The sequence below is a fragment of the Streptomyces sp. NPDC045022 genome, from assembly GCF_056432605.1.
Map to the genome: position 1 here is coordinate 203,246 of NZ_JBWKIR010000004.1, position 56,651 is coordinate 259,896.

Annotated in this window: 52 protein-coding genes and 1 tRNA gene (1 of these 53 cut by a window edge); 31 read left to right on the forward strand and 22 right to left on the reverse strand. The window is 70.4% G+C overall.

The genetic code is table 11. The features are described from left to right. Positions 1–276: 276 nt before the first annotated feature. On the reverse strand, positions 277–849 hold the full coding sequence (locus tag AC07C1_RS09780) for a hypothetical protein (protein ID WP_478938080.1): 573 nt from the start codon (positions 847–849) through the stop codon (positions 277–279). Between the two features lie 54 nt (positions 850–903). Next, complete coding sequence (locus AC07C1_RS09785) at positions 904–1,569, reverse strand: bifunctional DNA primase/polymerase (protein ID WP_478938082.1); 666 nt, start codon at positions 1,567–1,569, stop codon at positions 904–906. A gap of 611 nt (positions 1,570–2,180) precedes the next feature. On the opposite strand from AC07C1_RS09785, the gene AC07C1_RS09790 reads away from it, so the two are divergent. The 3 genes from AC07C1_RS09790 (at position 2,181) to pdxR (ending at position 6,715) form a co-directional block, all read left to right on the forward strand. Then, the gene (locus AC07C1_RS09790) at positions 2,181–3,593 is read left to right on the forward strand and encodes a PP2C family protein-serine/threonine phosphatase (RefSeq protein ID WP_478938083.1); all 1,413 of its coding nucleotides are present in this window, start codon (positions 2,181–2,183) and stop codon (positions 3,591–3,593) included. Positions 3,594–3,740: 147 nt separating this feature from the next. Continuing rightward, on the forward strand, positions 3,741–5,225 hold the full coding sequence (locus AC07C1_RS09795; RefSeq protein ID WP_478938085.1) for an aminopeptidase P family protein: 1,485 nt from the start codon (positions 3,741–3,743) through the stop codon (positions 5,223–5,225). Positions 5,226–5,344: 119 nt separating this feature from the next. Then, positions 5,345–6,715: a MocR-like pyridoxine biosynthesis transcription factor PdxR gene (pdxR, locus tag AC07C1_RS09800; protein WP_478938086.1), complete on the forward strand. Its 1,371-nt coding sequence runs from the start codon at positions 5,345–5,347 to the stop codon at positions 6,713–6,715. Positions 6,716–6,962: 247 nt separating this feature from the next. Here the strand turns inward: pdxR and AC07C1_RS09805 are convergent, their stop codons facing one another. Together AC07C1_RS09805 and AC07C1_RS09810 are read right to left on the reverse strand one after the other, a co-directional pair. Continuing rightward, on the reverse strand, positions 6,963–7,538 hold the full coding sequence (locus AC07C1_RS09805; protein WP_478938088.1) for a GNAT family N-acetyltransferase: 576 nt from the start codon (positions 7,536–7,538) through the stop codon (positions 6,963–6,965). Positions 7,539–7,578: 40 nt separating this feature from the next. Then, positions 7,579–8,025 carry an ATP-binding protein gene (locus AC07C1_RS09810; protein WP_478938089.1) on the reverse strand — a complete coding sequence of 149 codons (447 nt, stop codon included), beginning with the start codon at positions 8,023–8,025 and terminating at the stop codon, positions 7,579–7,581. Between the two features lie 186 nt (positions 8,026–8,211). On the opposite strand from AC07C1_RS09810, the gene AC07C1_RS09815 reads away from it, so the two are divergent. From AC07C1_RS09815 to AC07C1_RS09855, 9 genes are all read left to right on the forward strand, one after another. Then, positions 8,212–9,051, forward strand: a complete 840-nt coding sequence (locus tag AC07C1_RS09815) for a hypothetical protein (protein WP_478938090.1) — start codon at positions 8,212–8,214, stop codon at positions 9,049–9,051. 146 nt (positions 9,052–9,197) lie between these two features. Then, positions 9,198–9,935, forward strand: coding sequence for a YcnI family copper-binding membrane protein (locus AC07C1_RS09820; RefSeq protein WP_478938092.1), 738 nt, complete (start codon positions 9,198–9,200; stop codon positions 9,933–9,935). Between the two features lie 89 nt (positions 9,936–10,024). Then, positions 10,025–10,678 (forward strand): SCO family protein, encoded by a 654-nt coding sequence (locus AC07C1_RS09825; RefSeq protein ID WP_478938094.1) that lies wholly within the window; start codon positions 10,025–10,027, stop codon positions 10,676–10,678. Next, positions 10,675–11,169 carry a copper chaperone PCu(A)C gene (locus tag AC07C1_RS09830; protein WP_478938096.1) on the forward strand — a complete coding sequence of 165 codons (495 nt, stop codon included), beginning with the start codon at positions 10,675–10,677 and terminating at the stop codon, positions 11,167–11,169. Before AC07C1_RS09825 ends, AC07C1_RS09830 begins: the two co-directional genes overlap by 4 nt. A gap of 12 nt (positions 11,170–11,181) precedes the next feature. Then, positions 11,182–13,155, forward strand: coding sequence for a copper resistance CopC/CopD family protein (locus AC07C1_RS09835; RefSeq protein ID WP_478938097.1), 1,974 nt, complete (start codon positions 11,182–11,184; stop codon positions 13,153–13,155). Positions 13,156–13,163: 8 nt separating this feature from the next. Beyond that, positions 13,164–14,447, forward strand: coding sequence for an iron uptake transporter deferrochelatase/peroxidase subunit (gene efeB / locus AC07C1_RS09840; RefSeq protein ID WP_478938098.1), 1,284 nt, complete (start codon positions 13,164–13,166; stop codon positions 14,445–14,447). A gap of 78 nt (positions 14,448–14,525) precedes the next feature. Then, positions 14,526–15,458, forward strand: a complete 933-nt coding sequence (gene pheA / locus AC07C1_RS09845) for a prephenate dehydratase (RefSeq protein WP_478938099.1) — start codon at positions 14,526–14,528, stop codon at positions 15,456–15,458. A gap of 531 nt (positions 15,459–15,989) precedes the next feature. Beyond that, positions 15,990–17,267 carry a serine--tRNA ligase gene (gene serS / locus AC07C1_RS09850; protein WP_478938100.1) on the forward strand — a complete coding sequence of 426 codons (1,278 nt, stop codon included), beginning with the start codon at positions 15,990–15,992 and terminating at the stop codon, positions 17,265–17,267. Further along, positions 17,264–18,061 (forward strand): HAD family hydrolase, encoded by a 798-nt coding sequence (locus AC07C1_RS09855; protein ID WP_478938101.1) that lies wholly within the window; start codon positions 17,264–17,266, stop codon positions 18,059–18,061. Before serS ends, AC07C1_RS09855 begins: the two co-directional genes overlap by 4 nt. Before the next feature lie 18 nt (positions 18,062–18,079). Here AC07C1_RS09855 and AC07C1_RS09860 read toward each other — a convergent pair. The 5 genes from AC07C1_RS09860 to AC07C1_RS09880 all read right to left on the reverse strand — a co-directional run bounded on the left by AC07C1_RS09860 (position 18,080) and on the right by AC07C1_RS09880 (position 22,140). Then, positions 18,080–18,167 (reverse strand) — tRNA-Ser (locus AC07C1_RS09860). Positions 18,168–18,582: 415 nt separating this feature from the next. Continuing rightward, positions 18,583–19,302 (reverse strand): ABC transporter permease subunit, encoded by a 720-nt coding sequence (locus tag AC07C1_RS09865; protein WP_478938102.1) that lies wholly within the window; start codon positions 19,300–19,302, stop codon positions 18,583–18,585. Positions 19,303–19,312: 10 nt separating this feature from the next. Continuing rightward, positions 19,313–20,224 carry an ABC transporter ATP-binding protein gene (locus AC07C1_RS09870; RefSeq protein WP_478938103.1) on the reverse strand — a complete coding sequence of 304 codons (912 nt, stop codon included), beginning with the start codon at positions 20,222–20,224 and terminating at the stop codon, positions 19,313–19,315. A 52-nt stretch (positions 20,225–20,276) separates the two neighbouring features. Beyond that, entirely contained in the window at positions 20,277–21,185 is a 909-nt protein-coding gene (locus AC07C1_RS09875; protein ID WP_478938104.1) for an ABC transporter permease subunit, read from the reverse strand. After that, complete coding sequence (locus AC07C1_RS09880) at positions 21,175–22,140, reverse strand: ABC transporter ATP-binding protein (protein WP_478938412.1); 966 nt, start codon at positions 22,138–22,140, stop codon at positions 21,175–21,177. The genes AC07C1_RS09875 and AC07C1_RS09880 overlap by 11 nt, the downstream gene beginning before the upstream one ends. A gap of 241 nt (positions 22,141–22,381) precedes the next feature. On the opposite strand from AC07C1_RS09880, the gene AC07C1_RS09885 reads away from it, so the two are divergent. From AC07C1_RS09885 to AC07C1_RS09910, 6 genes are all read left to right on the forward strand, one after another. Next, complete coding sequence (locus tag AC07C1_RS09885; protein WP_478938105.1) at positions 22,382–23,224, forward strand: M24 family metallopeptidase; 843 nt, start codon at positions 22,382–22,384, stop codon at positions 23,222–23,224. Next, the gene (locus AC07C1_RS09890; protein ID WP_478938106.1) at positions 23,221–24,975 is read left to right on the forward strand and encodes an SDR family oxidoreductase; all 1,755 of its coding nucleotides are present in this window, start codon (positions 23,221–23,223) and stop codon (positions 24,973–24,975) included. The genes AC07C1_RS09885 and AC07C1_RS09890 overlap by 4 nt, the downstream gene beginning before the upstream one ends. Before the next feature lie 121 nt (positions 24,976–25,096). Further along, positions 25,097–26,044: a MerR family transcriptional regulator gene (locus AC07C1_RS09895; protein WP_478938107.1), complete on the forward strand. Its 948-nt coding sequence runs from the start codon at positions 25,097–25,099 to the stop codon at positions 26,042–26,044. 121 nt (positions 26,045–26,165) lie between these two features. Further along, positions 26,166–26,714, forward strand: a complete 549-nt coding sequence (locus tag AC07C1_RS09900; RefSeq protein ID WP_478938109.1) for an RNA 2'-phosphotransferase — start codon at positions 26,166–26,168, stop codon at positions 26,712–26,714. Positions 26,715–26,839: 125 nt separating this feature from the next. Further along, complete coding sequence (locus AC07C1_RS09905) at positions 26,840–27,742, forward strand: LLM class flavin-dependent oxidoreductase (protein ID WP_478938111.1); 903 nt, start codon at positions 26,840–26,842, stop codon at positions 27,740–27,742. A 120-nt stretch (positions 27,743–27,862) separates the two neighbouring features. Continuing rightward, positions 27,863–28,750, forward strand: a complete 888-nt coding sequence (locus AC07C1_RS09910; RefSeq protein ID WP_478938112.1) for an HAD-IIB family hydrolase — start codon at positions 27,863–27,865, stop codon at positions 28,748–28,750. Positions 28,751–28,873: 123 nt separating this feature from the next. Here the strand turns inward: AC07C1_RS09910 and cydD are convergent, their stop codons facing one another. Genes cydD through AC07C1_RS09925 form a run of 3 tightly spaced genes read right to left on the reverse strand, consistent with a single transcriptional unit; the run spans position 28,874 to position 35,022 of the window. Beyond that, complete coding sequence (gene cydD / locus AC07C1_RS09915) at positions 28,874–32,419, reverse strand: thiol reductant ABC exporter subunit CydD (protein ID WP_478938113.1); 3,546 nt, start codon at positions 32,417–32,419, stop codon at positions 28,874–28,876. 59 nt (positions 32,420–32,478) lie between these two features. After that, entirely contained in the window at positions 32,479–33,498 is a 1,020-nt protein-coding gene (gene cydB, locus AC07C1_RS09920) for a cytochrome d ubiquinol oxidase subunit II (protein ID WP_478938115.1), read from the reverse strand. Positions 33,499–33,513: 15 nt separating this feature from the next. After that, positions 33,514–35,022 (reverse strand): cytochrome ubiquinol oxidase subunit I, encoded by a 1,509-nt coding sequence (locus AC07C1_RS09925; protein ID WP_478938116.1) that lies wholly within the window; start codon positions 35,020–35,022, stop codon positions 33,514–33,516. Between the two features lie 209 nt (positions 35,023–35,231). Here AC07C1_RS09925 and AC07C1_RS09930 point away from each other — a divergent pair, with 209 nt between their 5' ends. Then, positions 35,232–35,609 (forward strand): cyclophilin-like fold protein, encoded by a 378-nt coding sequence (locus AC07C1_RS09930; RefSeq protein ID WP_478938118.1) that lies wholly within the window; start codon positions 35,232–35,234, stop codon positions 35,607–35,609. A gap of 13 nt (positions 35,610–35,622) precedes the next feature. Here AC07C1_RS09930 and hisC read toward each other — a convergent pair whose 3' ends face one another. After that, complete coding sequence (gene hisC, locus AC07C1_RS09935) at positions 35,623–36,702, reverse strand: histidinol-phosphate transaminase (protein ID WP_478938119.1); 1,080 nt, start codon at positions 36,700–36,702, stop codon at positions 35,623–35,625. Between the two features lie 429 nt (positions 36,703–37,131). Here hisC and AC07C1_RS09940 point away from each other — a divergent pair, with 429 nt between their 5' ends. The 3 genes from AC07C1_RS09940 (at position 37,132) to AC07C1_RS09950 (ending at position 40,704) form a co-directional block, all read left to right on the forward strand. Further along, the gene (locus AC07C1_RS09940; protein WP_478938120.1) at positions 37,132–38,244 is read left to right on the forward strand and encodes a LacI family DNA-binding transcriptional regulator; all 1,113 of its coding nucleotides are present in this window, start codon (positions 37,132–37,134) and stop codon (positions 38,242–38,244) included. 323 nt (positions 38,245–38,567) lie between these two features. After that, positions 38,568–39,647, forward strand: coding sequence for a metallophosphoesterase (locus tag AC07C1_RS09945; RefSeq protein WP_478938122.1), 1,080 nt, complete (start codon positions 38,568–38,570; stop codon positions 39,645–39,647). Positions 39,648–39,828: 181 nt separating this feature from the next. Next, the gene (locus AC07C1_RS09950) at positions 39,829–40,704 is read left to right on the forward strand and encodes a hypothetical protein (protein ID WP_478938124.1); all 876 of its coding nucleotides are present in this window, start codon (positions 39,829–39,831) and stop codon (positions 40,702–40,704) included. 56 nt (positions 40,705–40,760) lie between these two features. Here AC07C1_RS09950 and thiC read toward each other — a convergent pair whose 3' ends face one another. Beyond that, complete coding sequence (gene thiC, locus AC07C1_RS09955) at positions 40,761–42,545, reverse strand: phosphomethylpyrimidine synthase ThiC (RefSeq protein WP_478938126.1); 1,785 nt, start codon at positions 42,543–42,545, stop codon at positions 40,761–40,763. Positions 42,546–42,796: 251 nt separating this feature from the next. Between thiC and AC07C1_RS09960 the strand changes: the two genes are divergently transcribed. Beyond that, positions 42,797–44,251 (forward strand): YibE/F family protein, encoded by a 1,455-nt coding sequence (locus AC07C1_RS09960; RefSeq protein ID WP_478938413.1) that lies wholly within the window; start codon positions 42,797–42,799, stop codon positions 44,249–44,251. Positions 44,252–44,382: 131 nt separating this feature from the next. On the opposite strand, the gene AC07C1_RS09965 is transcribed toward AC07C1_RS09960, so the two are convergent. From AC07C1_RS09965 to AC07C1_RS09980, 4 genes are all read right to left on the reverse strand, one after another. After that, the gene (locus AC07C1_RS09965; protein WP_478938129.1) at positions 44,383–44,820 is read right to left on the reverse strand and encodes an SsgA family sporulation/cell division regulator; all 438 of its coding nucleotides are present in this window, start codon (positions 44,818–44,820) and stop codon (positions 44,383–44,385) included. A gap of 99 nt (positions 44,821–44,919) precedes the next feature. Next, a complete protein-coding gene (locus AC07C1_RS09970) occupies positions 44,920–45,867 on the reverse strand; it encodes an IclR family transcriptional regulator (RefSeq protein ID WP_478938130.1) in 948 nt (315 codons plus the stop codon). Positions 45,868–46,068: 201 nt separating this feature from the next. After that, complete coding sequence (locus AC07C1_RS09975) at positions 46,069–46,281, reverse strand: DUF5326 family protein (RefSeq protein WP_478938131.1); 213 nt, start codon at positions 46,279–46,281, stop codon at positions 46,069–46,071. 135 nt (positions 46,282–46,416) lie between these two features. Continuing rightward, positions 46,417–46,734, reverse strand: coding sequence for a cupin domain-containing protein (locus tag AC07C1_RS09980; protein ID WP_478938132.1), 318 nt, complete (start codon positions 46,732–46,734; stop codon positions 46,417–46,419). 59 nt (positions 46,735–46,793) lie between these two features. Between AC07C1_RS09980 and AC07C1_RS09985 the strand changes: the two genes are divergently transcribed. From AC07C1_RS09985 to AC07C1_RS10005, 5 genes are all read left to right on the forward strand, one after another. After that, positions 46,794–47,171: a phage holin family protein gene (locus AC07C1_RS09985; RefSeq protein ID WP_478938133.1), complete on the forward strand. Its 378-nt coding sequence runs from the start codon at positions 46,794–46,796 to the stop codon at positions 47,169–47,171. A 7-nt stretch (positions 47,172–47,178) separates the two neighbouring features. Continuing rightward, on the forward strand, positions 47,179–47,670 hold the full coding sequence (locus tag AC07C1_RS09990) for a low molecular weight protein-tyrosine-phosphatase (RefSeq protein WP_478938134.1): 492 nt from the start codon (positions 47,179–47,181) through the stop codon (positions 47,668–47,670). Beyond that, a complete protein-coding gene (locus tag AC07C1_RS09995; RefSeq protein WP_478938135.1) occupies positions 47,667–48,815 on the forward strand; it encodes a cystathionine gamma-lyase in 1,149 nt (382 codons plus the stop codon). Before AC07C1_RS09990 ends, AC07C1_RS09995 begins: the two co-directional genes overlap by 4 nt. A 243-nt stretch (positions 48,816–49,058) precedes the next feature. After that, positions 49,059–49,964, forward strand: coding sequence for a LysR family transcriptional regulator (locus tag AC07C1_RS10000; RefSeq protein ID WP_478938137.1), 906 nt, complete (start codon positions 49,059–49,061; stop codon positions 49,962–49,964). Between the two features lie 88 nt (positions 49,965–50,052). Then, positions 50,053–50,535, forward strand: coding sequence for an NUDIX domain-containing protein (locus tag AC07C1_RS10005; protein WP_478938138.1), 483 nt, complete (start codon positions 50,053–50,055; stop codon positions 50,533–50,535). A 179-nt stretch (positions 50,536–50,714) separates the two neighbouring features. On the opposite strand, the gene AC07C1_RS10010 is transcribed toward AC07C1_RS10005, so the two are convergent. Next, complete coding sequence (locus AC07C1_RS10010) at positions 50,715–51,347, reverse strand: HAD family hydrolase (protein WP_478938139.1); 633 nt, start codon at positions 51,345–51,347, stop codon at positions 50,715–50,717. A gap of 150 nt (positions 51,348–51,497) precedes the next feature. Between AC07C1_RS10010 and AC07C1_RS10015 the strand changes: the two genes are divergently transcribed. Beyond that, complete coding sequence (locus tag AC07C1_RS10015; RefSeq protein ID WP_478938140.1) at positions 51,498–52,364, forward strand: GNAT family N-acetyltransferase; 867 nt, start codon at positions 51,498–51,500, stop codon at positions 52,362–52,364. A 73-nt stretch (positions 52,365–52,437) separates the two neighbouring features. Here the strand turns inward: AC07C1_RS10015 and AC07C1_RS10020 are convergent, their stop codons facing one another. Together AC07C1_RS10020 and AC07C1_RS10025 are read right to left on the reverse strand one after the other, a co-directional pair. Further along, positions 52,438–52,857, reverse strand: a complete 420-nt coding sequence (locus AC07C1_RS10020) for a GlcG/HbpS family heme-binding protein (RefSeq protein ID WP_478938142.1) — start codon at positions 52,855–52,857, stop codon at positions 52,438–52,440. 89 nt (positions 52,858–52,946) lie between these two features. Further along, positions 52,947–54,155, reverse strand: coding sequence for an MFS transporter (locus AC07C1_RS10025; protein ID WP_478938143.1), 1,209 nt, complete (start codon positions 54,153–54,155; stop codon positions 52,947–52,949). Positions 54,156–54,297: 142 nt separating this feature from the next. On the opposite strand from AC07C1_RS10025, the gene AC07C1_RS10030 reads away from it, so the two are divergent. Together AC07C1_RS10030 and AC07C1_RS10035 are read left to right on the forward strand one after the other, a co-directional pair. Next, entirely contained in the window at positions 54,298–54,756 is a 459-nt protein-coding gene (locus AC07C1_RS10030; RefSeq protein WP_478938144.1) for a MarR family winged helix-turn-helix transcriptional regulator, read from the forward strand. A 9-nt stretch (positions 54,757–54,765) separates the two neighbouring features. Then, a complete protein-coding gene (locus tag AC07C1_RS10035) occupies positions 54,766–55,218 on the forward strand; it encodes a GNAT family N-acetyltransferase (protein ID WP_478938145.1) in 453 nt (150 codons plus the stop codon). Positions 55,219–55,302: 84 nt separating this feature from the next. On the opposite strand, the gene AC07C1_RS10040 is transcribed toward AC07C1_RS10035, so the two are convergent. Continuing rightward, positions 55,303–56,651, reverse strand: partial view of a serine hydrolase domain-containing protein gene (locus AC07C1_RS10040; protein WP_478938147.1) — the 3' portion only. 37 nt of this gene lie beyond the right edge of the window; the window shows 1,349 of its 1,386 coding nt (coding positions 38–1,386); its start codon lies off the right edge, out of view; its stop codon occupies positions 55,303–55,305.

Consider the following 56,651-nt stretch of genomic DNA (forward strand, 5'->3'; position numbering starts at 1 on the left):
GCCCCGACCTGCGCCGCCCCCCGGGGGGGGCGGCGGGGCGCCCGGGCCGCCCCCCCGCGACGGCAGTCCGCGCAACAGGTGACTCCTGTCACAACTCGCCCTCGTGCCAGGGAAATCGGTGGCCGAATGACCCGCGCCGAATTTGCGAACCGCCGATCTCTTGTTACCGTTCCTGTATCCCGGTTGCTGGTGCATCCCCCGTCGCCAGCAACCGGGTCTTTCCATGTCCGCACCCGGTGTACGCCGGATCACTGTGTGACAACTGCCGTGCGGCTCTCAGGAGTTGCTCCCCGAGCGCAGCAGCAGCGCGCCGTCGGACCCGCGCGCGGCGAACTCGGTGACGGCCGTGTAGGCGTCCGGTCCGCCCCGGCTGTGCTCGCGGGGTGTCTCACAGGTGGCGGGCTCGTCGTCGGCGCCCGTGACGCAGCGCATCTGCAGGGTCCGGCCGCCCGGTCCCATCAGGCTCAGCACGGAGTCCAGCGACTCGCCGGTGGCGTTGCGGTAGTAGGTGCGCGCCCAGGTGTCCGCTCCCTGGATCAGCACGCAGGTCTGCGCCTCGATGCCCTCGGGCGAGGTGACTTCGGGACCGCAGCGGGCGGCGGTGGCGAGGCCCAGGCCGAGGATCAGGGGAGAGCGGCTCGGGGTGACGGAGGGGGCCTCGGCGTCGGCGCGTTTCGCGGGGCCCGCGCCGCGCGGTGGGGTGCCTACGGCCGCCTGTCCCGCGTCGCCCACCTGCCCCGCGGACGCCACGGTCAGCGGCAGCGCGACCGCGGCCGCCGCGACGCCCACGAGGGCGAGGAGACGAAGCTTTCGGGGGTCCGGGGGCCGGCCCCCGGAATGACGCACCATGTGCGGAAGATAACGAGCGCCGGGGCCCGTCCGCCCCGGCCGCGCCCGACACCCTTACAATTCGGGCGCGCTCACACCCGTACGAGTGAGGGCGTCGACCACGGCGTCCACCACGGCCTCCACGTCGGGCACCCAGGGCGAGGCCGAGCCCGGCAGCGGGGCACGCTCCCAGCGGACGGCGCCCTGGCCGGTCTCGGACGGAGGCAGCGCGATATAGCCGCCCTCGCCGTGGAAGCGCAGGGAGCCGGGCACGAAGTCCTTGGCGTACAGCATCTCGCCCAGCTGCTCCAAGGAGTACGACTTCACCAGCAGCGCCCAGCGGGTGGACGAGGCGATCACCGGGCCGAGGCGCATGCCCCGCCGGTCCAGCAGGGCGAGCGCGCGGGAGGCGGCGAGCGCCGGCAGGCTGACGGCGCAGGGCGCCTTGTCGCCCGTGGCCAGGATGATCGGCGCGCTCGGCCGGTTGGTCCACCACCAGCGCACCATGCGTGCGTCGGTGGTGGCCCCGAGCAGGCCGGGGTCGAAGGGATGGGCACCGGGCACCGTGCACTCGGGGTCGGGGCAGGCGCAGCCGGCCCGCCCGCGCGGGTCCGGGGCCACGCCCGGGAGTACGGGCCACTGCCATTCCGTCGCGAAGGTCAGGGCCGCGCTGATCAGCTCAGGCCTCCCGTCGTTCCGCCTGGACAGGAGCCTGCGTCGCCTTCCGAGGATCTCGCGCATGAGCGCTCGTTCCTTTCCGTTGCACCGCTGGCAACACCGTGGATCACATCACACCATGTGTCGATCACTTCACTGGGCGTACCTGTTGGCGCATCACACCCCCGCGTACGGCAGGGGGAACCCCAAGGGGTCGAGCGTTGGCCGCGTCCGCTTCGTAGTGCGTCCATCAAAAGCACGGATGCGGCTCGGGGGTGGCGAAGTATGGCGTTTTGCCGTCGCGCGTGTTTCTCTCCGCCTCCGCCACGGGAGGATGGGGCTCGGCCGTCGGTGGTTATGACGCCCGGGTCCGTCGCCAGGTTCCGGGCGGCCCCCAACCACCCCTGGCCTTCTCCGAGTACGTACCCATCACGACCGCTGTGACGCTCCGTCGAGCAGGGCCAGTCGACCGCAATGAACCGATACCTAAGGCAGTTTTCAGCCAACTTGGCAGTAAGGCAAGGGGTTAGCGAGAAACCCACGTGCGCCCCACGGACACCAGGAATCCTCGCAGGACAATGCTGGACATCCCCTCACGAGTGCGTGTACATGTGGAGACACTGCCAGCGGCGCAGAATGACATGGGGGTTTGCGATGCTTTTGAGCAATACGCACCGGTCTGAAAGCCGGACGCCATGAACGCCCCGCACCCTCCGAAAGTGGCTGGAATCGATCCAACGGTCCCGACGCCCGCACACACTGCGGCGCCCACTCCCCCCGCCCCGGGCACCGGCCCCTGCCCGGACACCCATCTGCCCGTCAAGAACGCCTCCGCCCCGCACACCCCCGCTCCCGGCGCCCTTCTGCAGGACCGGCTGGCCGGCTGGGTCTCCGACCTCACCACTCTTCACGAACTCACCGAGCGGCTCTCCCGCACGAACGCGCTGGACCCCGCCCTCCACGAGCTGCTGCGCGCCGGCGCCGCCCTCGTCGGCGCCCGCCGCGGCCTCGTCGTCCTGGAACCCGGCGACGGACTCGGCCCCCACACCACCACCGGCCTCGGCCTCGGCCGCGCCGACCTCGGCCACATCGAGACCGTCCCGCGCGGCGCACTGCCGTACGACACCGGCCAGAGCGCCGAGAGCGTCCACCCCGACCTCCTCGCCGAGGACGGCCTCGACCCCCGCCACCGCGAGGTGGCCGCCCGCCTGGGCTACGCCGCCAGCTACGCCCTGCCCCTCGCCACCGACTCCGCCGGCCGCCTCGGCGCCGCCGTCTGGCTCTACGACGAACCGGCCGAACCGCACGAGCGGCAACGCCATCTCGCCGGCCTCTACATCCGGCACGCCACGGAGCACCTCGCGCGGCTGCTGGAAGTCGAGCGCACGCGCGCGTGCGTGGCGACCATCTCCGAGGAACTGCTCCCCTCCCGGCTGCCCCGGGTGGCCGGTGTCCAGCTCGCCGCCCGGCACCGCACCGGCCCGCGCGGTGGCGGCGACTGGTACGACGCGCTGCCGTTGCCGGACGCCGGCCTCGGCCTCTCCGTCGGCTCGGTCACCGGTTCCGGGCCCAGCGCGGTGGCCGCCATGGGCCGGCTGCGCGCCTCCCTGCGGGCGTACGCCGTGATGGAGGGCGAGGACCCGGTCGCCGTCCTGTCCGACCTGGAACTGCTGCTGCGGCTGACCGAGCCCGCCCGCTCCGCGACCGCCCTGTTCGCCTACTGCGAGCCCGCTCTGCGCAAGGTCACCCTGGCAGGCGCCGGACACAGCCCGCCGCTGCTGATCGCCGAGCGGCGCACCGAGTTCGCCGAGACCTCCGTCTCCGCGCCGCTCGGCATGCTCGCCTGCTGGGAGGCGCCCAGCGTGGAGATCCAGGCGGAGGCAGGGGAGACGGTCCTGCTCTACACCGACGGGCTGCTGCACCGCACCGGCGACCCGATGGACCGCGCCTTCGCCCGGCTGCACGCGGCCGCCACGAGCATCCCGCGCGCGGTGCGGCACGATCCCGGCGCCGTCGCCGACCACGTCCTGCGCACCGTCCTGCCCGACGGCCTGGACACGGCCGACAGCGAGGAGGACGTGGTCCTGCTGGCGGTGCGCTTCGACTGAGCCCGGCTGCAATGACCGGGCATAACAGGTCATCCGACCCTGGGTCGCCGTCGGTACGACCGTACGATGATGGAGGTCCCCGCTCGGCCACAAGCAGGAGCGACGCGGGCCCCGGGGGAGATCACATGGCGTATCGAGGAGGATCACGTGTCCGACGAGCTCAACCCGGCTGTGCCCGACTCTGCTACCGCAGAGGGCCCGGAAAGCGAGTCCGAGGAGCCCATCAAGCAGCGGAAGAACGGCCTGTACCCGGGCGTCTCCGACGAGCTGGCCGAGAACATGAAGTCCGGCTGGGCCGACACGGAGCTGCGTGACCTGAAGCCCGTCGAGCAGGCCGGGCACACCGCCCGCCGCCGTGCCGCGCTCTCCGCCCGCTTCCCGGGCGAGCGTCTCGTGATCCCGGCGGGCAACCTGAAGACCCGCTCGAACGACACCGAGTACCCCTTCCGCGCCTCCGTCGAGTACGCCTACCTCACCGGCAACCAGACCGAGGACGGCGTCCTCGTGCTGGAGCCCAGGGGCGACGGCCACGAGGCGACGATCTATCTGCTGCCCCGCTCCGACCGGGAGAACGGCGAGTTCTGGCTCTCCGGCCAGGGCGAGCTGTGGGTCGGCCGCCGCCACTCCCTGGCCGAGTCCGAGGCGCTGTACGGCATCCCGGCCGCCGACGTGCGTGAGCTGGCCGCAAAGCTGGGAGAGGCCACCGGCCCGGTGCGGGTCGTGCGCGGCCACGACGCCGGCATCGAGACGGCCCTGACCGACAAGGTCACCGCCGAGCGCGACGAAGAGCTGCGCGTCTTCCTCTCGGAGGCGCGCATGATCAAGGACGAGTTCGAGATCGGCGAGCTGCAGAAGGCCGTCGACTCGACCGTGCGCGGCTTCGAGGACGTCGTGAAGGTCCTCGACAAGGCCGAGGCGACGAGCGAGCGCTACATCGAGGGCACGTTCTTCCTCCGCGCGCGCGTGGAGGGCAACGACGTCGGCTACGGCTCCATCTGCGCGGCCGGCCCGCACGCCTGCACCCTGCACTGGGTCCGCAACGACGGCCCGGTCCGCTCCGGCGACCTGCTGCTGCTGGACGCGGGCGTGGAGACGCACACGCTGTACACGGCCGACGTCACGCGCACGCTGCCGATCGACGGCACGTACAGCGAGATCCAGCGGAAGATCTACGACGCCGTGTACGAGGCCCAGGAGGCCGGTATCGCGGCCGTCCAGCCCGGCGCCAAGTACCGCGACTTCCACGACGCCGCGCAGCGCGTGCTCGCCGAGAAGCTCGTCGAGTGGGGCCTGGTCGAGGGACCCGTCGAGCGCGTCCTGGAACTGGGCCTGCAGCGCCGCTGGACCCTGCACGGCACCGGCCACATGCTCGGCATGGACGTCCACGACTGCGCCGCCGCGCGCGTGGAGACGTACGTCGACGGCACGCTGGAGCCGGGCATGGTGCTCACCGTCGAGCCGGGCCTGTACTTCCAGGCCGACGACCTGACGGTCCCGGAGGAGTACCGGGGCATCGGCGTCCGCATCGAGGACGACATCCTCGTCACGGAGGACGGCAACCGGAATCTCTCCGCGGGGCTGCCCCGGCGGTCGGACGAGGTCGAGGCGTGGATGGCGTCCCTGAAGGGCTGACGTCACACTGAATGGCCGGGTACCGCTGGGTACCCGGCCATTTCGTCTGCCTGTGATCGGTGGCCGGTCGCGCAGTTCACCGGGCCCCTCCGGGGCGCGGGCACTCACGTGGGGGAATCGTGAACGACTTCTGGTCCGGTGTCGGAGTCGACCTGCACATCGAACCCGACGCGGCGGACGGCCGCCGGGTAGGACTGGAACGGGCCCTCAGGGACGCGGTACGGGACGGGCGGCTCGCGCCCGGCACCCGGCTGCCCGCGACCCGGCGGCTCGCGGACGAACTCGGCATCTCGCGGGGCACCGCGAAGGCGGCCTACGACCAGCTCGTCGCCGAGGGCTACCTGACGGCCCGGCAGGGCTCGGGTACCCGGGTCGCCTCGCTGCCCTCCACCGGCGGCGAGGCGCCGCCGACACCCGCGCACCCGCGTACCCCGCGTTTCGATCTGCGCCCCGGCAGCCCGGACGTCGGCGCGTTCCCGGCGGCGGCCTGGCTGCGCGCGCTGCGCCGTGCCATAGCGACGGCGCCCTCGCTGGCGTACGACTACGGTGACCCGCGCGGGCGGCTCGAACTGCGCACCGCGCTCTCCGGCTACCTGGGGCGGGCGCGCGGGGTGCTCGCGCCCCCGGAGCGAATCGTCATCACCTCCGGGTACGTCCAGGGCCTCGCGCTCCTCACGCGCGTGCTGGACGGCGCCGCCATCGCCATGGAGGACCCCGGGCTGCCCTTCCACCGCGAGGTGGTGCGGCGCAACGGCGGGACCGTGCGGCCCGTGCCCGTCGACACACGCGGGATGCGGCCCGGGGCGCTCGGGGAGGCGGCCGCCGTGGTGGTCACCGCGGCCCACCAGTACCCGACCGGGGTGACCCTGCACCCCGAGCGGCGCCGCGCGCTCACCGACTGGGCACGCACGCGTGGCGGTCTGATCATCGAGGACGACTACGACGGCGAGTTCCGCTACGACCGGCAGCCGGTGGGCGCGCTGCAGGGCATGGCGCCCGGCCAGGTGGTCTACCTGGGCACCGCGTCCAAGACGCTCGGCCCGGCACTGCGCCTGGGCTGGATGGTGTTGCCGCCGCACCTGGTCGACGCCGTCACCGACGCCAAACTGCACAGCGACCACCACACCGAGACCATCGGCCAGCTGGCGCTCGCCGAGCTGATCGACAGCCACGCCTACGACCGGCACGTACGCGCGTGCCGCCTGCGGTACCGGCGCCGCCGGGACCTGCTCCTGGACCGGCTGGGGATGCGCCGGAGCGTGCGCGGGATCGCGGCGGGGCTGCACGCGCTGATCGACGTGCCCGACGAGAGCGAGGCGCTGGCCCGCGCCGAGGCGGAGGGCCTGGCGCTCGGCGCCCTCGGCCACCACTGGCACACCCCGGGACCCGACCGGCCGCAAGGCCTGGTCGTCGGCTACGGCACCCCTCGCGAGCGGGCGTACCCGGAGGCGCTGGAGGCACTGGCGAAGGCGCTGGACACGGAGCGCTGACGCGTCCCGGCGGGCCGGGATCCGGGCCACTGGCGGACTCCGGAATGGGCCACTGACACGGTGGCCCATTGGGTCTGCTCAGCGGTCCACCGGGCCCCTACCGTCATCGGTATGACGAACCGACCGCAGCGTCTCCTGGCCCTCGCCCAGCTCGCCAACTCGGTGGGGGACGGCGCCTATTACGTCACCTCGGCGCTGTACTTCACCCCGGAGACCAGTCCTGGCGGATGGTCAGGGCCGGCCGGCCTCACAGCGCGGGATCGCGATCGTGCAGGATCCGCTGGAAGAGCCGGCAGTCCCGCCAGGCACCGTCGATGTGCAGGTAGTCCGGGGCCGTCCCGATCGGCTCGAACCCGCACTTCGCCAGCACCCGCTGCGAACCGGTGTTGTCGAGCAGCGTGGACGCCTCGATCCGGTGCAGCCCAGCGGTGTCACGCGCGATCCGGCACATCCGCCGCACGGCGGCACTCGCCAGCCCGCGGTTCTGCTGGTCGGCGGCCACCCAGTAGCCGAGGCGGGCGCTGCAGAACGGCCCCCGGGAGATCCCCGTCAGGGTGATGGCCCCGGCGATCCGTCCGTCCGCCGCCGCGAGGACCAGGGGCAGCGCGGCACCCCCGGCGAACTCCCGCAGCAGCCCGTGCACGCGCTCGGACTGCCCCGCCACGGTGAAGAACGACTCCGGTCTGACCGGCTCCCAGGGTTCGAGGTGCCCGCGGTTCGCCACGTAGGCCGCGCAGAGCGCATCCGCGTCACCGCGCGCGAGCAGCCGTAGCGTCACGCCGGCCGCTATCTCCTCGGTCATCCCGTCGGTCTCGATACGCATGCGCGCACCCTAGGGGGTGCCGGGCCCGGAGGGACCGGTCTCACACCGCCACGGGCGGCGCGTTCCCCCGCCACTTGAGCATCTTGTCGAAGCTGACCACCGTCCCGCCCCGGCCGGGCTTGACGCCGATGTGCACATGGTCGGCGAGTTCCCGGATGAGACAGAGTCCGCGGCCGTGCTCGGCGTCCGGGCGGACCGGCCGGATGTCCTGGGTACGGGTGAACCCGGGTCCGGAATCGGCCACTTCGATACGGCACTTCTCACCGTCGAGGTACGCGGTCACCCGGTACGCCTCCGAGGCACCGCCGGACACCGGCTCCCCGCCGTGCTCGACGGCGTTGGCGCAGGCCTCGCTCAGGGCGACGGACAGATCGTAGGAGATATCCGGGTCGACGCCCGCCGTCTCCATGGTGCCGATCAGCAGCCGCCGGGCGAGGGGCACGCTCGCGGCCTCGCGGCGCAGATGGAGTGACCACCAGATGCTCATGCTCCAGCCTCCTGGCCGCGGCTCGACATACCGTTACGTATTGCCGCCCGTAGGCGGCCGTAAGCACTCAGTCGACGTGACTCCGCCCATACGGGCGATGCGCCGAGGGAGGAATCGGTGTATGACGGACGCGTCCGGCGACCTGCCGTACGCGTCCGGTAAGAGCAGTGCGATGATGAGCCCGCCATGACTGCCCCCCACCCGCACACGGCGCGTCCCGGAGCCGGGCTCCGGATCACGCGGGCCGCGGTGTTCGCCGCGGTCTGCGTCGTGCTGGCCGCGGCCGGGCACACTCTGGCCTCCTGCACGCGCGTGCCGCTGTGGACGCTCGGCGCGGGCTTCCTCGGCTCCCTGCTGACCGTGGCACCGCTCGCCGGGCGGACCCGCTCGCTGCCGGGCATCGCCGCGCTCCTCGCGCTCGGCCAGACCGTCCTGCACACGCTGTTCGGGCTGGGCCGGCACGGAGCCGCGGCCATGGCCTCCGGCGGAATGCCGATGGATTCGGCGAACGGGTCGCTGAGCGACGTCGCACTCGTCGAGCGGGCCGGCCGGCTCGTATGCGGATCCACCCCGTCGGTACTCACCCCCGGACACGCCTACCGACTCCTGCTCGACGCGCACCTCATCGGCCCCTCGGGCCGGGCGGTGGGCGCCATGCCGGCCATGCACCACATGGCCGATCCCACCGGCTCCTCGACGAGCCTGCTGCCCTCGCTGCCGATGCTGCTCGGCCACGTCCTCGCGGCCGTCGCCACGGGCTGGCTGCTGCGCCGGGGCGACCTCGCCGTACTGCGGCTGGTCGAACTGTCGGCGCACGGAGTCGCCGAGGGGGCGCTCGTGCGGTCCCTGCGCGGGGCGCTCGCGCTGGCGCTGGCATTCGGCGCCGGGCTGCTGCCCGCCATCGAGCCCGGCCCGCGCCACCGTCGTACCGCCCGGGACGAGGCACCCGCCCCGCACACCACCGCACTCCAGCACACGGTGATCCGGCGCGGTCCGCCCGCCGCCGCCTTCCGCCTCGCCGCCTGACGCGACCGGACCACTCCACACCGCCCGGTGGGAGAGGGGCCGCCGTCGCGCGGCACGCGCGCGTGCGCAGCTCACCGAGCGGCACCACCACGCGCACGCGTATCCCTCGTCATCACCGGAACTCACCACAGTGGAGTGCTCCAGCCATGCAGGCTTCTCGCATCGCCTCTCGTGTCGCCGCCGCCACCGCCGTCGCGGGCTCGGCCGTCCTCGCCCTGTCCGTCCCCGCCTTCGCGCACGTCTCCGTGCAGCCCGAGGGCACCGCGCCGAAGGGCGGCTGGGCGGTCGTCGACTTCAAGGTCCCCAACGAGCGCGACAACGCCTCGACCATCAAGCTCGAGGTCAGCTTCCCGGCCGACCACCCGCTCGCCTCGGTGATGCCGGAGCCGATCCCGGGCTGGAAGGCCGAGATCACCAAGACCAAGCTGGACAAGCCGCTGACCATGCACGGCGAGAAGTTCGACGAAGCCGTCAGCAAGGTCACCTGGACCGCCGACGGCAAGGGCGTCCAGCCCGGCTACTTCCAGAAGTTCCCGCTCGCCCTCGGTGCCCTGCCCGAGAACACCGACCAGCTGGTGTTCAAGGCGATCCAGACGTACTCCGACAAGGAGGTCGTGCGCTGGATCGAGGCACCGCAGGAGGGCCAGGCGGAACCCGAGAACCCGGCCCCGGTGCTGGAGCTGTCCGCCGCCACCGACGACCACGGCACGTCGTCCGCCAAGGACGCCTCCGACGGCACCGAGAAGGCCGCCGCCGCCACGGACGCCGGCTCCGACGGCGGCAGTGACACCACCGCACGCGTGCTCGGCGTGGTCGGCATCGTCGTCGGCGCCGCGGGCGTGGCCTACGGCGTCTTCGCCGGGCGCCGCCGGACCGCCGCCTGACCCTCGTTCCGTCCGCGCACCGGGGGCCGTGCGACGCTGTCGTGCGACCCCGGTGCGCGCCGGAATTCACACATCTGGGACATTTTTCTATGCGCAAGAAGACGTTCGCGGCGGCTGCGCTGCTCGCCGCCGCCACCCTGCCCCTCTCCGCCTGCGGCAACGGGAACGACGGCAAGTCGTCCGTCTCCGTGGTCTCGGAGGAGTCCGACTCGGGCAAGGCCGCCACCGTCCTCGACCAGCCGTTCGAGAAGCCGGACCTGGTCCTCACCGACACCCACGGCAAGAAGTACGACCTCCGCAAGGAGACCAAGGGCCATCCGACCCTGCTCTACTTCGGCTACACGCACTGCCCCGACATCTGCCCGACGACGATGAGCAACGTCGCCGTCGCCAAGAAAGCGCTGCCCAAGGCCGAGCAGAACGACCTCAGGGTCGTCTTCGTCACCACCGACCCCGCCCGCGACACCCCCGCCGAGCTGGGCAAGTGGCTCAAGGGCATCGACCCGCGGTTCGTCGGCCTGACCGGTGACTTCTCCACCATCCAGGCCGGTGCCCGCTCCGTCGGCATCTCCATCGAGCCGACGACGAAGGACAAGAACGGCAAGCTCGTCTCGGTGCACGGCACGCAGGTCATCGCGTTCTCCCCGAAGACCGACGGCGGTTACGTCCTCTACGGCGAGGACGCCACGGTCGACGACTACAGCAAGGACCTGCCCAAGCTCGTCGAGGGAGCGAAGCCGTGAGGCGCGCCCTCCTGACCGTGGCCGCCCTCACCGGTGCCCTCGCCCTGGCGGGCTGCTCGGGGCCCGGCGACGGTGACGGCTCCGGCTCCCGCGACGGCTCCGGCTCCGGCTCCGGGAAGGCAGACCTGTCCGTCAGCTCCCCGTACATGCCCCAGCCGGTCTCCACCGACATGGCCGCCGGCTTCCTGACGATCGCCAACAAGGGCGGCACGAAGGACGAGCTGACCTCGGTCGCCAGTGACGTGGCCGGCGAGGTCACCATGCACAGCACCGCCGGCGGCGCCATGACGGAGAAGACCTCCTTCGCCATACCGGCCCACGGTCAACTCGTGTTCAAAAGCGGCGGCAACCATCTGATGTTCGAGAAGCTCAAGCGCAGGCCGAAGCAGGGCCAGACGGTCAGCATGAGGCTGACCTTCGCCAGGTCCGAGCCGCTCACCGTCGAGATGCCGGTGAGGTCAGCCACGTACAACCCGTCGACCGGCCACTGAGGAGGGACCACCTTGACGCGGACCATCACCCCCCGCCTGCGGATCCTGGTGCTGCTGTTCCTCGCCGTCACCGGCGCGCTGCTGGCCGGCGCCGGACCGGCGTCCGCGCACGCGGCACTGACCGGCAGCGACCCCGCGCAGGGGGTGGTGGTCACCAAGGCGCCCACCCAGGTGTCGCTCACCTTCTCCGAGAAGGTGGCGATGAGCGACGACTCCCTGCGCGTGCTCGATCCCAAGGGCAAGCCGGTCCAGACGGGCGCACCCGCCGACGTGAGCGGGACGACGTACGCCGTGCGGCTCAAGAGCGGCCTGGGCAAGGGCACCTACACGGTCACCTACCAGGTCGTCTCGGCCGACAGCCACCCCGTCTCCGGCGCCTACACCTTCTCCATCGGGGCGCCCTCGCAGACCGTCGTCTCCGGTGCCGGACCGGCCGCGGGCGGCGGAGTCGTGGGCGTCCTCTACGCGTTCGGCCGGTACGTGTCCTACGCCGGCTTCATCGTGCTCGCGGGCGGCGCGGCCTTCGTACTCGCCTGCTGGCAGCGCGGCGCGGGTGTACGAGCCCTCCAGCGGCTGGTCGTCGGCGGCTGGCTGGCGCTCACCGCGGCCACCCTGTGGCTGCTGCTCCTGCGCGGCTCGTACACCACCTCGGGCAAGGTCGCCGACGTCTTCGACCTCGATCTGCTCGGCCAGGTGCTGCAGACCAAGACCGGTGCCGCGCTGGTCTCCCGGCTGCTGCTGCTCGCCGCCGCCGCGCTGTTCGTCGCCGTCCTCTTCGGCGCCTACGACCGGCGCGAGGAAGGCGAGGAGAAGCGCGACCTGACCTTCGGGCTCGCCATCGGCGGGGTGGTGGTCGCCGCCGGGCTCGCGTCCAGCTGGGCGATGGCGGAGCACGCCTCGGTCGGGCTCCAGTCGGGCATCGCCATGCCGGTCGACGTCGTCCATCTGCTCGCCGTCGCCACCTGGCTGGGCGGCCTCACCGCCCTCCTGACCGTCCTGTACCGGGCCCCCGCCGAGACCCCCGTCGAGGCCGCCGCCGTCCGCCGCTTCTCCCGGCTGGCCCTGGGCTCGGTCACGACGCTCGTCGCCACCGGCGTCTACCAGTCCTGGCGGCAGCTCGGCTCCTGGTCGGCGTTCACCGAGACGGGGTACGGGCAGCTGCTGCTGATCAAGATCGCCCTGGTGGCGCTGCTGGTCGGCGTCGCCTCGATATCGCGCCGGTGGACGGGACGGCTCGCCGACACGGTCGCGACGGCCGGAGCCGAACGGGCGGAGAAGGAGCGGGTGGCCTCGGGTGTGCCCACGCAGGCGTCCGCCGCGCCCGAGCACACCCCGGCCGCGGGCAAGGAGGCGGAGGCGGCCGAGGCCGCTGACGGCAAGGTCACCGGTACCGGTGGCTCCCAGCGTGCCGCCCAGCTCGCCCGGCAGCGGGCCGCGATCGACGCCGCCCGGCAGAAGCGGCTCCGCGACGCCGACCCGACCCGCTTCGGGCTGCGCCGCTCGGTGTTCGCCGAGGCCGGGGTAGCGATCGTGCTGCTCGCCGTCACCACCGCGCTGACACAGACCGAGCCGGGCCGCACAGAGCAGGAGGCCAGGTCCGTCGCCTCCTCCTCCGCCAGCTCCTCCTCGTCGTCCTCCCCGTCCGGCGCGCTGACCCTGGACATGCCCTTCGACACCGGCGGCACCGACGGCAAGGGCGTCGTCAGCATCGACCTCGACCCCGCGCGCGTGGGCGGCAACGAGATGCACGTGTACGTCCAGCGTCCCAACGGGCGGGCCTTCGACGTCCCCGAGGTGAAGGTCTCCTTCACCCTCGAGGCGAAGAAGATCGGCCCGCTCCCCGTGAACCCCGACCACATCACCACCGGCCACTGGTCGGCGAACGGAGTGCAGATCCCCCTGGCCGGCGACTGGAAGATCGCCGTCACGGTGCGCAGCTCCGACATCGACCAGGTGACCGTCTCCAAGAACGCTCAGATCGGCTGAACGACACCATGCCTGACCAGTCCATCCCGGAGGCCCGTACACCCGAGCCCGCGGTGCGGGTGCCCGTCCCCGACAGCGGCCGGGGCGTCTCCCGGCGCGCGCTGCTCGGCACCGCGGGCGCCACCGGGCTCGTGCTCGGCGCGGCCGGCGGGGCCGCTGGCTACGCCGCGGCGCCCGCCCGGGCCACTCCACTGACCTCGGTGGGCTCCGGCCGGGCGATGTTTCACGGGAAACATCAGCCCGGCATCACAGAGGGACTTCAGGCGTGCGGCCATCTCGTCGCCTTCGACCTGGCGGCGGGCGCGGGCCGCAAGGAGGCGGCGGCCCTGCTGCGTCGCTGGTCAGCGACGGCCGAGCGGCTGATGGCGGGCGAGGCCGCCCCGCACGACGACACCGGCGTGGCCCGGGACGCGGGTCCCTCCTCGCTGACGGTCACCTTCGGCTTCGGGCACAGCTTCTTCGGCAGGACCGGACTGGAGAAGCAGCGGCCGACCGCCCTGGACCCGCTGCCGGACTTCTCCTCCGACCAGCTCGACAAGGCGCGCAGTGACGGCGATCTGTGGGTGCAGATCGGCGCGAACGACGCCCTGGTCGCCTTCCACGCCCTGCGCGCGATCCAGAAGGACGCCGGCTCGGCCGCGCGGGTGCGCTGGCAGATGAACGGCTTCAACCGCACGCCGGGGGCCACCGCCCACCCCATGACGGCCCGCAATCTCATGGGCCAGGTCGACGGCACCCGCAACCCCAGGCCGGCCGACTCCGACTTCGAGAAGCGGATCTTCGTGCCGTCCTCGGGCGAGCCCGCGTGGATGGCGAACGGCTCCTATGCCGTCGTACGCCGCATCCGGATGCTTCTGGACGACTGGGAGAAGCTGTCGCTCGCCGCGCAGGAGCAGGTCATCGGGCGCCGCAAGGCCGACGGGGCGCCGCTGTCCGGGGGCGGCGAGACGACCGCGATGGACCTGGAGAAGACCGACGCCAAGGGCGAGTACGTCGTCCCGGCCAACGCGCACGCCCGGATCACCCGGCCCGACCGGAACGGCGGCGCGGCGATGCTGCGGCGCCCGTTCTCCTACCACGACGGCATCGACGCGGACGGTACGCCCGACGCCGGTCTGCTCTTCATCTGCTGGCAGGCGGATCCGCTGCGCGGCTTCGTACCGGTGCAGCGCAAGCTCGACCGGGGCGACGCGCTGTCGCGGTACATCCGGCACGAGGCGAGCGGACTGTTCGCCGTGCCGGGCGGGGCGGCGAAGGGTGAGTACGTGGGACAGCGGCTGCTGGAGGGCTGATCGGGTTCAAACCACCCGGTCGGGTGGTTGTGATGAGACGGAGGCGCCGGGCCGCCGCGCCGCCACTAGGGTGAGGACATGCCAGCGAGTTATGCGTATCTCGGCCCGGAGGGCACCTTCACCGAAGTCGCCCTGCGGACGCTCCCGGAAGCGGCCACCCGGGAGCTGATCCCGTACGTGTCGGTACAGTCCGCGCTGGACGCGGTACGGGCCGGCGAGGCCGAGGCGGCGTTCGTACCGATCGAGAACTCCGTCGAGGGCGGTATCACCACCACCCTCGACGAACTGGTCGCGGGCGCACCGCTGACGATCTACCGCGAGGTGCTGCTGTCGATCACCTTCGCGCTGCTGGTCCGGCCGGGCACGAAGCTCTCGGACGTCAAGACGGTCTCCGCGCATCCGGCGGCCCAGCCGCAGGTGCGCAACTGGCTGCGCAAGCACCTTCCGGACGCCCTGTGGGAGTCCGCCGCCTCCAACGCGGACGCCGCACGCCTGGTCCAGGAGGGCCGGTACGACGCTGCCTTCGCGGGCGAGTTCGCCGCCGCCCGATACGGCCTCGAGGCCCTGGAGACCGGGATCCACGACGCGGAGAACGCGCAGACGCGGTTCGTGCTGGTCGGCCGTCCGGCCCGGCCCGCCGCACCGACCGGCGCCGACAAGACCTCGGTGGTGCTGTGGCAGCGCGACGACCACCCCGGCGCCCTGCGCGACCTGCTCGGCGAGTTCGCCTCGCGCGGCATCAACCTCATGCTGCTGCAGTCCCGGCCGACGGGTGCCGGCATCGGCAATTACTGCTTCTGCATCGACGCCGAGGGTCACATCTCGGACCGGCGCATGGTGGAGGCGCTGACGGGGCTGAAGCGGATCTGTCTCCAAGTGCGCTTCCTCGGCTCCTACCCGCGCGCCGACATCACGCCGGACGAGGCCCGGCCGACGCTGCCGGGGACGTCGGACGAGGAGTTCATGGCGGCGGCGGACTGGGTGGCGCGCTGCCAGGACGGCCGGTTCTAGCCAGTCGTACCTGCATACCTTCGTTATCCACAGGCGTTATCCACAGGCACCCTTCTCGACCTGGGGACAAGTCGACAAGGAAGCGCCAGTTGGTCGACAAATCGCCCTGCAGCCCCCGTACGGGGTCACCATCACGCGAGTCACCCTTCGTCCACTCGTTTCCTTTGGTTCATCTTTTGGGGCGACTGTTTTCCACCCGAAAGTGGGTGTCGATGGGGTTTGATCCGGGAATTCTTCAGCCCGTCGGACACTTGCGGAGTGATCGATTCCGAAATCCACAGACCTTCCACACAGCCTGTGGATAACTCCCCGAGGGGGTGTGGGCTCCTGTGGACAAGTCGGCCCCCAAGTCCCCTTCCGCGCAAGAGAATCCGGTCAGCCGGCTCCCTGACGCCCAGCCCGTCCCAGGGAATGAGACACTTTCCCTTGACATGATCGGCAATTGGCGCATTACGGAACGTAAGCCGCGAATCAGAACTCCCCGGAATAGTGATTCGTGAGCCGCAACCCCGCACCGGTAGCCTTGGCCCCGTGATTGACCTTCGCCTGCTCCGTGAGGACCCCGACCGTGTGCGCGCTTCCCAGCGCGCCCGTGGAGAGGACGTCGCGCTCGTCGACGCTCTCCTGTCTGCCGACGAGCGGCGCAGGTCCTCCGGCGTCCGCTTCGACGAGCTGCGTGCCGAGCAGAAGCAGCTCGGCAAGCTGATCCCCAAGGCCTCCGGCGACGAGAAGGCCGAGCTGCTGGGGCGCGCCGAGCAGCTGAAGGCCGACGTCAAGGCCGCCGACACCGAGCGCGACGCGGCCGACACCGAGACCCAGCAGCTGGTCCTCCGCCTCGGCAACCTCGTCCACCCCGACGTGCCCGTCGGCGGCGAGGAGGACTTCGTCACGCTGGAGACGCACGGCACGATCCGCGACTTCGGTGCCGAGGGCTTCGAGCCCAAGGACCACCTGGAGCTGGGCCAGCTGCTCGGCGCGATCGACGTCGAGCGCGGCGCCAAGGTCTCCGGCTCCCGCTTCTACTTCCTCACCGGCGTCGGCGCCCTGCTGGAGCTGGCCCTGGTGAACGCGGCCATCGCCCAGGCGACCGCGGCCGGTTTCACCCCGATGCTCACCCCGGCTCTGGTACGCCCGCAGTCCATGGCCGGCACCGGCTTCCTCGGCCAGGCCGCGCAGGACGTCTACCATCTCGACAAGGACGACCTGTACCTGGTCGGCACCTCCGAGGTCCCGCTGGCGGCCTATCACATGGACGAGATCATCGACGCCGACAAGCTGCCGCTGCGGTACGCGGGCTTCTCGCCCTGCTTCCGCCGCGAGGCCGGCTCGCACGGCAAGGACACCAAGGGCATCTTCCGCGTCCACCAGTTCGACAAGGTGGAGATGTTCTCGTACGTCGCTCCCGAGGACTCGCAGGCCGAGCACCAGCGCCTGCTGGCGTGGGAGAAGCAGTGGCTGGAGTCGCTGGAGCTGCCGTTCCGCGTCATCGACGTCGCCACCGGTGACCTCGGCGCCTCGGCCGCCCGCAAGTTCGACTGCGAGGCGTGGATCCCCACCCAGGGCAAGTACCGCGAGCTGACCTCGACCTCGGACTGCACCGAGTTCCAGTCCCGCCGGCTGTCCATCCGGGTCCGCGAGGGCAAGCAGGTCCGGCCGCTGGCCACGCTCAACGGCACGCTGTGCGCCGTACCGCGCACGATCGTGGCGATCCTGGAGAACCATCAGCTGGCCGACGGCTCGGTCCGCGTCCCCGAGGTCCTGCGCCCGTACCTGGGCGGCCGGGAGGTTCTGGAGCCGGTGTCCCGGTGAGCTTCCCGTACGGGCTGATCGCCACCGATCTCGACGGAACGCTCCTGCGCTCCGACGAGTCGGTCTCGCAGCGCACCCGTGACGCGCTCGCCGCGGCCACCGCGGCGGGCGCCGCGCACATCGTCGTCACCGGCCGTGCGGTGCCCTGGACCCGGCACATCCTGGACGACCTCGGCTACGACGGTCTGGCCGTCTGCGGCCAGGGCGCCCAGGTCTACGACGCCGGGGCACACCGCCTGCTGACGTCCGTCACCCTGGACCGGCAGCTGGCGGGAGTGGCCCTGGCCAAGATCGAGGCCGAGGTGGGTCCGCTGCGTCTGGCGGCCAGCCGCGACGGCCTCGACGGAGGCGTGCTGGTGGGTCCGGGGTACGCGGTCACGGGCAGCCTGCCCGCCACCCCCTTCACGGACGCGTCCGACCTCTGGACCGCTCCGCTGAACAAGATCTACATACAGCATCCGGCGCTGGGCGACGACGAGCTGGCGGAGGCCGCCCGGCAGGCGGCCGGGGGCTTCGTCACGGTGGCCATGGCCGGCGAGGGCATCGTGGAACTGCTGCCCCTCGGCCTGTCCAAGGCCACGGGGCTGTCGATAGCCGCCCGTCGGCTGGGCCTGAAGGCCGCCGACACGATCGCCTTCGGTGACATGCCCAACGACATCCCGATGTTCGCCTGGGCATCGCGAGGCGTGGCTATGGCCAACGCCCACGAGGAACTCAGGGCGGTGGCCGACGAGATGACGGCCTCCAACGAGGAGGACGGCATCGCGGTGGTGCTGGAGCAGTTGCTGGGCTGAGCTTTTCGGCTTCTTCTGCGGAGGATGCACGGATCGAACGTGCGCGGGCTTTCCAGGCCCGACCACGGTTTAGCAAACCGGTGCCTTACCACTCGGCCAATCCTCCGGGTGGGCGGCCCACGCGAGAGCGACATCGCGTGCTCGAAGCGGCCGCCCCGGGCAGCTCCCATGGCGTCACGGAGGGGTAGCGATCACTCCGGAGCCGGCCTCGGGCTGCCCTGTCGGGAGCTGGGCGTACTGCCGTGCATGGGCATCGCCCATCTCCTCTCCCAGAACGCGGCGCCGGGACGATCCCGGCGGATGGGGCACAACCACTGTGCCTCGCCACCGAGTTGGGCGCCACCGAATAAAGCGGGCGCTGCTACCGCCGACGCCACCTGCGTCGACGCGCCTTGCTGAAGAACCAGCCGGCCGGGCGGTGTCTTGTCAGCCATCCGCGGCCTCCCGGCCGTGCATCCGCTGTGCCCAGTGTGCCGGGGCCGAGGTGAAGCCCCCGCCAGAGCCCCGGGGGCCATGGCGGCCTACTCCTCGCCCGCCAGCGTCAGCGACCGCAGCTTCTGGCCCGCGTACCAGGTGGCCAGGACGGTGACCGCCACCAGCAGCACGGTGGCCGTCGGCAGGCCCACGTCGGAGGTCACCAGATCCCCGCCCGCCATCTTGTGGGCGACGGCCAGCGACCACTGCTGGACGCTCAGCGTGCGCGCGCCGGGCACCAGGGAGCCGAACAGCGCCTCCCAGACCAGCGCGTAGACGAGCCCGAAGACCACCGCGTGCCGGGACACCGTGCCCAGCAGCAGGAACAGTGCCGAGTAGGCGATGGAGGAGACCAGCGCGGCGACCGTGTAGGCGATGGCGACCTGCTGCCCGTTCCCGTTCAGGATCAGGCCCGCGATCAATGTCGGCACCGCCGAGAAGACCATGGTCACGGCGATGGCGACGATGAGCTTGGTGAAGATGATCGTGGGCCGCTTGAGCGGCTTGGACAGCAGGTAGACGACGGAGCCGTCGTCGATCTCCGGGCCGATCGCGCCCGTGCCCGCGATGACACCGATGATCGGCACCATGGTGGCGAGCGCGAAGCCGCCGAGGACGTCGGAGGCCGTCTGGTCGTCGGCTCCGGTCAGGCCGCGCACGGCCACGGAGATCACGATCAGCAGCAGCGGCAGCGCGCCGAGGATGAGGGCGCGGCGGCGGCCGAGCAGGGCCCGGTAGGTGAGCCGGGCGACGGTGGGGTCGTACATCTTGGGCCTCCTACGCCGCGACGAGGTATGAGAAGACGGACTCCAGGGACTCGTCGGACGGCGAGACCGTGTGCAGCCGGATGCCGTGGTCCCTGGCGACCTTCGGCAGCAGGGCGGTGAAGCGGCGGAAGTCGACGGCCTGGATGCGCAGCGCGCCCTCGGTCTGGTCGACCTCGATGCCGGCCGTGGAGGGGTCGGCGATCAGCGCGGCCGCGAGGGCACGGTCGTCGCTGGAGCGCACGAGGTAGCGGTGCGGGCGGTCGGTCATCAGGCGGCGGATCCTGCGGAAGTCACCACTGGCCGCGTGCCGTCCGGCGACGACCACCTCGATGTGCCGGGCGAGCTGCTCGACCTCCTCGAGGATGTGCGAGGAGAACAGCACCGTGCGGCCCTCGTCGCCCATCGTCCGCAACAGCGCCATGAGCTGCATGCGCTGGCGCGGGTCCATGCCGTTGAACGGCTCGTCGAGCAGCAGCAGGGACGGGTCGTGGACCAGCGCGGATGCCATCTTCACCCGCTGCCGCATGCCCTTGGAGTACGTGGCGATCTTCCGGTCCTGCGCGTACTCCATCTCGACCGTGGCGAGGGCGCGACCGGCCGCCTTGGCGCCGAGACCGTGCAACTCGGCGTTGGCGAGGACGAATTCGCGGCCGGTGAGGAAGTCGTACATCGCCTCCCGCTCGGGGACGATGCCGATGTGCCGGTAGATGGCGTCGTTGCGCCACACCGGCTGCCCGTCGAGGGTGACCGTGCCGGTGGAGGGGGCGAGGAAGCCGCCCATCATGTTGATCAGCGTGGACTTTCCGGCGCCGTTGGGGCCGAGCAGTCCGGTGACCCCGGGGCCGATGGTCATGGTGATGTCGTTGACGGCGACCACGTTGCCGAACCAGCGGGAGACGTGGTCGATGGTGAGAGTGCTCATGGGCGCAGCCCATTCCTTGGACGGGTGGTGGCGGGCGACGGGCTGGGCGTGGTCACAGTCCCACCTTCTGGTAGCGGCGGATCAGGAGGCCGTAGCAGGCCGCGATCAGGCCCAGGACGAACAGGACGTACACCGCGCCCTCGCCGCTGGACGGGCCGACCCCACCGGGGAAGGCGGAGCTGCCGCCGAGGAAGGCGGACTGCACGCCGTCGATCAGCGTGACGGGCGAGAACAGGCCGATCCACGGGACCGCGCTGCCGCTGCCCTGGGCGTCCGCGATGGCCTGGAGGGTGGAGACCGCGCCGTAGGAGATCGTCATCACGGCGATCACGGCGGCGATGCCGAAGCCGCGGCGCGGAGTGACGGCGGCGATGACCAGGCCGATGCCGGCGAAGAGCAGTGAGAGCAGAGCCACGGAGACCAGTCCCTGGGCGAATTCCTTGGTCTGGTGGGCGAAGCCCATCTTGGCGAGCAGCGAACCCGCGTACATCACCAGCAGCGGGACACCGGTGAGCACGAACAGGGCCGAGGTGAGCGCCGCGAACTTCGCACGCACGTAGTCGGCCGTCTCGATGGGCCGCGAGAAGTACAGCGGTACGGTTTTGAAGCGCAGGTCGCGGGAGACGGACTGGGGTGCCTGCGCGGCGACATACAGACTGATCACGGCCTGCATGATGATCGCGTAACGGGTGTAGGACACCGGCAGTTCGTGTGCCTTGGTGGCGACCGCGACGGCCACCATGATGGCGGCGGGCACGCACATCACCGCGAACAGCAGCATCGGCAGCACCTTGGACTTCGCCGAGCGGCCGAGACCGTAGGCGCCGCGCAGGGACTGCGAGTAGAGCGAGAGGCGGGCGTAGGCGCGGCCCAGGCGGGGGCCGTCGTAGCCGCGGTAGCCGATGTCGTGGATGCGGGTCTGGTCGCCGGTGGGCGTCGCCAGGGGATGCTCAACCGCCATGGCCGACGGCCTCCTTCCGCTGCTCGTCGTTGCTGGTGAACACCTCGGAGATGTGGTGCCGGCGCTGCTCCATGCGCACCAGGCCGAGGCCGAGGTCGGCCACCACGTCCCGGACGAGGTCGTACGTCCGGTCGCCGTCGGCGGTCAGCAGCAGGATGTGTCCGGCGCCGGGCAGTCCGCCCGCCTCGGCGTGGGTGTCGACCCCGCGCGCGTGGAGCGCCTCGCGGACCGCGCGGGTGCCGTCGGGATGGGTGTCGCTGTCGGTGACCTCGATCGCGAGGGTGGTCGTGGTCTGCGTGAAGTCGGTGGTGGAGCTGGAGCGCAGCAGCTTGCCGCCGTCGACGACGACGACGTGGTCGCAGGTGCGCTCCAGCTCGCCGAGCAGGTGGGAGGTGACCAGGACCGAGATGCCGAAGTCGGTGTGGATGCGGCGGATCAGGCTCAGCATCTCGTCGCGGCCGACCGGGTCGAGGCCGTTGGTCGGCTCGTCCAGGAAGACCAGCTGCGGGTCGTGCACCAGTGCCTGGGCCAGCTTCACCCGCTGTTTCATGCCGGTCGAGTAGCCGCCGATGGGGCGGTAGCGCTCCTCGTACAGGCCGACGTGGCGCAGGGTGTCCGCGGTGCGCTCGCGCGCGGCGGTGGGCGGCAGGCCGGACATGCGCGCCATGTGGACGACGAACTCGGTGGCCGAGACGTCCGGCGGCAGACAGTCGTGCTCCGGCATGTACCCGACACGCTCACGGATGGCGGCGCCCTTGGTGGCGACGTCGAGGCCGAGCACCTCGGCGCGGCCCTCCGTGGCGGGGGACAGACCCAGCAGGATCTTGATCAGGGTGGACTTGCCGGCGCCGTTGGCTCCGACGAGTCCGGTCACACCGGGTCCGATGTCCACGGACAGCCGGTCGAGCGCGGTCACCCGGGGGAACCGCTTGCTCAGGCTTTCGGTCGCGATCACAGTCACGGCTACGACGGTAGTGATCCGGACCACGCCGGTCGTCAGACCTCAGAGCCGTCTTCGCGTCAGACTCGAGTAGTACGGGGCCCTAAGGGATCCCCTGCCCGAGCGGTACCGGCGGCCCGCTCACCGTGCTTTGTCCACAGCCTTCGCCCTCGTCTATTGACGCCGCCTCTAACAACTGTCACATTCACCAGTGTCAAGTTACGGACACGTACCGCAGTCGACGGGACGGGGCGGCATGACGACGGCAGTGAGCAGCGGACTCTCCCTGGAGCTGCGGGGATTCAGGCGGGTGCAGCGCCTCGCCTATGAGTGCGCGGAGGCGGTCGCGGCACGGCTGGAGCCGGGCGTGACCGAGCGCGAGGCGGCTCGGATGCAGCGGGAGTGGCTGCGCGAGCACGGGGTGCGGGACTGGTTCCACCTGCCCTTCGCCTGGTTCGGGGACCGCACGGCGTTCGTGAACTTCCGCATCCCGCTGCAGTTCTTCCCCACCGACCGCGCACTGGAGCCCGGGATGCCGTTCATCCTGGACATGGCCCCGGTGTACGAGGGATACACGTCGGACATCGGCTACTCGGGCTCGCTCGGCGTGAACCCGGTGCAGGACCGGCTGATGGCCGATCTGGAGGCGCACCGGGAGCTGATCCTGCGCGAGGTGCGCGAGCGGCGCCCGCTGCGGGAGATCTACGAGGACGTGGACCGGCTCATGGTCCGCCAGGGCTACGCCAACCGGCACCGTGCCTACCCCTTCGGGGTGATCGCCCACAAGGTGGACCGGGTGAAGCAGCGCCGCTGGTCACCCCACCTGTTCGGATTCGGCACACAGTCCCTGAAGGGCCTGGCCGCCGACGCGCTGCACGGCCACCGCGAGGGCTGGTCGCCGCTCTGGTCGCCGTACCGCTTCTCCGACCACCCCCCGCGGCCGGGCCTGTGGGCCGTCGAACCGCACCTCGGCTTCCGGGGTACGGGCGCGAAGTTCGAGGAGATCCTCGTGGTCACCGACTCCCGGGACCCCGCGGAGAGCGCGTTCTGGCTGGACGACGATCTGCCGCACGTGCGGCGCTGGGCGGAGGAAAAGTGACGCTGGAAGGTGCGCGGGAGCGCTGGGTGCGGACCGGCGGGGTCGAGTTGTGCGTGGCCGAGCTGGGCGACCCGGAGCAGCCGACGGTAGTACTGGTGCACGGCTACCCGGACAGCAAGGAGGTGTGGTCGGAGGTCGCCGCCCGTCTGGCGAACCGCTTCCACGTGGTCCTCTACGACGTCCGGGGCCACGGCCGCTCCACGGCCCCCCAGCCACTGCGCGGCGGCTTCACGCTCGCCAAGCTGACCGATGACTTCCTGGCGGTCGTGAACGAGGTCAGCCCGGACCGGCCGGTGCACCTGGTCGGACACGACTGGGGCTCGGTGCAGTCGTGGGAGTTCGTCACCGTCGGCCGCACGGAGGGCCGTATCGCGTCGTTCACCTCCATGTCCGGACCCTCCCTGGACCACTTCGGGCACTGGATCAACGCGCGCGTGAAGCGTCCGACGCCCCGCCGGGTCGGGCAACTCCTCGGCCAGGGAGCCAAGTCCTGGTACGTCTACCTGCTGCACACTCCCGTCCTGCCGGAGCTGGCCTGGCGCGGGCCGCTCGGCAAGCGCTGGCCGAAGATCCTGGAGCGGGTCGAGCGGGTTCCCGGTGGGGACTACCCGACGTCCTCACTGCCGTCCGACGCGGCGCACGGCGCCTGGCTGTACCGGGACAACGTCCGCGCACGGCTGCGCAGGCCGCGCCCGGACGCCTACGCACACGTGCCCGTGCAGCTGATCACACCCCAGGGGGACGCGTTCCTCTCCGAGCGGCTCTATGACGATCTGGACCAGTGGGCGCCGCGGCTGATCCGCCGCACCCTCCCGGCCAAGCACTGGATCCCGCGCACCCGGCCCGACCAACTGACGGCCTGGATCGAGGAATTCATCATGGCCGTGGAGGGCGGCCGTCCCGCGCCGAAGGCCACCGGCCGCCATGCCGACCGGTTCGGCGGACAGTTGGTACTGGTCACCGGCGCGGGAAGCGGTATCGGACGGGCGACGGCGTTCGCGTTCGCGGAGGCCGGTGCGCGCGTGGTGGCCGTCGACCGCGACACCGAGGCCGCGACCCGCACCGCCGAGCTGTCCCGGCTGGCCGGTGCTCCCGCGGCCTGGGCCGAGACGGCCGACGTCTCCGACGAGCAGGCCATGGAGAAGCTCGCGGAGAAGGTCCACCGCGAGTACGGCGTACTGGATGTGCTGGTCAACAACGCGGGGATCGGCCTGTCGGGCTCCTTCTTCGCCACGACGGCCGACGACTGGCGCAAGGTCCTGGACGTTAATCTCTGGGGCGTCATCCATGGCTGCCGGCTCTTCGGGGCGCGCATGGCCGGGCGCGGACAGGGCGGCCACATCGTCAACATCGCGTCCGCGGCGGCGTACCAGCCCTCCCGTGCGCTTCCGGCCTACAGCACCTCCAAGGCGGCCGTGCTGATGCTCTCCGAGTGCCTGCGCGCCGAACTCGCCGGCCAGGGCATCGGGGTGAGCGCGATCTGCCCCGGCTTCGTCAACACCAACATCACCTCCACGGCCCGCTTCGCCGGCGTCGACGCGGCCGAGGAGCGGCGTCGCCAGAAGAGCAGTGCCCGCCTGTACGGCATGCGCAACTACCCGCCGGAGAAGGTGGCCGAGGCGATCCTGGACGCGGTGACCCGTAACAGCGCGGTGGTGCCGGTGACCCCCGAAGCGCGCGGCGCCCACCTCATGTCCCGCTTCCTGCCGGGGGTGTTGCGGCGGATGGCGCGGGTGGAGCCGAGGTTGTGAGGGTGCCGCTCGAGCCGTGGGCTGCCGTGCCCGGGTAGCTGGCAAAGCGGCACCCCGCCGGCGCGGGCGGGCGGCCTCCCCCGACGAGCCCCGACCCCTCCACCAGCCAAGGAACCCGGCCATGCCCGACCCCCCGGCCCAGAACGCCTACCGCATCGAAGACCTGGCCCACCAGACCCGCACCACCGTACGAACCATCCGCGCCTACCAGGACCGCGGCCTCCTCCCCCGCCCCGAACGCCAAGGCCGGGCCAACCTCTACTCACCGGCGCACGTCACCCGGCTCCACCAGATCGCCCACCTCCTCGACCGCGGCTACACCCTCGCCTCGATCAGGGAACTCCTGGACGCCTGGGACACCGGCCGCGGCCTGGGCGGTGTCCTGGGCCTGGTGGCCGAGGTGGACGGCCCCTGGACGGACGAGCAGCCCGACCGCATCACCCGTGCCGAACTGAACGCCCGCTTCGGAGGTGAGCCGGACGAGGACGCCGTGACCGAGGCGGTCGAACTCGGCGTACTGGAGCGGGTCGTCGGCGACCCCGACACCTTCCTGGTACCGAGCCCTCAAGAACTGGCGGTGGCGGCGGAGTTGTACGCCGCCGGGGCCCCGCTGACCGCGATCTCGGGTCATTTGCGGGAGTTGAGAGGGCAGGTGGAGCACATCGCCGCCCGTTTCCTGGAGTTCACCGCCGAGTACGTCTTCGCCCGCTACCTCGACGGTCCCGAGCAGCGCACGGACGCACACGCGGCAGAAGCGGCCTCGCTCGTTCGCCGGCTGCGCCCTCTCGCTCAGCAGACCGTTGACGCCGAACTGGCCCGTGCCATGCGTGTGTTCGCCGATCGCCATCTCCGCGCACACCTGGGCGCCGGGGAGCCGGCACAGGCGCGTCCCGACGTCCGTGCCGTCCCGCTTCCCGCAGAGACGATCGATGCCGTGGAAAGCCTCGTTGGCCGCGAACACACTGCCGAGTTCGTCGCACTGGCAACCGAACGCGAGGTGCTGGCAAGGAGCTTGGACGCACTCGCCTCACCCACCGCAGAGTCAGCCGATGTTCGCGAATCACCCTGAAATGAGGCCTGGTTGTCCACAATCTCGTGAACTGGCCTGTGGATAACCGCACTTGCTTGTGGATCAAACCTGCGGACAAAAACAACCTGCGTGATTCACGTCTCTGCCGCACGCTTGACGCATGGATGAAAGACGCACCGTCAAGGTGTCGAAATACCTCTCCAGACATCTGCGACACCAACCGGAGCGCATCGGGCTCACTCTGGACCGGGGCGGCTGGGCGGAGATCGACGCGCTGATCGCCGCGGCCGGTGCCCACGGCTTCCGGTTCACCCGCGAGGAACTGGACCACGTGGTGGCCACCAATGACAAACAGCGCTTCGTGATCGAGGGCACCAGGATCCGCGCCGTCCAGGGCCACAGCCTCGAGGTCGACCTCGGCCTGCCCCCGGCGATCCCGCCGCCGTACCTCTATCACGGGACCGTCGCCCGCAGCGTGGACGCGATCCGGGCCGATGGCCTCAAGCCCATGAACCGGCACGACGTCCATCTCTCGGCCGACCGGGAGACCGCCACCCGTGTCGGCGGCCGCCGTGGCCGGCCCGTCGTGCTCACCGTCGACGCCGGCGCCATGCACCGCGACGGCCACGTGTTCCACGTCAGCACCAACGGAGTCTGGCTGACGAAGGCGGTACCACCCCGCTACCTGCGGTTTCCCGGCCCCCGTTGACCTCGGGGCTCAACACGTGGCCGAGCAGGTCCGGCCTATGGCCGAGCAGCCGCGAGACGTGGCTGAGCAGGTGCGTACGGTGACCGTTTCGCCCGCTGTCGACGAGGCCGCTTACCCTCGGACGCATGAGTCTGCGTCTGAGCACCGTGATCCTGCCGTACCGCCGCTGGAGCGAAGGCGGCCGTTCGGCCTGGGTGCGGGCCGAGCAGCTCGGCTTCCACACCGCGTACAGCTACGACCACCTGTCCTGGCGCAGCTTCCGTGACGGCCCGTGGTTCGGCGCGATCCCGACGCTGACCGCCGCCGCGGCCGTCACCGACCGGCTGCGTCTCGGCACGCTGGTCACCTCGCCGAACTTCCGGCACCCGGTGACGCTCGCCAAGGAGCTGATCTCCCTCGACGACATCTCCGGCGGCCGGGTCACCCTGGGCATCGGCGCGGGCGGCACCGGGTTCGACGCGACCGCCCTCGGTCAGGAGCCGTGGAGCCCCCGAGAGCGTGCCGACCGGTTCGCCGAGTTCGTGCCCCTCCTCGACCGGCTGCTCACCGAGGACGCGGTGTCGCACGAGGGCCGGTTCTACTCGGCGCACGAGGCGCGGAACATCCCGGGTTGTGTGCAGCGGCCCCGGCTGCCGTTCGCGGTGGCGGCCACCGGCCCGCGGGGCCTCAAGCTCGCCGCGCGGTACGGCCAGGCGTGGGTGACCACCGGCGACCCGAAGCTGTACGAGAGCGGTACCCCTGAGCAGTCCGTCGAGGCCCTGCGCGGACAGGTCGGCAAGCTGTCCGAGGCGTGCGCGGCCGCCGGCCGGGACGTGGCGGATCTGGACAAGGTCCTGCTCACCGGCTTCACCCCGGACCGCGGCCGGCCACTCGGGTCCCTGGACGCCTTCGTGGACTTCGCCGGCCGGCACCAGGAGCTGGGCTTCACCGAGATCGTGATCCACTGGCCCATCCCGGACTCCGACTTCGCCGCCGACCAGAAGGTCTTCGAGCAGATCGCCATGGAGACCACCTCCCAACTGGGCTGACGCGCGGCTCCGTCGAGCGGCTCCCACCTGGGCCGGCGCGTATGGGCGTCATCCGTTTCCAGCACATTGAGCGTCATCTGTGTCTCATCTGTGCGGAGTCCCGCACGGTCGTGCGGGCATATGCGCGAGAATGACCGGGTGACTTCAGCGACCAGACAGCCCGGGACCCCTGCCGCCGCCACACCCGCGCGGCTGATCGCCACCGACCTCGACGGCACTCTGCTGCGCGACGACAAGTCGGTCTCCCCCCGGACGGTCGCCGCGCTGGCCGCCGCGGAGGAAGCGGGCATCGAGGTCTTCTTCGTCACCGGCCGCCCGGCCCGCTGGATGGACGTCGTCAGTGACCACGTCCACGGCCACGGTCTGGCGATCTGCGGCAACGGCGCCGCCGTGGTCGACCTGCACGGCGGTCCCGGCACCCACCGCTTCGTGAAGGTGCGCGAGCTGGCCCGGGAGAACGCCCTGGACGCCGTACGGCTGCTGCGCGAGGCGGCACCCGGCACGGTGTTCGCGGTCGAGCAGACGTACGGCTTCCACCAGGAGCCGGACTATCCCAAGCTGCACATGGAGATACCCGACCATCTCCTGCCCGCCGAGAAACTCCTCGGGCCCGACGGGCCGGACGCCGACCAGCCCGTGCTCAAGATCCTCGCCTACCACCCCGCCCTCGACCCCGACGCCTTCCTCACCCTCGCCCGCCTGGCGATCGGCGACCACGCCAACGTCACCCGCTCCAGCCCCAGCGCCCTGCTGGAACTCAGCGGACCCGGCGTCTCCAAGGCCAGCACCCTCGCCCTGTGCTGCGCCGAGCGCGGTATCTCCCACGAGGAGGTCGTGGCCTTCGGGGACATGCCCAACGACGTCGAGATGCTGACCTGGGCCGGCCAGTCGTACGCGATGGGCAACGCCCACCCGGACGCCCTCGCCGCCGCGTCGGGCCGTACGGTCGCCAACAACGAGGACGGCGTGGCGGTCGTGATCGAGCAACTGCTCGCGACCCGCGGCTAGACGCCCGAGGGCTGGAGACCGAACGGCACGGCGGCCTCGTCGATCTCCGGCAGCACCCGCGTGCGCCGCCGCGGCCCCTGCCGGATGCCCCGGTGGCCAGGGGCGGCCGTCAGCCCGGCTGCGTCACCGCACCCCCACGAGTGACTCCGCCTCCGCCTCGCGCCGTGCCATGGTCCGCAGCGGCCCGTCCACCGCGACCAGCTCGGCGTAGCGGCCCCGCTGCACCACTCGGCCCGCATCGAGCACGATCACCTCGTCGACCGCTTCCAGACCGGCGAGCCGATGGGTGATGAGCAACGTCGTACGCCCCTCCGTGGCAGCCAGCAGATCGGCGGTCAGCGCGTCGGCCGTCGCCAGATCCAGGTGCTCGGCGGGCTCGTCGAGCACCAGGACCGGGAAGTCGGCCAGCAGCGCTCGGGCCAACGCCAGCCGCTGCCGCTGACCACCGGACAGCCGGGCACCGTGCTCGCCCACGAGCGTGTCCAGCCCGTCGGGCAGCCCCTCCACCCAGTCCAGCAACCGGGCCCGGGCCAGCGCCCGGCGCAGATCGGCCTCGGTGGCGTCCTTGCGGGCCAGCAGCAGGTTCTCGCGCACCGAGCTGTCGAAGAGATGCGCGTCCTGCGCACACAGTCCGACGAGCCGTCGCACGTCGTCGCCGGCCAGCGCACACGCGTCCACACCGGCGAGCGTGTACGAGCCCGCCCGCGCGTCGAGGAAGCGCAACAGCACCTGCGCCAGCGTCGTCTTGCCGGCACCGGACGCCCCGACCACGGCGATCCGGCGCCCCTGCTCCAGAGTGAGATCCAAGCCGGCCAGCGCTTCGCCCCGCTGCCCCTCGTACCGCGCGGTCAGCTGCTTGACCACCAGCGGGAACGGCGAGGCGGGTGCCTGCCGGGGCCGCTCGGGCTCGCGTACGGGCTCCGGGGCGTCCAGGACCTCGCACACACGCTCCGCGCTCCGCCGCACCCGCTGCCGGTACCGCACGGCGAGCGGCAGCCCCAGTACGGCCTCGAAGGTGGCCAGCGGTGTGAGGACGACCACCGCCATCGCCACGCCGTCGAGCCGGCCGGCCGCCACCGCCTGGGTGCCGAGCAAGGCGCCGGCCGTGACGGTCAGGCCGGAGACCAGCGCGGTGAGCCCGTCTCCGAGCGCGGTGACGGCAGCGGCGCGCGAGGCGATGCGGGTGAGGGTGCCATCAGCCCGCCGGGCCGCGTCCGTGCGGGCGGGCAGCGCACCGGCGACGGTCAGTTCGGCGGTGCCGGTGAGCAGGTCGGTCACGCGGGTCGCGAGCACTCCTCGTGCGGGTGCCAGACGCCGCTCGGACCGCCGGGCGGCGGTCGCGGTCACCAGCGGGACGCCGACGCCCGCCGCCAGGAGGCCGGCCGCCAGGGCGGCCCCGGCCTCGGGCAGCAGCCAGGCCGTGAAGCCGACGGAGGCGGCGGAGACGAGCACGGCGACACCGGCGGGCAGCAGCCAGCGCAGCCAGTAGTCCTGCAGCGCGTCCACGTCCGCGACCAGTCGGGTGAGCAGGTCCCCGCGGCGGGCGGTGCGCAGTCCGGCGGGTGCGAGGCGTTCCAGGCGGCGGTAGACCGCGACCCGGGTGTCGGCCAGCATCCGCAGCACGGCGTCGTGCGACACGAGCCGTTCGGCGTACCGGAAGACGGCCCGCCCGATCCCGAAAGCCCGTGTCGCCGTCACGGCCACCATCAGATACAGCACCGGCGGCTGCTGCGAGGCGCGCGAGATGAGCCAGCCGGAGGTGGCCATCAGCCCGACGGCACTGCCGAGCGCCAGACCGCCGAGGATGAGCGCGAGAACGAGCCGTCCACGCCGGGCCCCGGCAAGCCCCCGGACCCGGGCCAGTACGCCCCGGCCCCGCACCGGGATCCGCACCGCCGTCTCACTCCCAGGCCGACGGGCCTCAACCCCTTCCGGTCCACTTTCCGGCGGACCGAGCCGGGGGGCGGATGGGCGAGGGCGGGCGTCCAGGGTGCGCAGCCCCTCGGTGGGCCGGGCATCCCGCCGGTGCGTGACGCCCTCCGCGCTTCCCAGCCGCACCACCCGGTCCGCCACCTCCAGCAGGGCCGGCCGATGCACCACCAGCAGCACCGTGCGGCCCACCGCCAGCCGCCGCACCGCCGCCACGACCTCCGCCTCCGTCGCCCCGTCCAGGGCGGCCGTCGGCTCGTCGAGCAGCAGCACCGGCCGGTCCGCCAGAAAGGCCCGGGCGAGGGCGAGCCGCTGCCGCTGTCCGGCCGACAGACCCGCCCCGTCCTCCCCGAGCACCGTGTCGGCGCCCTCGGGCAGCGCGTCCACGAACTCCAGCGCACCCGCGTCCCGCAGTGCCCGGCGTACCGCGCCCTCGTCCGCGCCGGGCCGGGCCAACCGCACGTTCGCCGCGATGGTCCCGGCGTACAGGTGCGGCCACTGCGGCACCCATGCGATCCGCGACCGCCACTCCTCCAGGTCGACGCCGGCGAGATCGGCTCCTCCGATCCGTACCCGGCCCTCGGCGGGCCGTACGAACCCCAGCAGCACGTTGAGCAGCGTCGACTTGCCCACACCGCTCGGCCCGATCAGCGCTACGGTCTCGCCGGGCTCGACACGGAAGGTCACATCGGTCACCGCGTCCCCCGAGCGGCCGGGGTAGCGCACGGTAACTTCTTCGAAGGCCACCGCACCCTCGGGTACCGCGCCGGAACCGGACGCCGGAACCGGCGTCTCCAGCACGGTGAAGATCTCCTCCGCGGCGGCGAGCCCCTCGGCCGCCGCGTGGTACTGCGCGCCCACCTGCCGCAGCGGCAGATAGGCCTCGGGCGCCAGCACCAGGATCACCAGGGCGATGGAGAGGTCCATGTCGCCGTGCACGAGCCGCATGCCGATCGTCACGGCGACCAGCGCGACCGACAGCGTGGCAAGCAGTTCCAGCGCGAAGGAGGAGAGGAAGGCGATCCGCAAGGTACGCAGGGTTGCCTGGCGGTACTCACCGGTGATCCGGCGGATGGATTCGGCCTGCGCCTTGGCCCGGCCGAACACCTTCAGCGTGGGCAGGCCCGCGACGACATCCAGAAAGTGACCGGACAGCCGGGACAGCAACCGCCACTGACGGTCCATCCGGGACTGGGTCGCCCAGCCGATCAGCATCATGAAGAGCGGGATGAGCGGCAGGGTGCCGACGATGATCACCGCCGATACCCAGTCCTCGGTGACGATCCGCGCCAGCACCGCCACCGGGACGACCATCGCCAGCCCCAACTGCGGGAGGTAGCGCGAGAAATAGTCGTCCAGCGCGTCCACGCCGCGTGTGGCCAGGGTGACCAGCGAGCCGGTCCGCTGCCCACTCAGCCAGCCGGGACCGAGCGCAGCCGCACGATCGAGGAGCCGCCCCCGTAGTTCCGACTTCACCGCCGCGCTCGCCCGGTGGGCGGCGAGTTCGGTGAGCCACGCGACAACCGACCGCCCCACGGCCACGGCCGCCAGCATCAGCAGCGGATCGCGCAGTTCAGTGACCGACTGCCCCTGCTGGAACGCTCCGACGACGACCTCGGCGATGAGCATCGCCTGGGCGATGACAAGCCCAGCACCGACGGCACCCAGACCGATGACCGCCACGAGGAAGAGGCGGGTGGCGCGGGCATACCGCAGAAGGCGTGGATCGATTGGTTTCACGTGGAACATGCCCTTCGGTCCAGAGGGGGTGTTTCACGTGAAACACCCCCTCGGCGGACTCAGTGCGAGGCGCCGACGGCAGGGTCGGGCGAGATGTGCTGCGTGCCGATCCGCTTGCGGAACACCCAGTAGGTCCAGCCCTGGTAGAGCAGGACGATCGGTGTGGCGATCGCCGCGCACCAGGTCATGATCTTCAGGGTGTACGGGCTCGACGACGCGTTGGTGACCGTCAGGCTCCAGTCCCCGTTGAGCGTGGACGGCATGACGTTCGGGAAGAGCGACAGGAAGAGCGTTGCCACAGCGGCCACGATGGTGACGCCGGACAGCGCGAACGCCCATCCCTCCCGCCCGATCTGGTTGGCCATGAGGGCGGCGACCAGGGCGGCGACCGCCACGATCAGAGCCACCAGGCTCTTGCCGTCGCCGCTGTGAGCCTGCGTCCACAGCAGGAAGGCGAGCGCCACGACGGCCGCGACGAGGCCGACCCACCGGGCCAGCTTCCGTGCCCGGACCCTGATGTCCCCGACGGTCTTGAGTGCGGTGAACACCGCTCCGTGGAAGGTGAACAGTGTGAGCGTCACCAGGCCGCCGAGCAGGGCGTAGGGGTTGAGCAGGTCCCAGACGTTGCCGACGTACTCGAAGTCCCGGTCGATCTTCACGCCCTGCACGATGTTCCCGAAGGCCACGCCCCACAGGAACGCCGGGAGCAGCGAGGTCCAGAAGATCGCCGTCTCCCAGTTGCGCTGCCAGTTCTCCTCGGGCCGCTTCGCCCGATATTCGAAGGCGACGCCCCGGACGATCAGGCAGACCAGGATGAGGAGCAGGGGCAGGTAGAAGCCGGAGAAGAGCGTGGCGTACCACTCCGGGAAGGCGGCGAAGGTCGCACCGCCCGCCGTGAGCAGCCACACTTCGTTGCCGTCCCAGACGGGTCCGATGGTGTTGATCAGCACCCGGCGCTCGGGCCGGTTGCGGGCCAGCAGCTTGGTGAGGATGCCGACTCCGAAGTCGAAGCCTTCCAGGAAGAAGTAGCCGGTCCACAGGACGGCGATCAGGACGAACCAGACGTCGTGAAGTTCCATGACTGTTCCCTCGGCCTAGTACGAGAAGGCCATCGGCTTGTCGGCGTCACGGGTGTCGCCGCCGATCTTCGTGGGCGGATTGAGGTCGGCCTCGGTCAGCTCGGGCGGGCCGGCCTTGACGTACTTGGTGAGCAGCTTGACCTCGACCACGGCGAGGATCGCGTACAGCGCGGTGAAGACGATCATCGAGGTGACGACCTCACCCTGCGAGACACCGGGGGAGACCGCGTCCCGGGTCTGCAGGACGCCGTAGACGACCCACGGCTGCCGGCCCATCTCGGTGAAGATCCAGCCCCAGGAGTTGGCGATCAAGGGGAAGGCCAGGGTCCATACAGCGACGCGCCAGTACCAGGTGGTGAGCTTGGGGCTGAGCGCCTTGCTCTTGAACAGCACCAGGTGCGGCACCTCGTCGTCGCCGACCCTCAGGTGCCGCGGCAACATGAACCTCTTGCGGGTCAGCCAGAGTCCGGCCAGGCCGATCCCGAAGGAGGCCATGCCGAAGCCGATCATCCAGCGGAAGCCCCAGAAGGCGACCGGGATGTTCGGCCGGTAGTCGCCCGGACCGAACTTGTGCTGCTCGGCCTTGTTGACGTCGTTGATGCCAGGAACGTACGAGGTGAAGTTGTCGTCGGCGAGGAAGGACAGCAGGCCCGGGATCTCGATGGCCACGGAGTTGTGGCCCTTCTCCACGTCGCCATAGGCGAAGATCGAGAACGGTGCCGGCTTCTGGCCGTCCCACAGCGCCTCGGCGGCCGCCATCTTCATCGGCTGCTGCTTGAACATGACCTTGCCGAGTACGTCACCGCTGACCGCGGTGAGCAGACCGGCGATGACCACGGTGACCAGACCGAGTCGCAGCGAGGTCTTCATCTCACGGATGTGCTTCTTGCGAGCCAGGTGGTAGGCGGCGATGCCCACCATGAAGGCGCCGCCGGTCAGGAAGGCCGCGGACAGGGTGTGGAAGGCCTGGCTGAGCGCGGTGTTCTGGGTCAGCACGGCCCAGAAGTCGGTCAGCTCGGCACGCCCCCTCGCCTTGTCGATCTTGTAGCCGACCGGGTGCTGCATCCAGGAGTTGGCCGCGAGGATGAAGTAGGCCGACAGGATCGTGCCGATCGACACCATCCAGATGCAGGCCAGATGGATCTTCTTGGGCAGCTTGTCCCAGCCGAAGATCCACAGACCGATGAACGTGGACTCGAAGAAGAACGCGATCAGGGCCTCGAAGGCGAGGGGGGCACCGAAGATGTCCCCGACGAAGCGTGAGTAGTCGGACCAGTTCATGCCGAACTGGAACTCCTGCACGATGCCGGTGACGACGCCCATCGCGATGTTGATCAGGAAGAGCTTGCCCCAGAACTTCGTCGCCCTGAGGTACTTCTCCCTCTCCGTACGAACCCAGGCCGTCTGCAGCCCGGCCGTGAGGGCGGCCAGGGAGATCGTCAGCGGGACGAACAGGAAGTGGTACACGGTGGTGATGCCGAACTGCCAGCGCGCCAGCGTCTCCGGCGCCAGAGCCAGGTCCACCTCGTCACTCTCCTAACTACGCCGTGATACAGCGGCGGTTTGCCCCTTTTGCTGCGCGCATACGGGAGCAATCGGGACGCGCTTGTGAACGCGTTCACATTCACAAGCCATTATGACGCACTGATTCTCGACAATCGAAGGGGGGTGCCCCCTTCGCCTTCGCGTCGGGGCCTTGGCAGCGACTTCAACGTCTTGTTGAATTGCGCGCCATGCAGATACGTATTTCCTGGCCTGCGGGCAACATCACCGCGACCCTCGACGGGGACACACCGACCACGCAGGCCCTCGTCAAGGCGCTGCCACTGACCTCCACCGCGCACACATGGGGCGAGGAGGTGTATTTCGACACAGGTGTGGCTGTTTCACGTGAAACGGATGCCCGGCAGGTCGTGGAGCCCGGGACGGTGGCCTTCTGGACGGACGGCGACGCGCTCGCCCTCCCGTACGGCCCCACGCCGATCTCACGGGGCGAGGAGTGCCGTCTGGCGAGCCCGTGCAACATCCTCGGAAGCCTGGATGGGGACGCCGCCACGCTGGCGACCGTACGGGACGGCGACCCCATCCGTGTGGAACTGATCGACGAGTAGAGCTACCGCTGGGCTAGAACTCCTTGCGGAACGCCTCCGCCACCTTCAGGAAGATGTCGTTCGCCTCGTTCTCCCCGACCGTCACCCGCACACCCTCGCCCGGGAACGGCCGGACCACCACACCGTGCGCCTCACAGGCCTGCGCGAACGCGACCGTACGCTCCCCCAGCCGCAGCCATACGAAGTTGGCCTGCGTCTCCGGCACCGTCCATCCCTGAGCACGCAGCGCGTCGACCACGCGCGTGCGCTCGCACACCAGCGAGCCGACCCGGCCCAGCAGCTCGTCCTCGGCCTGGAGCGAGGCGACCGCCGCGTCCTGCGCGAGCTGGCTCACCCCGAACGGAACCGCCGTCTTGCGCAGCGCCGCCGCCACCGGCTCATGGGCGATCGCGAACCCGATGCGCAGCCCCGCGAGCCCGTACGCCTTGGAGAAGGTCCGCAGCACGCAGACGTTGGGCCGCTCCCGGTACAGCTCGACGCCGTCGGGCACCTCGGGGTCGCGGATGAACTCCCGATAGGCCTCGTCCAGTACCACCAGCACATCACGGGGCACACGGTCGAGGAAGCGTTCCAGCTCGGCCCGCCGTACCACCGTGCCCGTCGGGTTGTTGGGGTTGCAGACGAAAATCAGACGCGTCCGGTCGGTGATCGCCTCCGCCATGGCGTCGAGGTCGTGCACATCGCCCGGCGTGAGCGGGACCTGCACCGACCGGGCGCCACTGATCTGCGTGATGATCGGGTACGCCTCGAAGGACCGCCAGGCGTAGATCACCTCGTCACCGGGGCCGCTGGTGGCCTGGATCAGCTGCTGCGCGACACCCACCGAGCCGGTACCGGTGGCCAGGTGGGAGAGCGGGACGCCGAAGCGCTCCGACAGCTCCTCCATGAGCCCACTGCATGCCATGTCCGGGTAACGGTTGAAGTTGCAGGCCGCCGCGGTCACGGTCTCCATCACACTGGGCAGCGGCGGATACGGGTTCTCGTTGGAGGACAGCTTGTAGGCGACCGGACCTCCGCCCGCGGCGGGCTTGCCCGGCTTGTAGGTGGGGATACCCTCCAGCTCGGTGCGCAGCTTGGGGCTCGTCTCGCTCACCGCAGTCCTCCTCGCGACCACCGGCGGACCGTCCACGCCGCCGGCTTCCAATACTGCTCACCTTATGAGGATTCGGCGCCGCTGAGTACAGGTGCGGGACGGGCAAGAGGTAAACCTCGTCAACCCCACTGGCATCAAGGGCATCACCACACGAAGGCGTGCGTTTCGGGGGCGCGCCGTACATATATCTATGCGCCGGTGGCTTGCGCCGTGGCGCGCATCCCCCATGCAGGTGAGTTGAGACCTCTTCGAGACATCGGGCACTTGGCAGGTCCATACGCGTTGACAAGTCACGTCTCGACATTCGACTGACCAACTGCCTTTGTTTCCAAGGTAGTTGAGGTGCTCTGACCATGCAGAAACGTGCCTGTCAACGCGTGCATATGCGTCCGCACTACCCCACCGCATGAGCCCTACTATCGGCTCGCCATGACAGCAGCAGGGAAGCACCAGGTGAGCCGCGCGGAAACCTCACGGCGAAGCAGCCGGCCGGGCCGGGCGGGCATCAGAGACGTGGCCGCCGCCGCCGGGGTCTCCATCACGACCGTCTCCGACGCCCTCAACGGCAAGGGCCGGCTCCCGGATGCCACCAGACGCCATGTCCGCGAGGTCGCCGACCGGCTGGGGTACCGCCCCTCGGCCGCCGCCCGCACCCTCCGTACCGGCAAGTCGGGGCTGATCGGCCTGACCGTGACGACGTACGGGGATGAACCTTTCACCTTCACCGAGTTCGCGTACTTCGCCGAGATGGCCCGGGCCGCCACCTCGGCCGCGCTCGCCCGCGGCTACGCCCTCGTCATCCTGCCCGCGACCTCCCGGCACGACGTGTGGTCCAACGTCGCCCTGGACGGCACGGTCGTCATCGACCCGTCCGACCACGACCCGGTCGTCAGCGAACTCGTCCGGCAGGGTCTGCCGGTCGTCTCCGACGGCCGCCCGGCCGGCTCGCTCCCGGTCACCGCCTGGGTCGACAACGACCACGAGGCCGCCGTACTCGGCATCCTCGACCATCTCGCCGAGGCCGGCGCCCGCCGCATCGGCCTGCTCACCGGCACGACGACGGACACGTACACGCATCTGTCGACCACCGCCTACCTGCGCTGGTGTGAGCGGGTCGGCCAGGACCCGGTCTACGAGGCCTACCCGGCGCACGATCCTTGCGCGGGCGCCGTCGCCGCAGACCGGCTGCTCGCCCGCCCCGACCGGCCCGACGCCGTCTACGGCCTGTTCGACCCGAACGGCACCGACCTGCTCGCCGCCGCCCGCCGCTACGGGCTCCGCGTCCCCGACGACCTGCTGCTGGTGTGCTGCAGCGAGTCCACGGTGTATGCCAGCACCGAGCCACCCATCACCACGCTCTCCCTGAAGCCGCGCCGCATCGGCACCGCCGTCGTCCAGCTGCTCATCGACGCCATCGAAGGCGTCGAGTCGGACCAGCCGGTCGAGCAAGTGATACCGACCGAGCTGATCGTGCGCACCTCCTCGCAGCGGCGTCCCCCGCGCACGACGGTCAGCCCGCCGCGGTCATCGGACGAGAAGTAACGCCCGGGGCAGTGCTCCACGCGGGAGCGCTCCCCCGAGCGGCAGTGCTCCGTAGGGGTGGTTCGGAAGCGAACCGGTGTCCGGGGACGGTATTGAGCCGGGGCGGGGGCCCGGCAAACGCAACCGCGGGCGCCCGACAGCCGACCGAACATCTGCCCAAACGGGGCGAAAGCCGCAGCGAACCGGAGTCTTGTTCCGATTCAGCACCCCTGGGTCATCACACGGCGCGACGCGCGTTCCTATGATGGGCCCACGACACCGCGGACCGCTGCGACCAGGCAGTCCGAAGCGGTGCAGATGCGGCGCGATGGTGGAGGGGTCTGATGACTCAGGGGGCCGGTCAGGGACCCGAGGTGGAGCGGACGGCGACACTGCGCGACTTCCGGGTGCCTGCGTACGTCCATGAGACCGGGCCGTACGTGCGCAGCGTCCACCCGGGCGACGCCGTCCCGCCCGTCGAGGAGGCGTACCCCGAGGGTTACACGCCCACCCAGCGCGACCTGCCCGTCATCAACCGCGGCGACACCGTCCAGGTACCCGTCGAACCGGCCCCCGCCGCCCCGGCGCCGCAGCCGGCGGCCGGCCCCGGACCGCTGTACGTCGTCGGTGACGTCCACGGATACCTCGACGAACTGATGGCCGCCCTGCGGGAGCAGGGGCTGATCGACGCCTCGGGTCAGTGGTGCGCCGGTACCGCCCGGCTGTGGTTCCTCGGCGACTTCACCGACCGTGGTCCGGACGGCATCGGCGTCATCGACCTGGTGATGCGGCTGTCCGCCGAGGCGGCCGCGGCCGGTGGCTACTGCAAGGCCCTCATGGGCAACCACGAGCTGCTGCTGCTCGGCGCCAAGCGGTTCGGCGACACCCCCGTCAACTCCGGCGCGGGCACCGCCACCTTCCAGGCGGCCTGGCTGCTCAACGGCGGCCAGAAGACCGACATGGACCGCCTCCAGGACCACCACCTGCAGTGGATGGCCCGCCTGGACGCCGTCGAGGAGGTCGACGGCTATCTGCTCATCCACTCCGACACCACCGCCTACCTCGACTACGGCGACTCGATCGAGGCGGTCAACGACACCGTCCGCGAGGCCCTGACCCGCAACGACGCCGACGAGGTCTGGGACCTGTTCCGCAAGTTCACCAAGCGCTTCTCCTTCCGCGACGAGGGCGGCTCCGACGCCGTACGCTCCCTCCTCGATACGTACGGCGGCACCCGGGTGGTTCACGGCCACAGCCCCATCCCCTACCTCCTGGGCGAGGTCGGCTCCGAGGACGGCGAGGAGGACAGCGGCCCGCTCGTCGAGGGACCGCACGTCTACGCCGACGGGCTCGCCATCGCCATGGACGGCGGAGTGACCATGGCCGGAAAACTACTGGTCCAGCAACTGCCTCTGGATAACTGACCGTTCCGCGGGCAGGCGTCCTCCGGCGGAGTTGGCGCAGACCGGAACGCAATTTCCGGCAATCCCCTGTCACCGTGTACCGCCACGGCTCTACCATCGGCTTATCCGTAGCAGGCTCCCCTCCGTTTCTGCCCGACGGCTCGCCGGCGTGCGAGCCCCAAGCCCTACGGAGCATCGGGGGATGCACATGAACAGCGTTCCGCAGTACCTGCAGAGCGAGGACCGTCAGGAATTCGAGCGGCTCCTCGACGAGGCGCTGCGCCCCTCAGCACACCGACCGGAACTGGCCGCTGTCGGACAGCGGCTCAACCCCGAACAACTGCGCACCATGGCGCTCAACGCCACCGCTCTGATCACCGCGGCCGCGGCGGCCGAGTACCAGCACTACGTGAAGGTCCGCGAGGAGCTGCGCCACCCGGTGCTGTCCGCCTCCTCGGCCACCGGCCACTCCGCGACCACGGCCCCGGACTCGGACTCGGCCACAGCCGGCCTCGCCGCCACCCTCGGTGGGGCCGCCGAGACCACCGGCGCGGGCGCCACCGCGGTCATCGCCGTGCTGGCTCCCGTCCTGTCCGGAACCGCAGCGGTGATCTTCCTGCTGGTCGGTTACATCCTGAGGATGCTGGACCCCCGGCAGTCCTTCGCTCAGACCATGCTCACCGTCGGCTGGGTGTTCGGCGCGGTGACCGCTGTCGCGATCCTCGTCGCCGCCGTCGGGTTGCTGCTCACCGCACTGCGGAACGGCAACTCGGCCCAGGCCGAGGCCCAGGCGCACGACGCGGCGCACCAGGAGCTGGCCAGGGCCAGAGAGGCCTGGCGGGACGCCCTCCTGGAGCGGGGCATCCTGCCGTTCCTGCGGGAGGCCCTCGCCGAGCCCGGGCCGGCGGCGGTGAACCGCACGAGCCCGCCGACCCCGACCGGCCGCATGCCGCGCCTGGGCTACGACCGCCCCGGCTTCAGCAGCCCCGACGACGGCACGGCCTCCGGCCACCCGAGCTTCACCAGCCCCGACTACTCGAGCCCGGACTTCGGGGGCCCCGAACATCAGCCGGAGTGAGGCCGCCTGCCTGTCCTCGGGGGACAGGCATCCCGGCCTGCCCCCCTCGTCACCTCTCAGTCGGCGATCGGCAGATACACCCGGTTGCCCGCGGCCGCGAACTCCTGCGACTTCTGGGCCATGCCCTGCTCGATCTCGGCCTGGCTGCCACCGTGTTCGCGACGGATGTCCTGCGAGATCTTCATGCTGCAGAACTTCGGCCCGCACATGGAGCAGAAGTGGGCTGTCTTGGCGGGCTCTGCCGGGAGCGTCTCGTCGTGGAACTCCCGTGCCGTGTCCGGGTCCAGAGCGAGGTTGAACTGATCCTCCCACCGGAACTCGAAGCGGGCGTCGGACAGCGCGTCGTCCCACTCCTGAGCGCCCGGGTGGCCCTTGGCGAGGTCGGCCGCGTGCGCGGCGATCTTGTAGGTGATGACGCCCGTCTTGACGTCGTCCCGGTTGGGCAGCCCCAGATGCTCCTTGGGCGTGACGTAGCAGAGCATCGCCGTGCCCCACCAGGCGATCATCGCCGCACCGATGCCGGAGGTGATGTGGTCGTACGCCGGCGCGACGTCGGTGGTCAGCGGACCGAGCGTATAGAACGGAGCTTCATCGCAGATCTCCTGCTGAAGGTCGATGTTCTCCTTGATCTTGTGCATCGGGACGTGTCCCGGGCCCTCGATCATGGTCTGTACGTTGAAACGCTTGGCGATCCGGTTGAGTTCCCCGAGCGTGCGCAACTCCGCGAACTGCGCCTGGTCGTTGGCGTCCGCGATCGAGCCCGGCCGCAGGCCGTCGCCCAGCGAGTACGTGACGTCGTAGGCGGCGAGGATCTCGCACAGCTCCTCGAAGTTCTCGTACAGGAACGATTCCTTGTGGTGCGCCAGGCACCAGGCGGCCATGATCGAACCGCCGCGCGAGACGATGCCGGTCTTGCGGTTGGCCGTCAGCGGCACGTAGGCGAGGCGCACTCCGGCATGGACCGTCATGTAGTCCACGCCCTGCTCGGCCTGCTCGATGACGGTGTCCTTGTAGATCTCCCAGGTCAGCTCCTCGGCCTTGCCGTCGACCTTCTCCAGGGCCTGGTAGAGCGGCACCGTGCCGATGGGCACGGGGGAGTTGCGCAACACCCATTCGCGGGTGGTGTGGATGTTGCGGCCGGTGGAGAGATCCATGACCGTGTCGGCACCCCAGCGGGTCGCCCACGTCATCTTCTCGACCTCCTCCTCGATGGAGGAGGTCACCGCGGAGTTGCCGATGTTGGCGTTCACCTTCACCAGGAACCGCTTGCCGATGATCATCGGCTCGATCTCCGGGTGGTTGACGTTCGCCGGCAGCACCGCCCGACCCGCCGCGATCTCCTCGCGGACCACTTCCGGCGACACGCTCTCACGGATGGCCACGTACTCCATCTCCGGGGTGATCTCGCCCTGGCGCGCGTACGCGAGCTGCGTCACCGCCTCGCCGTTGCGGCCCCGCCGCGGCTGGCGCGGGCGTCCGGGGAAGACCGCGTCCAGATTCCGCAGCCCGCCGCGCGGTGAGGTGTGCTTGATCCCGTCGTCCTCGGGACGGGCAGGACGGCCCGCGTATTCCTCGGTGTCACCGCGGGCGACGATCCAGTTCTCCCGCAGCGGCGGCAGGCCCCTGCGGACATCCGTGTCGATGAGTGGATCGGTGTACGGGCCCGAGGTGTCGTACAGCGTGACCGACTGCCCGTTGGTGAGGTGCACCTGACGAACCGGCACCCGCAGGTCGGGGCGCGATCCCTCGACGTACGCCTTGTGCCAGCCGATGGACTTCCCGGCCTCCTGGGACGTGTCGTCCTGAGCGGAGGCAGGCGTGCGTGCGTCCTTGTTGGTCATGAGACCTACTCCCTACGCCGGCATTACCCGGTAACAGGTTCGGCGGTCGACGCAGCGGATTCCGTCTGACGACGTTCCTTGTGGAATATCGCTCGTTCCACGTGAAACATCGCGTATACGGAGGTCAGCGCCCTCTCAGCCCGGTGCTCCGAGCTCCCGCGTGTGCAAAGGTGCCTCCACGCTAGCGTCATGTGTGGCGCGGTGAACAGTGGGCCCCCTGCCGTTCTTGCGATGATCGGGCGGTGACCAGGATGGAGCAGTACCCGCATCAGCCGCCCGGGCCGCGCCGCCGAGGCGCCTCAGCACCAGGTGGCGGACCGGGTGCCGTACGCGCCCATGACGGCCACGTGCCCGGCGCCGGACACGGCCAGGGAAACGGCTCCGGTGCGGGTGACGGACACGGCCACTCGCACGGCCACAGCCACAACCATGGACCCGCGGCGCCCGTCTCCAAGCACCTGCGCAAGGTCATCGCGGCGATCCTGATCCCGTTCACCGCGGCGGTCCTGGTCGGTCTGGTGGTGCTCTGGCCCGGGGGAGCGCCCTCGCACAAACGCACCGGCGTCGGCTTCGACCGGCAGACTCAGCAGGCCACGGTCACCAGGGTCGTCGAGGTGAGCTGCAAGTCGGTGAACGCCTCCGGCGGGACCCCGACCGGTGACACCTCCACCACCGAGGGCAATTCGGCGGTGCGGGAAACGGGCGGTGACTGCAAGAAGGCGACCGTCCGGGTCGACACCGGCAAGGACAAGGGCCGTACGTTCTCCGAGATCGTGCAACCGGACCAGTCGCGGCAACTGCACCAGGGCGAGAAGGTCGTGGTCGCCTACGAGCCCTCGGCCCCCAAGGACCTGCAGTACTCGGTGACCGATGCGAACCGCAAGTTGCCCATGGCGCTGCTCGCGGGGATCTTCGCACTCGCGGTCGTGGTGGTGGGCCGGCTGCGCGGGGTCATGGCGCTGATCGCGCTGGCCGTGAGCTTCCTGGTGCTGACGCTGTTCATCCTGCCCGCGATCCTGGAGGGATCGAATCCGCTGCTGGTGGCCGTCGTCGGGTCGAGTGCGATCATGCTCATCGCGCTCTACATGTGCCATGGGCTGTCGGCCCGTACATCCGTCGCGGTGCTCGGCACGTTGGTCTCCCTCCTGCTGATCGGCATCCTCGGTTCGGAGTTCATCGACTGGGCCGTTCTCACCGGAAACACGGACGACAACACCGGTCTGATCCATGGGCTGTATCCGTCGATCGACATGAGCGGTCTGCTGCTGGCCGGCGTCATCATCGGTTCGCTCGGTGTCCTGGACGATGTGACGGTGACGCAGACGTCGGCCGTCTGGGAGCTGCACGAGGCCAATCCGTCGATGGGCTGGCGCGGGCTGTACCGGGCGGGCATCCGCATCGGCCGCGACCACATCGCGTCCGTCGTCAACACGCTGGTCCTCGCCTACGCCGGTGCCGCGCTGCCGTTGCTGCTGCTGTTCTCGATCGCGCAGAGCAGCGTAGGGACCGTGGCCAACAGTGAACTGGTGGCCGAGGAGATCGTACGCACGCTGGTGGGATCGATCGGCCTGGTCGCCTCGGTCCCGGTCACCACCGCGCTCGCCGCGCTTGTGGTGTCGGCCGACCGACCCGGGCCGGATGCCGCCTCCACCGGGGAGCAGCGCCTTCCGGCCCGCGCCGGCCGGGGCCGCCGCCGCAAGCGGTGAGCCCGGCACGGCAGAGTGCCCGGGGTACCAGAGACCGTGCCACCTGGACCGTGCCCTGCGGATCTACGCAGAAGCGTTCCTGCACATTCCCGCACGGTACGACGGAGCACCCGCGCCCCGTACGCAACCCTTCAGCCGGCGCTCTGCTCCTCAGCCAGGATGCGGTCCAGGGCCTCATCGAGATGAGCGTCGAAATCGGCCAGCGCGCCCTCCTGGCCGAGCGGCACGAGCTTGTCCGTACGATCGAGGAAGGCCACGAGCGGCGGGGCCGACGAGCGGAACAGCGCCTGGTCGCTGCCGACCTGAAGCCGGATCAGCACCTCGCCCAGCACCTCCGTATCGGCGGGTGCGATGTGCACGTCCCCCTCTCCGCACGGTCGGCCGACCCCGTCGATCAGCAACTCCCGCCCGAAGGCCCAGGTCACCGGGGCGTCACCGGGCAGATGGAAGGTAAGTCGCACCGCATAGGGATCATCGGTCTCGTAGCGCAACTCCACCGGAATGCGGAAGGAGAGCTCCTCCGACACGAGAAAGCTCATCATGACTTCTGCCTGTACGGACTCGCGCATCGCCTACCCCGTCATATGACGTCGACTGGCCGGGATTGATCCCTCTGACCGTGGTCAAATCTTGCTTAACGTACATGAGAGATCACAAGGAGTAATTTTTCAGATACTGATAGAGAGCGCGAGGGCTCCCAGGTGACGGCCGACCTCGGCCTGCAACCGGCCGGCCGCGGGCAGCAACCGGTCGGCGCGCCGGGCGGGCAGGGAAATGGCCATGGTGGCCGCGGTGGTGCCGACCGTGATCGGGACCGCCGCGCAGACCGTGCCGAGCGCGTATTCCTGCCGCTCCACCACCGCTTCCATGCGCCGCACCCGGGCCAGCCGTCGCAGCAGGGCATCGTTGTCACGCACGGTGTACGGCGTGATGGCCTGCACGGGGTATCGGGTGAGATGGTCGCGTCGGGCGTCCTCGTCCAGCTGGGAGAGCAGGCACTGCCCGATCGCGTGCGCGTGGCCGGTCTCGCGGAAGTCGGCCCATTCCTCGACCGCGGGGGCTTCTGGAGAGTCGGAGACGCACATGACCTCGATCTCGCCGTCCCGGTACATCGCGTAGTACACCGGCACACCGATGGAATCGCGCCAGTGCGCGAGCGTGTCCACCACCGTGCTGCGACGTTTCTGCTGTGCTCCGCTGCTGCTCAGCCGCTCTACCGCGTCGCCGAGGAAGAACATCCCCTTCTCGCGGCGCAGATAGCCCTCGTGCACCAGGGTGCGCAGCAGGTGGTACGTCGTGGGCAGGGCAAGGCCGGTCTCGCGGGCGAGCTGCTTGGCGGGTGCGCCGTAGGCGTGCGCGGCGACGGTCTCCAGCAGCCGCATGGCTCGCTGCACGGATCCGATGAGGGTCGCGGCCGCAGGTGGCCCGGGAGTGTGCGCGGAGGCCGGCTGCTCTGCGAGGCCCGCCGACGCCGGGCGTGCTGGGTGGTCCGCGGCCTGCGGTTGCCCGGGGACCGAGGCGGTGGGCGGCCGCTGCAGGGGGGGCGGGCAGGAGTGCTGTGATGGTGAGGTGGGGGGTGCGTGAGGTTCTGCCGGTGCGGTGTCAACCGTGGCCAAGGGTCACTCCCGAAGCGCGAGGGGCAGCCCGTGCGGAGGTAGAGCACGGAGGGGGGTCTGCGCCACCACGGGGCCAGATCCCGTGGGGAGTTCCGGACTCTAACCGTCAGCCACCGCGCGCCGGCGGTCTCGTGGGGAAACTTCCCTCCCCCGAGGGAACCGGTTGCCGTCCCCGTTCACCGGTCACCGGTTCCCGCCTCCTCACCAGTCGCGGCGCGACGAGGAGTTGGTCATGAATCTGCGCACGATGTAGATCAGCCCGCCGACCAGGGCGACGAAGATCAGCGCCTTGAACAGCAGGTTGATCACGAATCCGACCACGGTCACTATCAGGCCGCCGAACACGACCAGGGCGATGACCGGCACCGCGACCCACTTCACCCACCACGGCAGCCCCGCGAAGATCTCTCGCATTTGCCCTCGTCCTTTGCGTTCTCGTGCGTTGTCGATGTTCTGCACTCGATGCTAGGGCTGCGGAGGGGGCCCGTGGGGGCCGCGTACCCCTTGTCGTCCCCTGACCCGTCCCCTAGGGAACCCCGAGGTCCCGGCTCACGCCTCAGGCGGAGAGAAGACGACGAGCACCCTCAGGTCTTCGCTGATGTGATGGAACTTGTGCGCGACCCCGGCCGGCACGTAGACAACGCTGCCCCGCGCCACCTCGGTCGTTTCCAGACCGACCGTGATCGACGCCCGGCCGCTGACGACGAAGTACACCTCGTCCTGACTGTGCGGCTTCTGCGGGTCGTGGTCGCCCGCGTTGAGGGCGTACAGGCCGACCGACATGTTCCGCTCCCGCAGGAACTGAAGGTAGGCACCCTCGTTGGCGGCGCGCTCCGCCTCCAGTTCGTCCAGCCGGAATGCCTTCATCGCCGCTGCCGCCCTCGCTCCACTGCCCGCTACCCGTCCGGTCTGCCACGATCAGACACATGAAGAATTTCGTAGTCAAGACGATCGCCAACGCGGGCGCCCTGGCGGTCGCCGTGTGGCTGCTCGACAAGATCACCCTGACCGGTGACAGCACGGCCAAGAAGGCCGGCACGCTGATCGTCGTCGCACTGATCTTCGGCCTGGTGAACTGGCTGGTCAAGCCGGTCATGAAGGTGCTCACCTTCCCGCTGTTCATCCTGACCCTGGGGCTGATCACCCTGGTGGTGAACGCGCTGATGCTGCTGTTGACCTCGTGGGTCTGCGGCAAGCTCGATCTGAGCTTCCACGTGGAGGGCTTCTGGACGGCCGTCCTGGGCGGTCTGATCATCTCCGTCGTCTCCTGGGCACTGCACGTCGTCCTGCCCGACGAGGACTGAGCGCGCCATGTCCTACCGCGTCTGCTTCGTGTGCACCGGCAACATCTGCCGCTCCCCGATGGCCGAATCCGTCTTCCGCGCGCGCGTGGCGGAGGCCGGGCTCGACGGTCTGGTCGAGGTCGACAGCGCCGGTACCGGAGGCTGGCACGAGGGCGAGGCCGCCGACCCGCGCACCGTCTCGGTGCTCGAGGAGCACGGCTACGACACCGGGCACGTCGCCCGGCAGTTCCAGCCGTCGTGGTTCGCCCGGCTCGACCTCGTGATCGCCCTGGACACCGGCCACCTCAAGGCTCTGCGCCGGCTCGCCGCCACCGAGGAGGACGTGCGCAAGATCCACCTGCTGCGTTCCTACGACCCTGCCAGTGGTGACGCCCTCGACGTACCGGATCCGTACTACGGGGGCAGCGACGGCTTCGAGGAGTGTCTTGAGATGGTGGAAGCGGCGAGCACCGGTCTGCTCGTCGCCGTACGGGAACGACTGGAGGGACGGGCCGCATGAGCGATGCCACCAATGGCGAGGGGCACACCGGCGACGGCACCCGCGCGGTACGCGCCGGACTGCCCGAGCCGGCCAAGCACGAGCCGACCCTGCCGGGACCGGTGTTCGCGGCGCACTTCCACCTGCCCGGCGAGGTGACGGGACCGTACTCCTACGGCCGCGACGACAACCCGACCTGGACGCTGCTGGAGCGCGCCATCACCGAGCTCGAGGCGCCCGGGCAGGAGGACGTCGAGACGCTGGTGTTCGCCTCCGGCATGGCGGCGATCTCCGCGGTTCTCTTCTCCCAGCTGCGCGCCGGGGACGCGGTCGTGCTGCCCTCCGACGGTTACCAGGTGCTGCCGCTGGTCCGCGCCCAGCTGGAGGCCTACGGCGTCGAGGTGCGCACTGCTGCCACCGGCGCCGACGCACAGCTGGAGGTACTCGACGGCGCCCGGCTGCTGTGGATCGAGTCCCCGTCGAACCCCGGGCTCGACGTCTGTGACATCCGGCGGCTGGTGGACGCGGCACACGCGGGCGGCGCTCTGGTGGCCGTCGACAACACTCTCGCCACCCCGCTCGGACAGCGCCCGCTGGAGCTGGGCGCCGACTTCTCCGTGGCCAGCGGCACCAAGCAGCTCACCGGGCACGGAGACGTCCTCCTGGGCTACGTCACCGGCCGCGACACCGAGGCGATGGCCGCCGTACGCCGCTGGCGCAAGATCGTCGGGGCGATCTCCGGGCCCATGGAGACTTGGCTCGCGCACCGGTCCATCGCCACGCTCCAGCTGCGCGTCGACCGGCAGAACGCCACCGCCCTGCGGGTCGCCGAAGCGCTGGCGCAGCGGCCCGAGGTGTCCGACCTACGCTACCCCGGCCTGCCCGGCGACCCCTCGCACAAGATCGCCTCACAACAGATGAGCCGCTACGGCTGCGTGGTCTCCTTCACGCTGCCCACGCGCGCGCGTGCCGAGCGTTTCCTGGAGGCCCTGCGCCTGGTGGAGGACGCGACCAGCTTCGGCGGGGTGCGCTCCACGGCCGAACGCCGCCGTCGCTGGGGCGGGGACGCGGTCCCGGAGGGCTTCATCCGCATGTCCGTCGGCGCCGAGGACCCCGACGACTTGATCGCCGACCTGCTGCGTGCCCTGGACGAGTCCGCCGAGTGAGCCGGGACGCGTCCGCCGAACGAGCCGCGACGCGTCACCTGCCGAGGTCGCATGACGGTCCGAGCCTCCCCCCTCGTGGCTCGGACCGTCTTCGGTTCCTCCTGCGAAGAACCGTGCGGACAAGGCTAGTTGACTCTGTGTCAGTGTCCAATCACGCTAGCGACAGGAACCTATCGACTTATTTATAGTTGCTGCCTACCCGTGCGCCGGAGGACGGCAGGGACAGGGGAGGGGAGGCATGCCATGGATCTGGCCTTGCTACGGACCTTCGTCACCGTGCACCGGGCCGGTTCCTTCACTCGCGCCGCCGCGCTGCTCGGGCTCTCCCAGCCCGCTGTCACCTCGCAGATCCGCACGCTGGAACGTCAGCTGGGCAGGCCGCTCTTCCTCCGGCAGCCCCGCGGGGTGACCCCGACAACCATCGGCGACGAGCTGGCACACAAGGCCGCGCCGCACCTCGACGCCCTGGTGGAGATAGCCGAGAGCGGCCTGGACGACGAGTCGTCGTTACGGACGCTGCATCTCGCCGGCCCGCCGGAGTTCACCGCCGAACGCGCCCTGCCCGCGCTCACCGAGCTGACCGGCGACGACGGCCAGGGCTTCGCGCTGCGCGCCTCCTTCGGCACCGCCGAGGAAACACTGGAGGGACTGGCCGCCGGACACCATGATCTGACCATCAGCACGGCCCGGCCGCGCGGAGCACTGCTCACCGCCACTCCGCTCTGCGACGAGGAACACGTACTGGTCGCCGCCCCGCGCTGGGCGGAACGGATCGGCTCGGACGCGTTACGGCTGAAGGGAGCACCGGCCCTGGAGAACCTGCCCGTCGTCGAGGTCCACGAGTCGCTGCCCTTCGTCTCGCGCTACTGGGCCTCCGTCTTCGACTCACGCCCGGCCGCCTCGGGCACGGTCATCGTCCCCGATCTCCGGGCCGTGCTCGCCTGCGCGATCGCTGGCGCCGGGCTGGCGGTACTGCCCCGCTATCTGTGCGCCTCGGCCCTCGAACGCGGCACGATCGTCAGGCTGCATGCCCCGGCCGTGCCGCCGCTGCGCACATACTTCCTGGTGGTGCGTACCGGCACCCTCGCCATGCCCCATATCGCCCGGGCCCACGAGTGGCTCCAGCGGGCGGCCGCGGCCTGGTGCTGAGGGCCGCTTCCGGGGAGGGCACGCACTGCGGTCACCCAGTGGCCCTCTGCGATGTTTCACGTGGAACCAGCCGGGCCACATTTCTCCCATGACCGTCCGACCCGTGGTCAAGCGCACCGCCCGTGCCGTCCTGCTGGACGGTGACGACCTGATCCTGATCAAGCGAACCAAGCCCGGTGTCGACCCCTACTGGGTCACGCCCGGCGGCGGCGTGGAGTCCGGCGACTCGACCGTCGTGGACGCCCTGCACCGAGAGGTGTACGAGGAACTCGGAGCCAAGATCACCGATGTGGTGCCGTGCTTCGTGGACACCGTGGAGCACATCGGTGACGACGGGGGCGCCACCGGTGTGAAGGTGCAGCACTTCTTCGTCTGCCGACTGGAATCCATGGACCCCTCCCTGCGGCACGGCCCCGAAGTGGACGAGCCGGCCGGTGAGTACGAGATCGTCCGTGTCCCGTTCACCCGCGTCGGTATCGCCTCCGTCCATCTCGTCCCGCTGTCACTGCGCCACTACCTGGACGGCAATATCGAAGGGGTACGCGCCATGCACGCTCCCGACCTCGGATAGCGCGCCACCGGAAGGCACCGACTCCGCTGCGGACTCATTCGTCCAAGGGCTCGGCCGCGGTGAGCAGGGCCTTCGAGGAGCGTGTAGAAGTAGGAGGTGCCTTGTCGGTGGCAGGGCCGATCTCGGCCATCGTGCCTCTCTCATGAATCAGGCAGGGGGTGAGCCGAGAGGCTCGTCAACTACCCGGCTCCGCTGACCAATTCATAGGCATCCCACAAATCCCGTCCGGTGTAGGAATGGGTCGCGAGTCCGGACAGGTGACCATCCGCGTTCACCGCCACGGAAACCGGTACGACAGCAAACAGCTCCCTGTCCGACGATGAGTCGCCGTACGCGACGCAGTCCGCCCGTGACACACCGAACTCCGCACAGAGCCGGTCCGCGATGGTCACCTTGGCCGCGGCGCTGAGCGCCCCGGAGGGGTCGACAGGCTCGGTGAACGGTACAGCCGGGAAAAGGGATCCATGGGCCGCATGCGCACCCCAGTCCAGCAGGCGTTCCACGAAGAAGGAAGGTGAGAGAGACACCACGGCGCAGTATTCACCCGCGCTTCTGATCTCCGCCCATACCTCGCGAATCCGGGTCAGCCAGGGAGCCGCCTCGAAAGCGGCGTGCACATGCGCCTCAGTCAGGGCCGCCCACAGGTCGTACACCTGCGCCGCGTACTCCGGTGGTCCGATCCGGCCCTCCGCGATCGCCCGGTCCAGCGCGACCGTCTCCGCCTCCAGCCCCAACTGGCGGGAAATCTCCACCGGTGCCGTGGTGCGGTGCAACAACGTGCCATCGAGGTCGAAGAGATGAAGTCTCGCCATAACCCGGAGGCTAATCGGATGCCGATGTTTCACGTGAAACACTCAGAGGTGTCCATGAGCTGTGCGCAGGGCTACGGCATGGCCAAAAGCACGTACGTCTGTCTCGAAACGGGTGGACGGCAGGGGTGCCGGTCGGACAGCCTGACCTGCGTGCCGACTCCTTCCCTCGCCGCTCTGCCCATCCGCCGTCTGACGCTTCGCGATCTCCCTGCATGTGCCGACTTGTCCCAGGACCGGGGGTGGCCACGCGAAGAGCACAAGTGGGGCCTCCTCCTCACGGCCGGAAAGGGCTTCGGCATCGACGACCCACAGGGTGGCCTCGTCGCCGCGTGCGTCGTCACCGAGTACGGCTCGTGGGAACGGCTGGAACTCGGTGCCATCGGTATGGTTCTGGTGGCCCAACGTCATGCCCGTCAGGGCGTCGGGCGCCGTCTGTTGCGGCACATCGTGGCGACCATGGGGACCACCCCGCTGACCCTGCATGCCACCCCCTATGGCCGTCCCCTGTACGAGGAGCTGGGCTTCAAGGTGACGGGCCGGGCGGAGATGCTGACCGGTACCTTCACCCCCGGTGGTCCGGACTCCAGGGTGCCGACGCGGGCTGCGACCGCGGAGGACCTTCCCGCGATTCTGCGTCTCGACGAGGAGGTGTTCGGCGCCGACCGCACGCCACTCATCACTCGTCTGCCCGCCTTCGCCGACCAGCTGCGGGTGGCCGAGGAGGACGGCCGGATCATCGGTTACACGGCAGCGTGGCCCAACATGGACACCCATGTCGTCGGCCCGCTGATCGCCCGGGACACGGAGACCGCCAAGGCTCTCATCGCCTCGCTGGCGGCCGGTACGGACCGCCCGCTGCGCACCGACATCGACGTGCGCCACGAGGAGCTGCTGGGGTGGGCGAAAGCGCGGGGACTGGCCTCCGTGGCTTTCAATGCCGTGATGACCTACGGCATCACCGACCTCCCAGGGGACTGGACGCGCCGGTTCGCGCCGCTGACGGTGGCCGCGGGCTGAGCCTGCGCACGGTGAACGCCGGCCCCACCGCTTCGAGTGGTGGGGCCGGCGTTGTCCGTCCCGGGCCGTGTGATCAGGCGAGCGCCTGAACCGCCGCGGTGGCGAAGCCGTGGTCCTGCTCCGGCGCACCGCCGCCGACGCCGATCGCGCCGATGAGCCTGCCGTTCCGGTGGACGGGGATACCGCCCGCGATGAACAGCAGAGGCCGGTCGAGGGCCGTGGGCAGCGTGTGGAAGAGGCCGCCCGGCTGCACGGCGTCGACCAGGTCGGCGGTGGGCGCGTTCAGCTGGAGCGCCGTGTATGCCTTGCGGGTGCTGGTCTCACCGGAGATCAGCACGGCCCGGTCGTCCCGGCGGAAGGCGAGCAGGTGGCCGCCGGCGTCCAGGACCGTGACGCTGACGGTGACGCCGGCGTCCTCGGCCGCGCGACGGGCCGTGGCGACCAGCAGCTCGGCGTCCTCGATGGTGAGCGGGGCGACGACGGTGGTGCTCATGGAGCTTTCTCCTTGGAGTTGTTGAGGTGGATGCGTGCCGAACCAGGGGCCCGGTACGGGTGTGTGGCGGTACCGGTGAGCCGGGCGGCTCAGTGGCGGACGGACGTCCGCTGCCCGGCCGACGTGCCCGAGGCGGCCACGGGGCGGTGTGCGTCGTCGCGGCGTTCCAGGGCCGCCGAGAGGACGGCGAGGACCAGGGCGGCCGCGGCGAGGACGGCACCGACCCAGTTGGGGGCGGTGTAGCCGAGGCCGGCCGCGATCACGATGCCGCCGAGCCAGGCGGAGAGGGCGTTGCCCAGGTTGAAGGCGCCGATGTTCACGGCCGAGGCGAGCGTCGGGGCACCGTGCGCCTGGTCGAGGACGCGCTTCTGCAGCGGCGGGACGGTGGCGAAGCCCAGGGCGCCGATCAGGGCGATGGTCACGGCGGCCGCGATCTTGTTGTGTGCTGTCAGTGTGAAGAACGCCAGGACGACGGCCAGGGCCCCCAGAGAGACATACAGCATCGGCATCAGGGCGCGGTCGGCGAACCTGCCGCCGATGAGGTTGCCGCCGACCATGCCGAGGCCGAACAGGACCAGCAGCCAGGTGACCGAGCCGTCGGCGAAGCCGGCGATGTGGGTCATCATCGGGGCGATGTAGGTGATGGCCGCGAAGACCCCGCCGAAGCCGAGGACGGTCATCGCCATGGCGAGCAGGACCTGGGCGTTCTTGAAGGCGGCCAGCTCGTGCCGCAGGTGCACACCCTCCGGCCGTGGCATCTCGGGCACCAGCTTGGCGATGCCGGCAAGACCGACCAACCCGAGGGCCGCGACGATGCCGAAGGTGACGCGCCAGCCGACGTTCTGCCCGATGAGCGTGCCCAACGGGACACCGACGACATTGGCGACGGTCAGGCCGGTGAACATCATGGCGATGGCGCCGGCCTTCTTGTCGGGTGCCACCAGTTCCGCGGCGACGACCGAGCCGATGCCGAAGAAGGCTCCGTGGGCGAGTGAGGCGATCACTCGTCCGATCAGCATGACCGCGAAGGTGGGAGCCACCGCGGAGAGCAGGTTGCCGGCGATGAAGAGTCCCATCAGCAGCATCAGCATCCGCTTGCGCGAGACCTTGGTGCCGAGCACGGTCATCAGCGGGGCACCGATGACCACGCCGAGCGCGTAGCCGGTCACCAGCAGGCCCGCCGTGGGGATGGATACCCCGAAGTCGCTCGCGACGTCGGGCAGCAAGCCCATGATCACGAACTCGGTCGTTCCGATTCCGAAGGCCCCGATCGCGAGGGCCAGGAGCGCGAGAGGCATGTGGGGTACACCTTCCCAGATGATTGCAGGAGCGCTTTACATGCGCCCACAATAGTTGCGGACGCGGGCTACATGCAAACGCCGACTATTGCGCCGGTGCTCTACCCTTGGTTCAGCCGCTCTGGAACGGAGGAGAACCCCCATGACAGCGACGGACCCCGCGCTCACCGCCCTTGCCCAGGGCTGGTGCGCCCTTTCTGCGCTGCACGGAAAGATCGAGGCGCACATCGAGCGCGCCCTCCAGGCGAAGCACGATCTGAGCGTGCGCGAGTACTCCCTGCTCGACGTGCTCAGCCGACAGCACGACGGCGAGGGCGGGCATCTGCAGATGAAGCAGGTCGCCGACGCGGTCGTCCTCAGCCAGAGCGCCACCACGCGGCTGGTGACCCGTCTGGAGGACCGCGGTCTGCTGGAGCGCTACCTGTGCCCCACCGACCGGCGCGGCATCTACACCAACGTCACCGAAGCGGGTCTGCGACTGCTGGAGGGGGCGCGACCGACCAATGACGCCGCCCTGCGCGAGGCCCTGGACGAGGCCTCCCTGAACCCCGAGCTGACCCCGTTGGTCCGGGTCGTGGAGTCATTGAACGTGCCCGCATAGGGTGCGGGCATGGAAGATCTTGAAATACGGCGCGCGACCGCCGATGACCTGCCGGCGATCGTGGCGATGCTCGCCGACGATCCGCTGGGCGCCCAACGCGAGTCGCCTCACGACCTGACCCCGTACAAGGCTGCGCTGGAGCGCATCGACGCCGACGCCAACCAGCATCTCGTCGTCGCCGTACACGAAGGCCGCGTGATCGGAACCCTGCAGCTCACGATCCTTCCCGGGCTCTCCCACCAGGGGGCGACCCGCGCGCTCATCGAAGCCGTGCGTATCCACGCCGACGAACGGGGCAGCGGACTCGGCAGCCGGCTCATCGAGTGGGCGATCGACACATCCCGCCGGCTCGGCTGCCGGATGGTGCAGCTGACGTCCGACAAGACGCGTACCGACGCCCACCGTTTCTACGAGCGGCTGGGCTTCACGGCATCGCACGAGGGCTTCAAACTGAAGCTGTGACGGCACCGCAGGACGAGCGGAACAGTGACGAGCGGAGCAGTGCGGTGTGTTTCACGTGAAACACACCGCCTTCGCGTCTTCGGGCTAGCGCATCCCCCGCCACCCCTCCGGATCCACTCCGCCAGGTACCGGAGCCTCGATGTCGTACGGCTGCCGCGTGAAAACGAACGACCCGAGGTCGAAATGACTCACGGACCCGTCCGGGCGTCGTACCGGCCGTAGCAGCTCCCCGGCGTAGTAGCCCTCCAGACCCGTCCAGGTGCCGTCCCCGTTCGACCGGAAGCGGGCACGGCGTCCGCCACCGGTCAGCGGTGCCAACGCGATCAGGCCGTCAGCACTCACGCGCAGGCCGAAGGCATGAGTCCCCCAGTACCACTGCCCCGCCAGCTCCATGACCGCCGGGTCGACCTCGGGCAGCGGCCGCCAGGGCTCAGGGATCCGGGGTTCCGCCTCGGCGACGATCCGTACGAGGTCGGCGCCCAGCGCGCCCAACAGCGGCCCGCTGGTGCAATTGGTGAGCACCACCGCCGCCACGTCATCCTCCACACTGATGGTGAGGTTCGCCAGGAAGCCCGGCAGCGAACCGGAGTGCCCGACGAGCAGCCTGCCGTCCCGATGCAGGATCTGCATTCCCAAGCCATAGGCGGTCCCGTCCGCCACGTCCGCGGCCTCGGCGGGTGCCGCCGGGGTTCGCATCTCCCGCACCGACTCCGCCCCCAGTACCCGGTCGTCACCCCGAGCCAGAAACACGGCGAACCGGGCCAGATCACCCGTGGTCGACCACAACTGCCCAGCCGGTGCCATCCGGCCGAGATCCTCCAGCGGCTCGGGCAGCACGGCGTCGGCCCACGGATGCACGGCCCATCCGTCGGCGTACGGGGTCTGCGGCCGCATGCTCGTACGGTGCAGGCCGAGCGGCTCGAGGATCTCGCCGCGCAGCGCCGCCTCCCAGGGAGCGCCACGCAACTCCTCCACCAGCGCGCCGAGCACCGTGTAGCCGGGGTTGGAGTAGTGATGCCGCCGACCGACGGGATGCAGGAGGGGCTGCTCACCGAGCACGTCACTCAGCTCGGGCCGCAGGGATCCGGGGGTCCGTTCCCACCAGGGAGCAGGTGACTCGGCCGCCAAGCCGGCTGTGTGGGCGAGCAGTTCGGCGATTGTCGCCTCCCCCGCGCCGGTGCCCGGCAGATGCTTCTCCAGCGGATCGCCGAGATCGAGCAGACCCTCGTCGCGCAGCCGCATCACCAGTACGGCCGTGAAGGTCTTGGTGATGGAACCGATACGGTACTGCGTGTTTTCGTCCGGCGCGTGCCCCTCTGCCGAGGCACGCGCCCCGTGCCACAGGGCTTGTCCGTCCCGTACGACGGCGGCGACCAGCGACGGCGCCCGCCCTTCGGCCTGCGCGACGGCGATCCGGTGCAGCAAGGCACGCC

Coding starts and splice junctions, on each gene's coding strand:
- AC07C1_RS10025 (WP_478938143.1), bottom strand. CDS start 54,155: ATGCCTCTCGCGCTCCTGGCCCTCGCGATCGGGGCCTTCGGAATCGGA.
- AC07C1_RS10000 (WP_478938137.1), top strand. CDS start 49,059: ATGGATCTGGCCTTGCTACGGACCTTCGTCACCGTGCACCGGGCCGGT.
- AC07C1_RS09820 (WP_478938092.1), top strand. CDS start 9,198: ATGCAGGCTTCTCGCATCGCCTCTCGTGTCGCCGCCGCCACCGCCGTC.
- AC07C1_RS09930 (WP_478938118.1), top strand. CDS start 35,232: ATGCAGATACGTATTTCCTGGCCTGCGGGCAACATCACCGCGACCCTC.
- AC07C1_RS09910 (WP_478938112.1), top strand. CDS start 27,863: ATGCGCGAGAATGACCGGGTGACTTCAGCGACCAGACAGCCCGGGACC.
- cydB (WP_478938115.1), bottom strand. CDS start 33,498: ATGGAACTTCACGACGTCTGGTTCGTCCTGATCGCCGTCCTGTGGACC.
- AC07C1_RS09865 (WP_478938102.1), bottom strand. CDS start 19,302: ATGTACGACCCCACCGTCGCCCGGCTCACCTACCGGGCCCTGCTCGGC.
- AC07C1_RS09780 (WP_478938080.1), bottom strand. CDS start 849: ATGGTGCGTCATTCCGGGGGCCGGCCCCCGGACCCCCGAAAGCTTCGT.
- AC07C1_RS09905 (WP_478938111.1), top strand. CDS start 26,840: ATGAGTCTGCGTCTGAGCACCGTGATCCTGCCGTACCGCCGCTGGAGC.
- AC07C1_RS10030 (WP_478938144.1), top strand. CDS start 54,298: ATGACAGCGACGGACCCCGCGCTCACCGCCCTTGCCCAGGGCTGGTGC.
- thiC (WP_478938126.1), bottom strand. CDS start 42,545: ATGACCAACAAGGACGCACGCACGCCTGCCTCCGCTCAGGACGACACG.
- AC07C1_RS09945 (WP_478938122.1), top strand. CDS start 38,568: ATGACTCAGGGGGCCGGTCAGGGACCCGAGGTGGAGCGGACGGCGACA.
- AC07C1_RS09900 (WP_478938109.1), top strand. CDS start 26,166: ATGGATGAAAGACGCACCGTCAAGGTGTCGAAATACCTCTCCAGACAT.
- AC07C1_RS09785 (WP_478938082.1), bottom strand. CDS start 1,569: ATGCGCGAGATCCTCGGAAGGCGACGCAGGCTCCTGTCCAGGCGGAAC.
- AC07C1_RS09895 (WP_478938107.1), top strand. CDS start 25,097: ATGCCCGACCCCCCGGCCCAGAACGCCTACCGCATCGAAGACCTGGCC.
- AC07C1_RS09885 (WP_478938105.1), top strand. CDS start 22,382: ATGACGACGGCAGTGAGCAGCGGACTCTCCCTGGAGCTGCGGGGATTC.
- AC07C1_RS09990 (WP_478938134.1), top strand. CDS start 47,179: ATGTCCTACCGCGTCTGCTTCGTGTGCACCGGCAACATCTGCCGCTCC.
- AC07C1_RS10010 (WP_478938139.1), bottom strand. CDS start 51,347: ATGGCGAGACTTCATCTCTTCGACCTCGATGGCACGTTGTTGCACCGC.
- AC07C1_RS09960 (WP_478938413.1), top strand. CDS start 42,797: ATGGAGCAGTACCCGCATCAGCCGCCCGGGCCGCGCCGCCGAGGCGCC.
- AC07C1_RS09950 (WP_478938124.1), top strand. CDS start 39,829: ATGCACATGAACAGCGTTCCGCAGTACCTGCAGAGCGAGGACCGTCAG.
- AC07C1_RS09805 (WP_478938088.1), bottom strand. CDS start 7,538: ATGCGTATCGAGACCGACGGGATGACCGAGGAGATAGCGGCCGGCGTG.
- AC07C1_RS10035 (WP_478938145.1), top strand. CDS start 54,766: ATGGAAGATCTTGAAATACGGCGCGCGACCGCCGATGACCTGCCGGCG.
- AC07C1_RS09995 (WP_478938135.1), top strand. CDS start 47,667: ATGAGCGATGCCACCAATGGCGAGGGGCACACCGGCGACGGCACCCGC.
- AC07C1_RS09870 (WP_478938103.1), bottom strand. CDS start 20,224: ATGAGCACTCTCACCATCGACCACGTCTCCCGCTGGTTCGGCAACGTG.
- AC07C1_RS10005 (WP_478938138.1), top strand. CDS start 50,053: ATGACCGTCCGACCCGTGGTCAAGCGCACCGCCCGTGCCGTCCTGCTG.
- AC07C1_RS09875 (WP_478938104.1), bottom strand. CDS start 21,185: ATGGCGGTTGAGCATCCCCTGGCGACGCCCACCGGCGACCAGACCCGC.
- efeB (WP_478938098.1), top strand. CDS start 13,164: ATGCCTGACCAGTCCATCCCGGAGGCCCGTACACCCGAGCCCGCGGTG.
- AC07C1_RS09940 (WP_478938120.1), top strand. CDS start 37,132: ATGACAGCAGCAGGGAAGCACCAGGTGAGCCGCGCGGAAACCTCACGG.
- AC07C1_RS09810 (WP_478938089.1), bottom strand. CDS start 8,025: ATGAGCATCTGGTGGTCACTCCATCTGCGCCGCGAGGCCGCGAGCGTG.
- pheA (WP_478938099.1), top strand. CDS start 14,526: ATGCCAGCGAGTTATGCGTATCTCGGCCCGGAGGGCACCTTCACCGAA.
- AC07C1_RS09815 (WP_478938090.1), top strand. CDS start 8,212: ATGACTGCCCCCCACCCGCACACGGCGCGTCCCGGAGCCGGGCTCCGG.
- AC07C1_RS09975 (WP_478938131.1), bottom strand. CDS start 46,281: ATGCGAGAGATCTTCGCGGGGCTGCCGTGGTGGGTGAAGTGGGTCGCG.
- AC07C1_RS09790 (WP_478938083.1), top strand. CDS start 2,181: ATGAACGCCCCGCACCCTCCGAAAGTGGCTGGAATCGATCCAACGGTC.
- AC07C1_RS09965 (WP_478938129.1), bottom strand. CDS start 44,820: ATGCGCGAGTCCGTACAGGCAGAAGTCATGATGAGCTTTCTCGTGTCG.
- AC07C1_RS09985 (WP_478938133.1), top strand. CDS start 46,794: ATGAAGAATTTCGTAGTCAAGACGATCGCCAACGCGGGCGCCCTGGCG.
- AC07C1_RS09825 (WP_478938094.1), top strand. CDS start 10,025: ATGCGCAAGAAGACGTTCGCGGCGGCTGCGCTGCTCGCCGCCGCCACC.
- AC07C1_RS09980 (WP_478938132.1), bottom strand. CDS start 46,734: ATGAAGGCATTCCGGCTGGACGAACTGGAGGCGGAGCGCGCCGCCAAC.
- AC07C1_RS10020 (WP_478938142.1), bottom strand. CDS start 52,857: ATGAGCACCACCGTCGTCGCCCCGCTCACCATCGAGGACGCCGAGCTG.